Here is a 57,671-nt window from a genome sequence, read left to right as displayed (position 1 = left end):
GTTCTGTAAAATAGGTTGATAAAAAGTAAGTGGATAGGAAGTGTTAGAGATTATGACAAAAGCTCCAAGTATTGATTGGCTATCAGATGTAAATGTATTTGCTGTGAATCGTCTTCCAGCCCATTCTGACCATGTTTATTATGAAACAGTAGCGGAGGCAAAAGAGACTGAAGGTCCAATGAAGCTGCGTCATGATTTAAATGGAGTCTGGAAATTTAATTACAGTGTTAATCCTGATAACCGGCCAGAACATTTTTATAAAGCAAATTTCAATTGTGATGGATGGGAAGACATCTCCGTGCCAGGACACATTCAACTTCAGGGCTACGGTCAGCCGCAATATGTGAATACGATGTACCCATGGGATGGGCATAACGAAATTCGCCCCCCAGAAATTCCGATGGACCATAACCCCGTTGGCAGCTATGTTAAATTCTTTACCGTACCAGAAAATATGGCGGATAAGCCGGTTTATGTTTCCTTCCAAGGGGTAGAGTCAGCTTTTTATGTTTGGTTAAACGGGGAGTTTGTCGGCTATAGTGAGGACTCATTTACGCCGGCAGAGTTTGAACTGACGAAGTTTATCATTGATGGTGAGAATAAGCTTGCTGTTGAGGTGTACCAGCGGAGCACCGGAAGCTGGCTTGAGGATCAGGATTTTTGGAGATTTTCGGGCATCTTTCGTGATGTTTATTTGTATACCGTTCCGGAAATTCATGTTGCGGATTTACATGTGCGCCCGGAGTTGGATGCAACTTTTACAAAAGGAATGCTTAAAGCTGATTTAAAGCTTCAAGGACCAGTTCCTTCAAAAATAACGGCTGAATTAGTTGATGCCAAGGGCGGTCTCATTGCATCTGTAGACGGGAAAGAGACCGAAGGCAATTGGTCGATTACTATGTTTGTTGACAATCCTGGGCTTTGGAATGCAGAAAGTCCTTATTTGTACAAACTATTGATTCAGGTTTATAACGAGTCAGGCATGCTGGTTGAGGCAGTTCCGCAGAAAGTTGGCTTTAGAAGATTTGAACTTGTAGATAAAATCATGCTTCTCAATGGAAAACGGATTGTATTTAAAGGGGTAAATCGGCATGAATTTAATCCCCGCCGAGGACGTGCCATTACGAAGGAAGATATGCTGTGGGATATTAAAACATTGAAACGTCATAACATAAATGCAGTTCGTACATCCCACTATCCGAATCAAAGCTATTGGTATGAATTATGCGACGAATACGGCGTGTATGTCATTGATGAAATGAACCTTGAAACTCATGGCTCTTGGCAAAAGATGGGGGCTGTTGAACCATCCTGGAATATTCCTGGCAATAAACCGGAATGGCAGGAAATTGTCATGGACAGGGCAATCTCGATGGTGGAACGGGATAAGAATCACCCATCGATCTTAATTTGGTCCTGCGGTAATGAATCGTACGCGGGTGAGGTAATCCTTAATGTCTCCAAATATTTCAAGCAGGTTGATCCAAGCCGCCTTGTTCATTATGAAGGGGTCTTCCATAATCGCGACTTTAATGACACGAGCGATATGGAAAGCCGGATGTATGCAAAGCCTGTTGATATTGAAAAATATTTGAACGAAAATCCTGAGAAGCCTTACATTAGCTGTGAGTATATGCACGCAATGGGGAATTCACTTGGCGGCATGTATAAGTATACTGATTTAGAGCAGAAGTATCCGATGTATCAAGGCGGCTTTATTTGGGATTATATTGATCAATCGCTGTATAAGAAAGACCGTTTCGGAAACGAATTCCTTGCATATGGCGGTGATTTTGACGATCGACCGACAGATTACGTTTTTTGTACGAATGGAATTGTCTATGCAAATCGTGAGCTTTCTCCGAAGATGCAGGAAGTTAAATTTTTATATCAAGACTTTAAGCTGCTGCCAGATCAAAACGGTCTCACAATCAAGAATGAAAGTCTTTTCTCTAATACAGCAGACTTTGTGTTGGAATATTCCTTATCCCTTAATGGTGAGGAGTTGTATCGAGATACACTTCAAGCAGCTGTTGAACCACAAAGCGTTGGTCGTTTCGAGTTTACCTGGCCTACTGACATTGCTTCTGCAAACGGTGAGTATTCTATTCAAACTTCACTAAAGCTAAAGGAAAGCACGGTTTGGGCAAAATCGGGCTATGAGATTGCCTTTGGTCAGTTTATTTTTCAAGTGGGTTCAAAAGAAATCGTCGCCCCAAGCGGAGATTTGCGAGTTGCAAATGGTGATGTCAATATTGGCATTCATGGCAGAGATTTCACTGTTATGTTCTCGAAACAGGCGGGAAGTTTAGTGTCATTAAAATATGCTGGTCGTGAAATGATTGCCCTGCCTCTGGCACCGTTATTCTGGAGAGCAACAACAGACAATGACCGCGGCTATTCGCAAAGCTTCCATTCTGGGCTATGGTTTGCGGCGAGCTTAGCAAGGAAATGTGTGGATATACAAGTGGAAGAACATTCGGGGCACGTCGGAGTCGTCTTTACTTATATGTTCTCAATAAACAATGACATTGAGGTAAAGACTTATTACACTGTTTATCCTGATGGTAGTGTCCGTGTGAAATCAGCGTATAAAGGGGCTGAGAATTTGCCGCAAATGCCAACTTTTGCGGTTTCCTTTAAGGTTCCAGCTGAATATGACCATCTTGAGTGGCTCGCAATGGGTCCTGAGGAAAATTACTCCGACCGCTCGATGGGTGCAAGACTTGGTATCTTTAAAAATCAAGTAGCTGAAAATCTATCAGACTATTGTTTTCCTCAGGAATCAGGCAATCGTACTGGGGTCCGCCGTGTCATTGTGACGAATAGTGACGGTCAAGGAATTAGAATTTCATCTGTTCACGAACCGTTGGAATGCAACTTTTCACCTTATACAGCATTTGAACTCGAAAATGCTATGCATGTTTACGAGCTTCCGAATATCCATTATACCGTTGTAACGGTCGCCGGCAGGCAGATGGGCGTTGGCGGGGACGACAGCTGGGGAGCACCCGTTCACGATGAACATCTAATTGATTCTAATGAAGACATGGAATTTGAGTTTATGATTCATAGGATATGAAGATTAGGGAAGAAGCCCGGTAACATGGGCTCTTTCCAAACATAGGTACAAGAATTATTTTGGTCTATTATTATCGGAATTTTCGGAACGAAACCACCTGTATCCTTCAAACCAAGAAAGGATTAGTAATGAACTCTTCATTTAAGGGGGTGATTACATTGATTTGAATTACTGCAAGGCTGTTTCGTAACAAGTGTTGCAGCTAAGGATTATGAACGATTAGATCATCCATCTTAGAGTACCGGCATCAATGCGATTTTTACCGATTAATTAAGAGGAGGAATGGATTGATGTTACAAAAGTGGTATGGAAGAAAATTCTTTTTCTACAGTTTGGTTTTGTTGATTTTAGTGGGCGGTATTTCACCCTTAGCACCAAAGAAGGCATCTGCAGTGGAGGGAACAGCAGAAGTAAATTCCAACTTGGAATCGATTAAGCTGGACCCGAGCTATCAACATGAGCCATTTGATGGTTGGGGAACGGCACTTGTCTGGTTTGGGAATATTACCGGGGGCTGGCCGGATGAGCTTAGAAATCAGCTTGCTGATGACCTCTTCGGGAAAGATGGGTTGAATTTTAATATTGCCCGCTACAATATTGGCGGAGGTGATGCACCCGAGACAACTCCATATATGCGAAAAGGCGGCGCTGTCCCTGGCTACTGGAACCGGCCAGCAGAATTTAGTCCTCCGGAAGGAAATACTGATGGTTGGAAGGAACCTGAAAACTGGTGGAATCCAGCGAATCCTAATCATTGGAATTGGGACGCGGACGCGAATCAACGTTGGTGGCTTGATGCGGCTAAAGCGAGAGGGGCCGACACGTTTGAAGCATTCTCCAATTCAGCTCCTTATTTTATGACTCGAAGCGGTTATGTATCTGGGAACTGGAATTCTTGGGATGACAATTTAAAGGCAGATCAATTCGAAAATTTTGCTGCTTACTTAACTACTGTTGTCGATCATTTACAAAAGGATTTGGATATTGAATTTAAAACACTGTCTCCAACAAATGAACCTAATACAGGTTATTGGCGCGCAAAAGGAAGACAGGAAGGTTCAAATTGGTCCCCTGCATCACAGGCGAAAATCATCAATGAAGTTAAAAAGCAGTTAGATGAAAAACAACTTAGTACAGTTGTATCTGCAATGGATGAAACACACCCACAACGGTTTAGGGAAAATTGGGAGCAATATAATGCTGAAACACGCGCGAATATCGGGCAATTAAATGTACATACGTACTGGCCCGAACAGCAAATTAGTGTACGGGATATTGCCAAATCATCTGAGAAAAGGCTATGGATGTCAGAAGTAGATCTTAGTCCCGGCAGCATGGGACAAAATCATACCGATATTCGAACAGGTCTGGGCTTGTCAGAAAGAATTACAAGTGATATTCAAAAACTTGAACCAGAGGCATGGGTACTTTGGCAAGCAATTGAAGATGAAGTGAATATGGACCCAAAACACGAAAATGCAAACTGGGGACTGATTCAGGTTGATTTCGATCCTAAGGATTTCAGCAATGTAAAAATATATAAAAATAAAAAGTATTATGCAATGGGGAATTACAGTAAGTTTATCCGGCCAGGTTCCCAAGTGATTAATTCCAATAACAGCAGTACATTAGCGGCAATTAATAAAGAGGATGAATCGGTCGTTATTGTTTATACGAATAACACGACAGAGGAAAAAGCACTGAACTTTGACTTATCGGGATTTGGAACTGTACAAAATGAGGCGAAAGCTGTTCCGTATGTAACGTCATCAACGGATAATTTAGCGAAAAAAGACGCTATTAAAATTTCAAATAAGAAGTTATCTGCCACCGTAAAACCTCAATCAATTACCACTTTTGTGGTATCAAACGTATCAGGTGTGGCCCCAAATCAAGGTGTTGTCGATTTCAAAGAAGACTACAAAATAATCAATAAAAACAGCGAAAAAGTGCTGGATATTGCAAAGGATAACCAGGCGGTTGTTCAAAAAACAAAGGTTCATGAAAAGGAAAATCAGAGCTGGAAGCTTCGAAAAGTAACAAACGGTTACAGCAACAAAGAAATCTATCAAATCGTTCATCCGGCAAGCGGAAAGGTGCTTGGCGCGGTAAATGGGTCTGCTATTTTACAAGTGGATGAGAATAAAGCAAGTCAAAAGTGGATTCTATCAACCTATGGAAATGGAGAATTTACGTTTGTAAATCTCGCAGATGGTCAATTGCTTGAAATTGGCGGGCAATCGAAGGCTGAGGATGCCCGAGCAACGGTTTATAAACCGAATGCAGGTAATAATCAGGTATGGAAGCTTGTTAAGGCAGGAATCACTAAGATTGAACCGGTCGAAGTTGCCGTGCCAAAGAAAAAGACAGCACCTGCTCTTCCGCCGGAGGTAACAGCCGTCTTTGGAGATGGTGACCGGGTTTCAAAACAAGTAGTATGGGATGAAATAGACCCAGCCCTCTATGATCGTGAGAATACCTTTACTGTCGAGGGTACGGTAGCAGGTACAATAATTAAAGCGATTGCAATGGTCACCGTTTCTAAGATTGATAGTATCGAGTCTGTAAAAATTAAAACGATACCAGGTCAGGCTCCAATTTTACCAAAAGAAGTGACAGCGAAGTTAGCAGCAGGGACATTTGGTAAGGTGATGGTTAATTGGGATGAAGTAGATCCGGCTTTATACGCAGAGTACGGGAAATTTACCGTAAGAGGGAAAGTACCCGGCAGCCCAGTTAAAGCATTTGTACTAGTTCAGGTTGTAAAGCCAGCTTTGCAAAACCTAGCCTTACGAAAATCAGGTAATGAGTTCCCGAAGGCGAGCGCTTCCTTTACAGGAATGTACGACAGTGCTGCGAACATCAATGATGGAATTATCTCCAGTGCCCGTTGGACCAACTGGGATCCTAATAGTTGGAGAAAAGAAGACTGGGTTGCTATTGATTTTGGTAAAGAGGAAACCATTTCTAAGGTTGATTTCCATTTCTTCGACGATGCCGGTGGCACAAGGCCTGCTGAATCATTAATACTACAATATTGGGATGGCAGTGCCTGGATAGATCTTAAAGGAACGCAAACCGATGTAAAAGCGAACAAAGAGATCAATCTTTCGTTTAATCCAATCACTACTTCAAAATTACGAGCCGTGATGCAAGCGATGCCAAAAACTTGTATTGCCATTTCTGAATTAATGGTATGGGGAGTTGGAGAGGCAACTGTTCCAATTGTCGGGGAAGATGTATCTTTAGAAAGTATCTTAATAAATGGACAGCCGCTTAAGGGTTTTAAAAAGGGTACCTTATCCTATCAAGTTGAAATGAATGGCCGTGTGCATAAGGAACTAAATGTTGAGGCGATTCCAAGTGATATTTTTGCTAATGTTCATATTAATATGCCAGATTCCTTACCTGGCAAAGCTACAATTATTGTAACATCTGAAGATCGTAAACATAAGGAAACGTATGCTGTTGAATTTGTTAATGAAAAAGGTAAATGATTAGTAAAACAGTTAATTAATATTTTGTACTCCTAAAATTACAATAGGGGGAGCTTTTGACAGGCTCCCCTTATTTAGATAGGGATCATTGAAACTTAACTAACAAATTTAGGAAAAGGTGATGTTTTATGATGATACATACGAATCTAAAAAACAAGCAATTTCATTTAACGAATGGTCAGGTGAGTTATATTTTTAATGTGATGAAAAATGGGCACTTGGGGCATCTCTATTATGGCAATGCTTTAAGGCATCGAAATGATTTTTCCCATTTGCAAACGGTCGACGTACCAACAGCAGCAAGCTGCCATGTATATGAGGATGATCCTGCGTTTAGTTTGGAAACATTGCGCCAAGAATACCCAGCTTACGGAAACTCAGATTTCCGAGAACCAGCTATACATGTAGGGATTGAAAATGCTCCCAATGTTCCCAACTTTACATACGATTCTTATAAAATATTGAAAGGGAAGCCGTCGCTTAAGGGATTGCCCTCAACCTATATCAATGAGGCTTATGAAGCGAGCACACTCCAAATCATTTTAAAAGATGAATTTTTACATGTGGAATTAGCACTTAACTATACTATTTTTCAAGACAAACCCGTCATTACGAGAAGTGCTTCCATAAAAAACAACGGTACAGAAAAGTTGATTATTGAGAGATTGATGGGAGCATCGCTCGACCTGCCAGATAAGGATTTTATTTTTACCCATTTAGCAGGGACCTGGTCGCGGGAACGGCATGTGAAGGAGAGGAAACTCGAAATGGGTATTCAGGCGATTTCCAGTCTGCGCGGTGCTAGTTCCCATCATCATAATCCGTTTTTAGCCTTAAAGCGACCTTTTACAACAGAGCATACGGGTGAGGTTTACGGTTTTAATTTTGTTTATAGCAGCAATTTCATTATGCAAGTAGAAGTGGATCATTATGACACAGCAAGACTGACGGCTGGAATTCATCCATTTGGCTTCAAGTGGAATTTAAAGCCGCATGAGGTTTTTCAATCACCAGAAGTGGTTATGGTTTATTCGGACCAAGGCTTAAACGGGATGAGCCAGGCGTTTCATAATCTATACCGGGAGCATTTAATCCCAAATCATTGGAGGAAGGAAGAGCGCCCGATTTTGATTAATAATTGGGAGGCAACCTATTTTGACTTTAATGAGGAAAAGCTAGTTAACATTGCGAAATCAGCATCTGAATTAGGCATTGAGTTATTTGTCCTTGATGATGGCTGGTTTGGAAAAAGGAACGATGATACATCTTCGCTTGGTGATTGGCATGTTGATTTAAATAAGCTTCCAAATGGGTTAGAAAGCTTAACCAAGGAAATTTCTGAATTAGGAATGAAATTTGGTCTTTGGTTCGAGCCAGAGATGATTAGTCCTAACAGTGATTTATATCGGGAGCACCCTGATTGGGCAGTTGGCACACCTCATCAGCATACGTTGGGGAGAAACCAGCTCGTGCTTGATTTTTCAAGACCAGAAATTGTTGATTATCTTTATGAAAAAATGGCTGAGATAATTAAACGAACCAATCTTTCTTACATTAAATGGGATATGAATCGGAATATTACCGAGGCTTTTTCACAAAAATTAGCACTGAATCAGCAGGGGGAATTTTTCCATCGTTATATCTTAGGTGTTTATAATCTTTACGAACGTCTAACGAATGAATTTCCGAACGTTTTGTTTGAATCCTGTGCAGGCGGGGGCGGACGCTTTGACCCAGGAATGATGTACTACGCTCCGCAAGCCTGGACAAGTGATGACACCGATGCGATTGAACGGCTGAAGATACAATATGGAACATCTTTCGCTTATCCAGTTTATAGCATGGGCTCCCACGTATCGGCTGTGCCAAATCATCAAACCTTACGGACGACACCATTATCGACAAGGGCGAATACTGCTTATTTTGGAACCTTTGGCTATGAATTGGACCCGCTTAAGCTATCAGAAGATGAGCGGCTGGAAATTAAAGAGCAGATTTCTTTTTATAAAAAGCACCGTGGCTTAATACGGGATGGTCTGTTTTACCAGTTGTTAAGTCCTTTTTCTGAAAATGAAACGGCTTGGATGGTTGTTAGTCAGGACCAATCAGAAGCATTAGTTGGATACTATAAGGTTTTAGCAACGCCTAATTCTTTGAAACAGCAAACATTACAGTTAAGTGGGTTGAATGAAGCTAAGGCCTATCAAGTGGCCGGGAGAATTTATTATGGTGACGAACTCATGCAGGCTGGTCTTCAGCTCCCCACTGAGTTTAATGGTGTGAACAGCAGCAGTGCGAAGCGTGGAGGCGATTTCCAATCAAACGTATTTTATATTAAAAGTATAGAAGACCTTCATTTTAATGATTTATAAAAGTAATTTCAGCGAAGTAGCAAAACGTGTTAAACAGTTATGCTACTTCGCTATTTATTTTGATTCCTTTTTCCCTACTTTTTAACGATATAAGCTTCTCCAAGAATTTCATCTAGTTCATATTCGTCTGATGAAAGCTCTGCCTCGATAAATGAACGAACCTGATTTTGTTCAAGGTCATACAGGACTTCGATTTCTTTTGAGAATAATAGACCTTCTTTTTCTAGGAGATTTTTGAGTGAAGAAGGTGTCTGTGCCTGTAAAGCGTCAGATGTTCCTAGTATTTGTTCAAGACCCTTCACGTAGTATTCTAGTGGACGTGAACCTACGATTTTGACGCCTTTGTTTTCTTCGTTCACCATAATGATGGTTGGGAAGCCGCGTACCCCAAGGCTTCTGGCTAGAGCAAAGTCTTGATTTAATCGTTCGTGTCCCGCGGGTAGTTCTGCTTCTTTCACAATTGTTTCTCCATCTAGACCCAACTGATTTACGATGTTAATCAATACATGTTCATCGGCAATATTTTCATTGAAGGCAAAAACAGCTTCTCTTGCGCGCCGTAAAAAAGTTCTCGCCAGCTGCTCATCCTGCTGCTGAACCATTTTATACACACGGGATGGGATGAACGAAGAACGAACGGGATTGTCATGCCATAAGGAACCGTCAATTGGCATACGGGAGTACTCACCGACTTCTCTCCAGTGACCTGCAACATCTGCCGGACTGCCAATGCCATTGGCTACGTCAGCAAAGCCGTCCCAGCTTTCTAATAATCCCCCCATCACTGTATGCAAATCAAAATATTGTCCATACTGCTCTTCAAACTTGCGCAATACTGGTTCAAGCGCCCAGCAGTGAGAGCAGATGGGGTCCGTAACATAATAAAGTGTGATCTTCTTTTGTGGTTGGTTTAAATCGATTGTCTCAAATGTCTCATCGCCTGCTTCCCCGCAAACGCCTGTTTCTAAGTCGCAAACCATTTTGTTGTTCGTCATGTAAGTCTCCTCTTTCTTTTTCTAATTTTTGTATTGCAATGCCCATTTCTGAATAGATTCCAGTGCCGCTGTTAAGGAGTGACCCTTTTCCGTTAATTCATACGAAATAATAACTGGGGATCCAGTGACCACCTTTTTTTCAATTAATCCGTACTCGCCAAGCTCTGTTAGCTTTAATGAAAGGGCTCTGGGCGTAATATCCGGAAGGTCACGTTTCATTTCGGAAAAATGGGCTTTTCCATCGGGACAAAGTGACAGGTAATGGATGATTAATCCGTTCCACTTTTTACCTAATATTTCAAATGAGTATTGTAAATAGGGGCAAATTTCCAATATAACAACCTCCCTTATATACTTAAATATATATGATATAAAAAATATATCAAGTATAAAAATTATACTTTAATTTCATGGATTTTTTTCAATTATTTATTGGCACGAATCTTGCATTTAAAATAAGTGTGAGAACGATTAACTACACTTATTTTTTCAGGAGGTGCTTTTAAGTGGATAAAATGATTTCAATGGAGGAAGTTTCATCGCTTTTTACAGATGGGATGACGATTATGGCAGGGGGCTTTATGGGGGTTGGTACGCCTCAGGAACTGGTATCTGCGATGCTGGAAGCCAATGTGAAGGATATTACTCTGATCGCTAATGACACCGCTTTCATAGAAACTGGTGTCGGGCCGTTAATTGTAAACAGACGAGTTAAAAAAGTAATTGCCTCCCACATCGGGACAAACCCGGAAACAGGCAGACAAATGATTGCTGATGAATTAGAAGTGGAATTGGTTCCCCAAGGTACCTTGGCTGAACGTGTCCGGGCTGGTGGGTCGGGCCTTGGTGGAGTATTGACGCCAACGGGTGTTGGTACCGTTGTCGAAGAAGGCAAAGAAAAGATTACTGTCGACGGTCGCGAATTCCTGCTTGAAAAACCGCTTCGTGCTGAAGTTGCCCTTCTAAAAGCATATAAAGCAGACAAAGCCGGAAATTTAATCTATCACCGCTCCGCTCGGAACTTTAACCCATTAATGGCATTGGCCGCAGACACTGTCATTGTTCAAGTAGAGCAAATCGTCGAAATCGGGGATATTGACCCGGATGAGGTCATGACTCCGGGCATCCTCGTCGATAAAATTTTTGTGCAGGGAGGTTATCAATCATGATCAGTACATTAATCAATCCAAAACAAATCATCGCCGCTCGTGTTGCGAAGGAATTAAGGGACGGGGATGTAGTGAATTTAGGAATCGGTCTGCCAACAATGGTGCCGAACTTCCTTCCAGAAGACGTCAATGTCATCCTTCAATCGGAAAACGGCTACATCGGCCTTGGACCTTTAGAAGGGGAGATTGATCCCGATTTGGTCAATGCTGGTGGACAGCCTTCAAGTATTCTCCCAGGCGGTGCCTTTTTTGACAGTCTATTTTCGTTCGAATTGATCCGCGGTGGGCATGTGGACGTCACTGTTCTTGGCGGATTAGAAGTAGATGCAAACGGCAACCTTGCCAACTGGATGGTTCCTGGAAAAATGGTGCCGGGTATGGGCGGTGCAATGGATTTGGTTACTGGAGCCAAGAAAGTTATTGTCGCGATGGAACATATGGCGAAAAACGGGTCGTCCAAAATACTTCAACAATGCCGTCTGCCCCTTACCGGAAAAGGCGTTGTCGATATGATCGTAACAGAATTAGCCGTTTTTCGTGTGACCGAAGCAGGATTGGTACTGGAAGAACTACAAGAAGGTGTCGACCTAGAGACTGTTAAAGAAAAAACAGAGGCATCGTTTACTGTTAATCCGGCGATAGCATAGCTTCACGATAAATGTTCATGATCTGAGCGGTATTTTTACCCGAAATAAATGGATTCGCTGATAAAACTGCAGATTCGCTAATAAAAGATTGAGATTCGCTAATAAGAGGTTGAATATCGCTAATAAAACTGCAGATTCGCCGATAAATGTTAAAACTTCGTAAATAAAGGGAATTTATCAAGAAAAAAAGTACCATTTTCATAGTTTAGGCTACGAATAAAAGCACAGGAGGTTAAATTTCATGCGTGATGTTGTCATAGTTAGCGCTGTTCGGACAGCGATTGGTAGTTTCATGGGGACTTTAAGTAATACCCCTGCCGTAGAGTTAGGTGCCATTGTAATCAAGGAAGCTTTAAACCGTGCGGGAGTAAATGGTGAACAAGTGGATGAAGTGATTATGGGGAACGTGCTTCAGGCTGGTCTTGGCCAAGGACCTGCCCGCCAGGCTGCAATTAGAGCGGGCTTACCCATTGAAGCATCTTCCATGGCAATTAATAAACTTTGCGGCTCGGGACTAAAGGCCGTCCATCTTGCCGCTCAGGCGATCCAAACTGGTGAAGCTGAAATTGTTGTAGCCGGCGGAATGGAAAATATGAGTCTAGCACCATACCTTTTGATGAATGGCCGGACAGGGTACCGCATGGGCGATGGAAATATCATCGACAGTATGATTTATGATGGTCTGCAATGTGCGTTGAACTCGTACCATATGGGTGTTACCGCGGAAAACATTGCGGAGCAATATGATCTATGCCGAGAAGAGCAGGACGAGTTTTCTGCATGGAGCCAGCAAAAGGCTGAACTGGCAATTGGAGAAGGGAAATTTAAGGATGAAGTCGTTCCTGTGGTGATTCCACAGCGGAAGGGTGAACCAATCGTTTTTGATACCGATGAATTTCCACGTGCAGGCGTTACCGCGGAAAAGCTTGCAAAACTAAAGCCTGCGTTTAAAAAAGAAGGGACCGTTACCGCCGGAAATGCTTCTGGCATCAATGATGGTGCCGCTGCCTTAGTCCTCATGAGCAGGGAAAGAGCAATTGAGTTAGGCATCAAACCAATGGCTGTCATCCGTGGCAATGGAACAGCGGGAGTGGATCCGAAAATTATGGGCATTGGTCCTGTTCCGGCTACAAAAAAAGCATTGGAGAAAGCAGGGCTTTCCATCGAAGAGATCGACTTAGTTGAGGCAAACGAAGCCTTTGCTGCACAGTCATTGGCAGTCGGCCGTGAACTGCAGATTCCAAACGAAAAACTTAATGTAAATGGCGGTGCAATCGCATTAGGCCACCCGATTGGGGCCAGCGGTGCACGTGTACTTGTCACCTTGCTGCATGAAATGAAACGGAGAGATTCCCGATATGGACTTGCTGCCCTTTGTATTGGCGGCGGGCAAGGGATTGCAACGATTGTTGAAATGGAAAAGTAATTGTATGCCGATGCTTGCTTAAATTGTCGAACTGGAAAAATAATTGCAGCCAATGCCTGCTTAGATTGTCGAAATTGGAAAAGTTATTGATTTTATTCCTAATGTAGCTGGTCAAAACGATTCCGCAAAAACGGAAAAATTCCGTTTTTGCGGAATCGGATAGAGAGTAATTTCCGGATTTTCGGAATTATCAACTCCACTAGTACGAAATTATTTACCTTTAAAAACTTAGAATGCTTGTATAATAAAGGGAATATTAATATTTTTCAAAAAAATAGCCATTCTGGCATGATACTTGCAATTATATAAATGTAAGTTACCGATGAAAACGCTTACTAACCGAGGGAACTTACAAAAAATTTATAAGGGGGATTTACATGCAATTAGTTGTTATTCTATTGGCACTTGGGCTGTTAATGTTTGTCGCCTACCGTGGTTTTTCTGTTATCTTATTTGCTCCAATCTGTGCACTTTTAGCTGTCTTACTTATTGAACCAACCCATGTCCTGCCGTTCTTTTCCGGCGTATTCATGGAAAAAATGGTTGGCTTTATTAAATCCTATTTCCCAGTCTTCTTATTAGGAGCGATTTTTGGGAATGTGGTTGAAATGTCAGGCATCGCCGAATCTATTGCCAAGACGATTGTTCGTCTGCTTGGCGCGAAACGGGCGATGTTGACCATCGTCTTATTGGGCGCCATTTTAACGTATAGCGGCGTAAGTTTATTCGTAGCTGTTTTCGCTATTTATCCATTTGCCGCGCAAATGTTTAGGGAAGCGAATATCCCGAAACGGCTTATTCCCGGTACCATCGCACTTGGGGCCTTCACATTTACGATGGATGCACTTCCTGGTACGCCGCAAATTCAAAACGTTATACCGATTGCTTTCTTTAAAACAGATATTTATGCAGCACCAGTACTTGGAATCATCGGCGCGATATTTGTCCTAGGTCTTGGTTTATTCTACCTAGAGGCGAGAAGGAAAAAGGCCGAAAAAGCAGGGGAAGGGTATTTTGGATTTGGTTCAGAAAATGCCGCTGCATTGGAAAAGACCGTATCGTATGAAAAGAGTGAGCCTGTTCCGGATATAACTTCAAGTCAAACTGTATTAAAACAGATATTGGCTTTTGTGCCTTTGATTCTCGTAGGGGTTACAAATAAGCTATTCATTACCTACATACCAAAATGGTATCCGAACGGCTTTGATTTTTCCGCCATTGGTTTAAAAGCATATACAGTGGATGTGCCAGCTGTTGCAGCCATCTGGGCAATTGAAATGGCGCTTGCGGTCGGAATTATCACGTCCCTGGCCTATGATTGGAAACGGGTAACCCATAACTTTAAAGAAGGATTAAATTTAAGTATTGCTGGAGCGCTGCTTGCCACCATGAATACAGGGGCAGAATATGGTTTTGGCGGTGTTATTTCGTCTCTTCCGGGATTTGCAAAAATCAGTGATGGCATCTCTAGCACCTTTACAAATCCACTTGTCAACGGTGCCGTTACTACTAGTTCTCTTGCCGGTATTACCGGGTCTGCATCTGGAGGGATGGGGATTGCCTTAGGTGCGATGGCTGATAAATACAATCAGGCGATTGCGGCGGCTAATATTCCACCTGAAGTAATGCACCGCGTCGTCGCGATGGCATCAGGCGGGATGGACACACTTCCTCACAACGGAGCCGTTATTACCTTGCTTGCTGTTACAGGATTAACACACAAACAATCGTACCGCGATATTTTTGCTGTAACAATCATTAAAACAATAGCCGTTTTCTTCATTATTGCACTGTACACTATGTTTGGGATTATTTAATAAACGCAAAATTGCATGTTAGTCGTTAAAGGAGGAACTCGTATGAACAAGTCATTAGAAGGAAAAACAGCATTTATTACAGGTTCTGCAAGCGGGATTGGCTTAGAAATTGCAAAAAGTTTTGCACAGGAAGGCGCGAAAGTGGTTATTTCAGATTTAAATGCTGAAAAAAGCGAACAAGTGGCAGCGGAATTAACCGAGCAAGGGTTTGAAGCACTGTCGGCACCCTGTGATGTGACGAATGAGGAAGCCTACAAGGATAGTCTTGAGTTAGCCTATAAAACATTCGGGAGACTAGATATTTTAGTCAACAATGCAGGACTGCAGTATGTTTCGCCAATTGAGGAATTTCCTACCGAAAAATTTGAATTACTAGTTAAAATCATGTTAACAGCACCGTTTATCGGGATTAAAAATGTTTTTCCAATTATGAAGGAACAGGGCTTCGGAAGAGTAATTAATATGGCTTCGATTAATGGAGTGATCGGGTTTGCTGGAAAGGCTGCCTACAATAGTGCCAAACACGGAGTCATTGGTTTGACAAAGGTTGCGGCATTAGAAGGTGCTGCCCACGGAATCACGGTTAATGCCTTATGTCCTGGTTACGTAGATACGCCACTTGTACAAAACCAGCTGAAAGACCTGGCAAGAGCAAGAAATGTCAGCTTAGATCGTGTGGTTGAAGAGGTGCTATTCCCGCTTGTACCGCAAAGAAGGCTTTTATCGGTAACAGAAATTGCAGACTATGCCGTCTTTTTAGCAAGTGAAAAAGCAAGAGGAGTCACAGGCCAAGCCGTTATTTTAGATGGCGGCTACACAGTTCAATAATTGCATTCAGAGCAGAGCTGCACCTTTTTCGAAATTAAGAGAATCCTATTCGATTGCTGGAATAGGATTCTTTTATTCTGTAGGCTGTGTTAAAGAACATTGTTGATTTTGGGCACAATGTTGATTGGAGTGGAAGGCGCGAGACTCCTGCGGGAGCAGCGGGACAGGTGAGACCCCGCAGGCGCTTTAGCGACGAGGAGGCTCACCGCCCGCCCCGCGAACCGCTCGCGCCTGGAACGGAAATCAACATTCACTTTTAACACAGCCATTCTGTAAAATGCAGGCAGCAGCCAATCCTTTTTTTGGTATAATTAACTTACTAGACGTGAAAAGGGTGAGAAAAGATGAACCTAGGAATGGAAGCAATCCCTTATAATTGGCACGAGCAAATCATTAATCTTTTAGCTGAACGAATCGTTGTAGTCGATCGTGACGGTATTATTCTCTATATAAATGAAGCTTATTGTGAGTTTTTGGGGACGACTGTTGAAAAGGCCATCAACCGCCCCGTCCAGGATGTGATTGAAAATACACGTATGCATATCGTCGCCAAAACTGGCCAAAAAGAGCTGGCAGCCGTTCACCCGATAAACGGGAGTGAAATGGTTGCAAACCGCTTTCCACTTATCGAAGATGGTGAAATAGTGGGAGCCTTGGGAACGGTCATGTTTCGCAATCCTGAGGAATGGCGAATGTATAAAACTAAGATTCAGAATCTAGCAGAAGAACTAAATTATTATAAAACAAAAGTGGAAAAAGATTTGAAAAGTAAGTACCATTTTAATAGTTTAATCGGAAACAGCACTACATTTCTTGCCACCAAAAAGCTGGCTGAACGAATTTCTGCCAATAATTCCTCTGTTTTATTGATAGGAGAATCAGGCACTGGCAAGGAATTGTTTGCCCATGCCATCCACAACAACAGCATGCGCGCATCCTTGCCATTTGTTGCGATCAACTGTGCATCGATTCCTGAGGATTTACTAGAATCAGAACTGTTTGGATATGAGGATGGGGCTTTTACAGGCGCCAAAAAAGGCGGAAAGAAAGGGCAGTTCCAAGTTGCCAATAACGGAACTATTTTTCTTGATGAAATCGGCGACATGCCGCTTGCCATGCAAAGTAAGCTATTAAGGGTGCTGCAGGAAAAAGAAATACAGCGTATTGGCGGACAAAAATCGATTGATGTTGACGTAAGAATCATTGCCGCAACCCATCGCGATTTAGAGAAGATGGTGGAGGAAGGGAAGTTTCGCCAAGATTTATACTACCGATTAAATGTTATCAAAATCGAAATTCCGCCCCTGAGGAAACGAATAGAGGATATTCCGTTAATTTCCCTGAGTTTGTTGAAAAAACTAGAAGGTAAGTTTTACCGTAAAGGAATAGAGCTTTCTTCGGAGGTTATAAAAAGACTCATGCAGCATACATGGCCAGGGAATATTCGCGAACTTGAGAATGTGTTAGAGCGGGCAATCAATGTATTAGATGGAAGAATTATTGACTTGGCCCATCTGCCGTTATATTTACGAGATCAAGAATTGGAGAATAACTGCGTAAATGAAACGAATACATATATTAAACCTTCAACACCTTCAACGATTAAACCTCACTTGCCGGTTTCTCCATTGAAGGAAACGTTGGCCAAAGTTGAAAAAGAAGCCTTTTTAAATGCACTGGATGTCACGAATGGAAATAAACAGGAAGCGGCTAAGCTGCTAGAAATAGGTAAAACTAGTTTCTATGAGAAATGCAAACTGTACGGGATTAACTAGTATAGACTGCAGCTTGATGCAGCTGTCAATCAATATAACACAGGTATAAGCGCCGGAGTGCTTTTTGTTATCCTACCTTTGACCTAAATTAATTACTGAAAAGTTTATGACATATGGAAATAATACTATCTATCGTTTATGATAAAAGGGAATATTATGAAATTAATGATGCCATGGGGTGGGATTCCGTTGAATCTTCTAGACTACATTATGAATCTCTCAATTTTTTCGCTAATGGTTAGTATACCACTAGTTATCCGCTCATTTAATAAACTGAGACCACTCAAGCGGGTTCAGCTTTGGGGCGGAATATATGGAGGGATTGTCTCCTGTATCCTCGTAATGTTATCTTTCCAACAGCAAGGCTATACCTATGACATCCGGTACGCGATTGTTATTTTGATATTTGCCTATCTGGGCCCAATGGCAGGTCTCATTACCGGGGGTTTTGCATTAGCTGCACGATTGTTTGCCAGCGGTCATTGGACGCCAGCTATTATTGGCTGGACCGTCATCATGATTGGTTTTTCAATCATTCATTTGTACGCAAAACGGCTCACCTCAATAAGAAAATGTGTCTATTTATATGGAGCTTATGTTGTTATCTATGTAATTACTGTACCAATTATTTTTAATGTTTTTCGAGATAAGCCGCTCTTTCATCTCCAATACGTGCTGTTTGTTATGATAGGGGTAATTATTGGCGGCTTACTAATTGAATCCTACTTACAGCTGTATCGAATCATTACCGAAAAAGACCTTATGGAGGTATCCCTAGCAGAAAGTGAGGCAAAATACCGGCTGATTGCTGAGAACACCTCCGATTTGATAAAGGTGATGGATAAAGATCAGTTGATTAGTTACTTTTCACCATCCCATGAGCAGGTTTTGGGCTACCAAAACAATGAACTGGAAAGGGTGGAATTATATAAATTAATTCATCCGGATGATATCTTTATTTTTCAAAATACGATTAAGGCTCTTTTTGAAAAAAAAGAATCTCAATCGATGGAATTCCGTTTTAAACATAAGGATGGACGTTGGATTGAATTTGAATCCCGCTGCATGCCGGTCCGTGGAGAAGCAAATTCCATCGAGTATATCGTGATGATAAGTCGGGATATTTCTGAACGGAAAAAGGCAGAGGGATTTCTATTACAATCTGAAAAGCTGTCGATAGTCGGGGAGTTAGCGGCAGGGGTGGCACATGAAATTCGAAATCCGCTGACGACGATAAAAGGATTCGTCCAGCTTTATAAAGCGGAAAACAGTTCAATCGTCTATAACGATCTGCTTCTAAATGAGCTGGAACGGATTGAAACGATTACAAGCGAGCTGCTTTCATTGGGAAAGCCTCAGGCGGTCCAGCTTAACCGGGCGAATTTACGGGAATTAATCGAGAAAACGCTCGAATTACTTTCCCCAGAGGCTCTAATGAAGGATATTCAATTTAACCAGAAGTTCGAGGAAGCCGCTTTTTTTATTACCTGTGAGAAGAATCAGTTAAAACAAGTATTCCTTAATGTATTAAAAAATGCGATGGAAGCGATGCCTGGTGGTGGAGATATTTCGATTCAGCTGCGAAAAGGGTCGGATGATGAATGTATTATCTCTATTCAAGACCAAGGCTGCGGTATCCCGGAAGAACTGCTGCCACGCTTGGGAGAGCCTTTTTACACCTTGAAGGAAAAGGGAACAGGCCTCGGTTTAATGATCTGCAAAAAAATAATAAAACAGCACCATGGCAGCATCACCTACCAAAGCAAAGAAAAAGAAGGAACCCTAGTCCAAATTAAACTGCCGATGGTGAAATAGGTAGAATGCAACAAAAAAGGCGATCATCCACGGGTCGTTTTTTTTTTATGAATTTTAGTAAAATTTTTAGTAAAATAATTGAAAGATTTTACTGAAGGGAGTAAAATAAAGTGTAAGATTGGTATTTATTAGAAGGATTGTTCACTAAAAGACAGTTGGAGGAAAGATTATGAATTTCACAACTCTTAATCAAACATTTTTGGACTTGTATCATGTATTGCCGAGACAGGCCTTTTTTGCCCCCGGGAGGATTAATTTAATTGGTGAACATACTGATTATAACGGCGGTCATGTTTTTCCCTGTGCGATAACCTACGGGACCTATGCAGTTGCGAGGAAGCGTGAGGACGAACTTATCCGCCTATACTCAGCTAATTTTCCTGACCAAGGAATTATTGAATTTAACATTAGTCAGCTGGAATATGATAAAGAAGATAATTGGGCTAATTATCCGAAGGGGATGATCCGCTATATCCTTGAGGCGGGATACGAGATTCCGTCTGGATTTGAGTGTGCGATCCACGGGAATATTCCTAATGGTGCCGGGCTTTCCTCATCCGCATCAATAGAATTAGTAACGGGAGTCCTCGTTACTGGCTTGTTTGGGATAGAGATTCCACGAGTTGAGTTGATCAAGCTTGGAAAGAAGGTCGAGAATGAATTTATCGGCGTCAACAGCGGCATTATGGATCAATTTGCAGTTGGGATGGGAATGAAGGATGCCGGGATTTTACTGGATTGTCAGACACTTAAATATGAGTATGCACCAATCCAGCTTGAAAATCACAAAATCATCATTATGAATACGAACAAACGCCGCGAGCTGGCTGATTCTAAATACAATGAGCGCCGAAGTGAATGTGAGGCGGCCCTTGCTCAGCTTCAGCGAAAGCTTCCAATTGAAGCGTTAGGCCAGCTTTCGGAAGTAGAATTTGCTGAAAATGAATCGTTGATTACCAATGAAACTGTTCGCAAACGGGCGAAGCATGCGGTTTATGAAAATGCGAGGACGCTCCAGGCATTAGAGAAGCTGAAAGCGGGAAATTTAGCGGCGTTTGGACAGCTGATGAACCAATCGCATATTTCTTTACGTGACGATTATGAAGTGACCGGATTAGAACTTGATAGTTTGGTAGAAGCTGCTTGGAACCAGCCAGGCGTCATTGGAGCGCGGATGACGGGTGCCGGATTTGGCGGCTGTGCCATCGCGATTGTTGAAAATGATTCGGTCGATAGCTTCATTGCTAATGTGGGTGCGGCCTATCTTAATAAAATTGGCTACGAGGCAGCTTTTTACGTCGCCAGCATTGGCGACGGTGCAAAGGAAATTGAAATGGAGGAGACGGTTTAAATGAGTGAACTCGTTGTAAACGGTGCAGGTGAAGCGAAAAATGATTAATCAATTAGTTCAGCAATTAGTTCATCAAGCGCTTGCTGCAGGATTAATCGAACGGGAAGATGAAATCTATGCTCGCAATCAGCTCTTAGCACTGCTGCATTTAGCTGATTTTAACGAAATGGAAATGAGTGAGGAAATTGAAATTCCTGATTTACTCGAGCAAATTGTTGACTATGCCTGTTCGCAAGGAATAATTGAAAATCTTTTTGATGAAAAGGAAATTTTTTCGAGTAAACTAATCAACTGCTTTATCGCGCGCCCGTCCAGTGTTAATCAGCTTTTTTTTGAAAAATATCAACAGGATCCGCTAGTGGCAACAGAGTATTTTTATCAATTAAGTAAGAATAGCAATTACATTCAGATGAAGCAGATTAAAAAGAATATCGAGTATAAGGCTGAGACAGAGTACGGTGCAATCGACATAACGATTAATTTATCGAAGCCGGAAAAGGATCCGGTGAGTATCGCGCGCGAACGGGCGGCGGAAAAAACGAGCTATCCGAAATGTCTGCTGTGTATTGAGAATGAAGGGTATGCCGGGAGAATCGGGCACCCGGCCCGATCCAATCACCGGATGATTCGGTTAAATCTCTTGGAAGAGACATGGTATCTGCAATTTTCACCTTATGTGTATTACAACGAGCATTGTATTGTGTTGTCTGAAAAGCATACCGATATGAAACTCAGTCCGGTGACTTTTGCGCGGCTTTTAACGTTTGTCGAGCAATTTCCTCATTATTTCCTTGGTTCTAATGCCGATATTCCGATTGTCGGCGGTTCGATTCTTTCGCATGAACATTATCAAGGCGGCAACTATGAATTTGCGATGGCGAAGGCAGATTCTGACTGGGCGTTTGCGATGGGAGGGTTCCCGAATATCGAGTGTTCCGTTGTCAAATGGCCGATGTCGGTTATTCGACTGCGCTCAGAACGAAAAGACTCATTAGTGGAAGCAGGGGCTCATATTTTAGCAAAATGGAAAAATTACAGTGATGAAGCGGTCGGAGTTTTGGCGAGGACTGGCGAGATTCCGCATAATACGATAACCCCGATTGCCCGCAAAAAAGGAGATTATTTCGAATTAGACTTAGTATTGCGCAACAACCGGACGAGTGAGGAGCATCCACTGGGAATTTTCCATCCACATCCCGATGTGCAGCATATTAAAAAGGAAAACATTGGCCTCATTGAGGTAATGGGCTTGGCTGTCTTACCCCCACGTCTAAAGGATGAGCTTGAAGACGTGGGAAATTACATCCTTGGGAAAACTACTGAAGTGGCTGGTTATCATGTAAACTGGGCGGAAGAGTTAAAAGCCCGCTACCAAGCGGTTGCCAGTGAATCAAATGTAGAAGGTCTGGTGCGGGAGGAAGTCGGGAAGAAGTTTTTGAAGGTATTAGAGGATGCGGGTGTATTTAAACGGGATGCAGCGGGAGCGGCCGGATTCCGGCGGTTTATCGAATCATTATAGTGGAGGATTTTTGGTAGGGGCTTGATGTTCGTAGAATCTCGTCTGGAATTTGTTGAATCGCGCCTCGTATATAAAGGAAATTTATGACCCAATGAAATAATGGAGTGAACTATTGATGAAAATACAAGAAAGATTATTCGGCATGTATGAGGGTGAGTCCGTTATTGAGTATACTCTTGCCAACGATTCAGGCATGACAGTTTCATGTCTGAATTACGGCTGTGTGATTACCAAAATCGTCGTCCCTGACCGTGACGGGAACTTTGAAAATGTTGTGCTGGGTTTCGAGGAATTTGATGATTACCTCCAATGGTCCCCGTACTTTGGAGCTGTTGTCGGCCGTGTGGCGGGAAGAATAAACGGTGCTAAATTTGCGTTAGATGGAAAAGAATACAGGCTGGCAGCTAATGAGGCTCCTAATCACTTACATGGCGGGAACAAGGGCTTTAGCTCAGTGATTTGGAGAACGGAAAAATTAGTGACAAACGATGCTGTGGGTGTGAAGTTTTTTTACGTTAGCCCTGATGGTGAAGAAGGCTATCCGGGTAATTTGACAACAAGTGTCACCTATCTGTTAACTAATGAAAATGAACTATGCGTCACCTTTGAAGGCAGAACCGATCAAAAAACATTGCTGAACATGACGAATCACTCGTATTTTAATTTAAGCGGCGATTTGAAACGAGATTGTTTGGAACACAAGCTTCAACTGGAAAGCGATCGCTTTTTGGAGCTGGGGGACGATCTCATTCCAACTGGTAAAATGATGGACGCATCAGGCACCCCATTTGATTTTTATCAGGAGCGAAGCTTAAGGGACGGGAAGAATTCAACGCATCCACAAAATGTGCTGGCCGGAAATGGCTATGATCACCCGCTTGTTTTTGCAAAAAAAGGTGAAAACACGATTGTTTTACGTGATAAGGAAAGCGGTCGGGGGCTCGCGGTTACCACGAATCAGCCATGTGTGGTCCTATATACCTCGAATCAATTAATGGGACCCTTCTCTATTTCAGGTGTTCCGGCAAGAAATTATTTAGGTGTTTGCTTGGAAACACAAGGTCTGCCTGACGCGATTCATCATCCGGAATTTCCAACTGTCATTTTAAACCCAGAGGAATTATACTATTCAACAACAACGTACCAGTTTTTCACTGAAAAATTAGGAGAATAGAAATGGCGACAATTAAAGATATTGCAAAAATGGCAGGCGTTTCGATTGCGACGGTATCCCGCGTGCTGAATTATGACACCACCCTTTCAGTCAGCGATGATACCAAAAAGAGGATTTTTGAAGCTGCCGAGGAACTATCGTATAAAAAGAAACCGGCACGAAAGCAGGAGGCGGGAAAAATTGCCGTTTTGCAATGGTATTCCGAAAAGGAAGAGCTCGAAGATTTATATTACATGTCTATCCGGCTAGGGGTTGAAAACCGCTGCCTTCTGCAGGGGCTTGACACGGCCAAGTTTTTTCAAAACAACTATGAGGCTTTAAAGGAGGATGAGATTCAGGGGCTGATTGCCATCGGGAAATTTAGCAGTCAGCAGGTGGATGAGCTGGTTAAAATTAGCGGAAATATTGTCTTTGTCGACACTTCTCCGGATGAAGACCGGTTTGATTCAATTGTGATTGATTTTGAAAAGGCGACGAGTAAAGTACTCGATTATTTTATTGAAAAAGGGCATAAGCACATCGGTTATCTCGGTGGCAGAGAGGGGTTTAAAGACAATACCTCTATCATCGAAGATCCAAGAGAACGGACATTCAAACGCTATTTTGCTGACAAAGGGATGCTGAACGAAACTTTTATGTACCAAGGTACCTTTTCTGTTGATGACGGGTATTCTCTGATGAAACGGGCAATCGAGGAGCATGGCGATAACCTGCCGACTGCCTTTTTCGCTGGGAATGATTCTATTGCTGTAGGAGCGCTCAGGGCATTGCTAGAGGAAGGGATTTCTGTTCCTGATCGCGTGAATATTATCGGTGTCAATGATATTAGTGTCTCCAAATATGTCTTTCCTGCGTTAAGCACGATAAAGGTGTATACCGAGCTCATGGGCGAAACCGCCGTAGACACACTGATAGAGCGAATCGAAGGCAGAAAGACAGCCAAGAAAATATTTATCGCCACCGAACTCGTCATAAGAAATAGCAGCTTCTAACCCGGAGTGATTATAATTGTAATATGGGTGAACCGGTGGCGGTATACACCGCCACTTACGTATTGTGTGCTTTAGGCCCATTAGACAATCGTTTGCTTATGGTTTCAGTAAACCGAAGAGTAATAGTGGAAAGAATAACATAAAACCAAATATCCCACCATACTAAACTATGGAGTATTCCGGCTTCTTGAAGCATGAAGTTTGCGGCATACATGCAGCTGGCAGTGACAACATATTTCAGCCAGATTGGCATGATATGAACCTTCGAAATCGCAACATAGAAGAGGCAGGAGCATAGATAAAAAGCCGCTGCAAAGGCAGTTGAATCAGAGGAACGATTTTCAAACCAGCCAAGTTGATAATATCGATTTGAGAATAACATCATGGGAAGAAATTGAATGGTCCCCGAAAAGGGTCCGATGATTAAAAATAGCAGCAAAGTATGACGGAATCCTATTAATGGACGAGCCATTTTTTTGTACCATACCTTTGCCAAGGTAAAATAAACAGGAAGTCCAAGTGAGGTGTATCCTATCTTCCACCAATTGTGGAAATAAATGTTGAGTTTTAAAAACAGCCACTCAATCGCCGCAAATATCCCTATTATTAATCCAATCCAGAGCCAGTTTTTTCGATAAGAAGCAATGAAGACCGCTGCTGCTGGTAATGCCAAGGCGTTTGATGCAATTGCCCCTAAATTGCTATCATAAATAGGATTGTTCTTGATTAAATCAGGATAATACTGATAGCTCCTTAAGAAATTATAAATAACAGCTTCAATTCCGTAACCAAGTCCAACCATGGCTATAAAAAGAAGCAAACTTCGGCGGAATCCTTTTTTGAAGCAAATATAAATGAGCAGAAGAAGACTAAGAATAGCCAATCCTAAATAAAAAAGAGAATTAATGCTCACAAAACTTCACTCCTTCCAAGGAGATAACCTCTTAGAATAGTATCATTCCAAATGGGGAACTTATTCTTATTTCATTACTGCTTTATTGCGGAATAGAAATTCAGAAGATTTCGACAATGATTTGGATGTCTTTTCGAAAACCCATTGATTTCCAAAAAATATGATGTTATCATTATCGTAATTATAGAGAAATGGAGGTTTTCCCTGTGTATTATTGCAGATTGCGATTCCAAATTTTGAACCGTTAATTGAATAACGTTCAAATCTCTGCCTGCTGTGCAGAGTAAATGGGATTGGTCTGCCTATTTTTAGGGAAACCTTTATCTTACGGTAAGTGAAAAAGCGGGGACCCCGCATCAAGTCTACCCTCTTTTTTGCTGTCTTTAAAATAAATGATAGGAAGAATGCATCCTTTACTTGTTCTTTGCCATCGTAATAAAGAACTTGTTTAGGTTATTTTTCAAACAAAACCCACTAACAAGCCAGAAAAGGTCAATACCTTATCGGCGTTTTCAAGATGGTTTTTTCCATTTACTTTAGCACAGGCAGAGGTCTGTGTTTTTTTGGGCTATTTTTTCAAAAAGAATGGAGGAATTCAACCATGAAAGGAAATCGAAAAGCGCTTTTAGTAGGTGTCAATATCAAGCAGCAAGCGGACTTTTCCTATTCGATGAAGGAATTGGCGAACCTTGCCGCCGCTTGTCACATCGATTCAGTCGCTGAGGTTACGCAAAATTTAAACAGGATAAATAAAACTCATTATATCGGTACTGGAAAAATTGAAGAAACGCACCGACTCCTTGAAGAGATGGATGCAGAATTAGTCATTTTTAATGACGAGTTATCCGCCACGCAGATTCGCAATCTTGAGCAAGAGCTGGGCAAAACAGTAATCGATCGGACGATGCTGATTTTGGATATATTTGCGTCAAGGGCCAAAACGAGAGAGGCACAGCTTCAGGTGGAAGTGGCGCACTTAAAGTACATGCTCCCAAGGATTGTTGGCCAGCGCGAATCGTTAGGGCGGCAAGGCGGCGGTGTCGGACTTAAAAATAGAGGGGCCGGTGAAACCAAATTAGAGCTGGACCGCAGGAAAATCGAAGCAAAAATCGTGGTCTTGAATAAGGAATTAGAGGCGCTCGTCGCACAGCGGGAAACACAACGCAATCAACGCAAGAAGAGCGGTGTACCGCTAGTTTCCTTAGTCGGCTATACGAATGCAGGCAAATCAACGATTATGAATGCACTGCTAAGAAAATCCCATCAATCCTTCAATAAACAAGTGTTTGAGAAAGACATGTTGTTCGCGACCCTTGATACATCGGTTAGAAAAATAAAACTGGCCAATCATCAGCCCTTTTTGCTTTCTGATACGGTCGGATTTGTTGATAAGCTGCCGCATCATCTCGTCAAAGCCTTCCGGTCGACTCTGGAGGAAGCAGCAACAGCGGATTTATTGATTGTTGTCGTTGATTTTTCAAGTCCTAATTATCAAAATCTAATCAATGTAACCAATCAAACGCTAAAAGAGATTGGGATTGAAAATGTTCCTAAGATTTACGCTTATAATAAAGCGGATTTAGTTGATATTGAAATTCCGCAGTTGAAGGGCGAAAGTCTGTACCTTTCGGCGAAACAAGAAGTCGGAATCGAGGAATTAGCCGAGCTGATCAGCGAACGTGTTTTTAAAAATAAAATCCATTGCGACATGCTGATCCCTTTTGACGGCGGCCGATTAGTTTCCTACCTTAACGAGAATACGAATGTGCTTGCAACCAGCTATGACGATAACGGCACAAAGCTAACCGTGGAATGTAATCAAAATGATTTTGAAAAATATCAGCAGTATGTGATCTAGGGACGAGGGGACACCTCGTCCCTTTTCAATAGAAAGAGGGACTATGCCTGTCCCCATGTCCCGAAATATGGCAGCAAAAAAATGAAACTATTTTTAAAATCAAACAGTATATATGTAGAGATGTTTTTTTATATTCCTTTCAGAATTAGGGGGAATCAGGATGAGTATTATTTCAAGATTTAATGATATTATGGAAAGCAATATCGACGCAATATTGGATAAGGCTGATGACCCAGATAAAATGATTAAGCAGTATTTAAAAAAACTTAACAGCGATTTAGGGAAGATAAATGCGGAAACGGCATCAGTGGTGGCTGAAGAGCAGCGGGCAAAAAGGGCATTAAATGAGTGCCACGATGATATGGAAAAAATGGAGCGCTATCGTCTCAAGGCATTAGAAGCCGGTAATGAAGGGGATGCGAGGCGATTTCTCGAAAAGAAAGCAGCTTTGGCGGCAGAATTATCGCAATTGCAAGCAGCTTATCAACTGGCTTCATCGAATGCTCAGCAAATGAAACAAATGCACAACAAACTGATCGCGGATATCGGTCATCTACCCGGGGAAGAGAGGATAAGAACCTTGTCCCAATTCGATAAATAGAAAGAAAGAGAGACAAGGTTTACCTGACCCCATGTCCCAAAAAGAGGTGATGAAAAATGATTCTTCATTATAAGTGTCCCAGCTGCGGGAGTGATATGAGCTTTGATCCCGAGTCAGGGGAATTATCTTGCCTGAGCTGCGGCAGACACGAAAATATTGAAAATTATCCGGAGGAATTGAAGTCGGTAAGATTTTCGGAGGATGAGGCGAACGAATACCATTGCGAGAATTGTGGGGCAGTTCTTATTACAGAGGCAGAAACAGCTGCGACAAGCTGCAGTTTCTGCGGAGCGGGTGTTGTCATTGCCGACAGATTATCGGGTACTCTTGCACCGGCAAAGGTCATTCCTTTTACAATCAGCAAGGAAGAGGCAACGAAGGCGTTTCAAAAATGGTGCAGAAAAGGGCTCCTAACTCCAAAAGGCTTCATGAATGCAGATCGTATTAAGAGCCTGACAGGCATGTATGTTCCATTTTGGTTATTTGATTTAAATAGTAAGGTGCAAGTAAATGCCACATGTACAAAGGTCAGAACCTATACACAGGGAGATTATATTTATACAGAAACAAAGTATTATGATGCTTTCCGTGATATCAACCTTGATTATGTCAAAATCCCTGTTGATGCATCCGAAAAGATGAATGATAAATTAATGGATAAATTGGAGCCATACCCATATGATCAATTAAAGGATTTTAAAACCCCATATTTGGCAGGATATATAGCGGAAAAATACAATTATACAGACGAAGAGCTGCTCCCGCGGGCGAAGGATAAAATCAGCGGCTATATTGATTCCTATATTCGTTCAACGTTAACAGGCTATCATTCAGTAAATTATACGAATAAATATATTGATACGGTAAACAAGAACAGCGATTATGTATTACTGCCGGTTTGGATGGTTAGCTATGATTATAACAATTCTGATTATACGTTTGCGATGAATGGCGAGACAGGAAAAATAGTCGGCAAACCGCCAATCAGCACAACTAAAGTGGCGATGTGGTTTAGCGGCATCTCGGCTGGAACCTTCCTTGCCTTAAAATGTGTCTCTTATATGATGGGAGGCGGATTTTGGTGAGCAGGATTTATCTGCAAAAAAGAGGAATCTTTTTCTTAATGATAGCATTTCTGCTGCTGCTGCCATGGGCAATGCCGGCCAAAGCGGAAAACTTTGATCGGAGCCAGTATATATATGATTTTGCCCATTTACTAACGGATAAAGAGGCGGCAGAACTTCAAAATATGGCAAGTGAACTGGGCAAAGAGAGGGAGACCGCTTTTATCATTCTCACGGTAAATGGAACGGAAGGAAAGGATATCGTTCAATATGTGGAGGATTTCTATGATGATAATGCTCCCGGGTATGACCAGCCGCATGGAAATACAGCGATACTAGCCATCGACATGCAAGAACGGGATATTTATTTGGCAGGTTTTAAAAAAGCGGAGCAGTATTTGGGTGATGGCAGGCTTGATCAGATTCGTGAAAACATTACCCCTGATCTATCAGATGGTCACTACTTTCAAGCCTTTTCGGCATTTATAACTGCTTCCCATGAATATATGGGCTATGAGCCGAGTGACGGCAGCAGCTCGGATGGATATTCGGGCTATGGGCCGGGTGGAAGTTCGGATGGGTACAATAGCAATGATTCGGGGGCCAACCAGGAGAATATATTTTTTCAATGGTGGTTTCAATTAATTGCCTCCTTCATCGTTGCCGGGGTAGTTGTAGCGATTATGGCGTATCGCTCTGGCGGCAGGGTCACGGTAAATGCCGGGACTTATATGAATAGTGATCAGTCAAGAGTACTAGACAAATATGATAACTTTGTCAGACAAACAGTGACGAGGCAAAGGAAACCTTCTAATAATACGCACAGCGGCGGTGGAGGCGGAATTACTGGCGGCGGTCACTCACATAGCGGAAGCAGAGGCAAATTCTAAAAGCGGAAGGGAGCAACTGATCGATGTCTTTTTTTAAAAATCAATTTGCAAATGTTGTAGAATGGCAAGAATTTAGAGAGGATATGATTTTTTATAAATGGAGCAATCGTGAAATTAAAAAGGGGAGCAGACTGATTATTCGACCTGGGCAAGATGCAATCTTTTTTAACAATGGAAAAATCGAAGGGGTGTTTCGGGATGACGGTGAGTACGATATCGAATCGCAAATCATCCCCTTCTTATCGACCTTAAAGGGATTCAAGTTTGGCTTCAATAGCGGGATGCGGGTAGAAGTGCTGTTTGTGAACACGAAAGAGTTTGTGGTGAAATGGGGCACGCAAAATGCAATCAATATCCCAACACTCGGACTTCCTGGCGGCATGCCGATTCGCGCGAACGGAACATTTAATTTTAAAGTACATGATTATATTGCCTTAATCGATCAAATTGCCGGTGTAAAGGATCACTATGTAGTGGAGGATGTCAAAATTCGCATCACCTCTATCCTTGATCAGCTCCTGATGAAATGGATTACACGGGAAGGGAAGGATATGTTCAATCTGCAGGCAAATTCCTTCGACATTTCAAAAGGAATTCAAGAGGATTTAGATATGCAGATGATCAAGAGCGGCATCACCATCACCGGGTTTAATGTCATGAGCTTCAACTATCCAAAAGAGATTCAAGACATGATCACCAAAAATGCTTCACAGGGAATGGTGAGTGATGTTGGCAGGTACCAGCAAATCTCCTTAACAGATGGCATGGCCACTGGAAAAATGAGCGGCGGCGGGACGGCATCGGATATGGCCGGAATGATGATGGGGATGAATATTGCGGGTCAAATGATGAATCAAATGAATCAGAATCAGAATCAGAATCAGAATCAGCATACGCAAAATCAGCCTGCACCGCCGCAAAATGCACAACCTCCTGCACAAGCAAATGGAGGCGGACAAAAAAAACCAAACTTTTGCCCAAATTGCGGGACGAAAACAGGCGAGGCAAACTTTTGCCCTAATTGTGGGGAAAAACTTATTTAGCAAAAAAAGCGCGGGGACGGTTCAATTGCTTCTTAGGAAGCAAAGAACCGTCTCCGCGCTACTTTTTTGTTCATTATTACTTAGGATGCGGTGAACCGTATCACAAGTGATGGTAAACAAGAATGTGGGATTGCCAATAAAAATAAAAACCTTAGAACAAATAAAAAATGATACTATGGGGGACATAGGATAGAACTTTACAGATAAATGAAATGTTCATTTGTTACAGTTATGAATTATCCTGTTTAAAATTACAATGAAAGAGTTATGCTGTATATTATTATTAGTTAATCTTTTATTTTATAATGAGGTTAAGATAAAAAGAATTGTATAAAGGTATACAAAGTTTAAGAAGGTGGTACAAACATGAGTTCATTATTAAATATCATTGAAAAATTTCAGTATAGGGAAGATTTCCTTTTGAATACTGAGGATTTACCTGAAAAATTAATAAATAAATTATTAAAATGGTATGATGGGAATCCTTATAATAAATCAGATAAAAGAATAAAAGATGCATTTCATATTCTTTCATGGTGCTATGATAAATCTGATTTAGATTATTTACCTCGAGATATGAGAGAGAAGCGATTTGAAGCAGCAGCTCAGGCCTTAAACATATCTCATGAAAAATTAGTAGAGCTTTTTAATTCTCATACAAAAGTGTTATTCCCTAGTCAAAAAGAAACAAAGATAATTGCAGTTGAAGGCATTGATGGTAGTGGAAAAACGGTTCAAATGTCTTTATTAGAGGAGCAGCTTAAGGTGAAGGATAAACAAGTAATAATAAAATCCTTCCCTGTTTACGAAAGCTTTTTTGGGAAGTATATTGGACAATTTTTATCGGGAAACGAAGAGGTTAATGCAAACAATGTAGATCCTAAATCAATGTCTTTATGGTATGCTTTAGATAGATGGAAGGAATTTGAAAACTTTGATTGCATTAATTATGATTATTTATTATTGAATCGATTTACACTTTCAAGTGCTGTATATCAAAGTTCTAGGGTGAAACCAGAATTAAGAGAAGAATTTATACAATGGATATTTGAGTTAGAGCATTCCCAATTAGGATTACCCTCTCCAGATTTATACATAGTTTTCGATCTTAATGCAGAAACTTCTAAAAAAAATGTGTCAAATAAAGGGTTTCGGGATTATGTGGGAGAAAAAGCGGATGTATATGAAGAATCTGCTGATATAATGAGTAACGCAAGGGGAATTTATCAAGATTTAGCGGAAAAATATAATAACATTGTTATTATTAATTGTTTGGACGAAAACAACAAGATGAAAACACCGGAAGAAATCAATCAAATTGTGATGAAGGTGATAGAAGATGGGGAATATTAAGTACGATTCAGATTTAAACGAATTTTATAGTTCAAGTAGTGATGAGGTATCAATTTTACCACAAATTATATGGCATATTACGGACAGGTGTTTTTTATCCTGTCCTTATTGTTTTGCAACAAAAACTGCTAGAGAGACGGAACTGGATAAGATTGATGATTTTATGGAAGTATTTAAAGAACTTGGAGTTCAAAAAATAGATATTGCAGGCGGTGACCCGCTAACTTATTCGCATTTAGATGTAATTTGTAATGCACTTTCTAAATTAGGTATCCAAATGACACTGACAACAAGTGGAGTGGGGAAAAAAGATGTTAAAGAGTGGTTAATTAATAATGCAGAGATGTTTAGTTGGATATTAATATCTATAGATGCCCCAAATGCCGAACAACATGATGCTTTAAGAGGAAAGATAGGAACATTCGAGCAATTAAATAATTTAATAGGGGATTTAAAGAAAAAGCAATATAAAAATATAAGAATAAACACTGTGATAACTAAATTATTTCTTGATGAAGAGATTGTAGAGCAGTTTATAGAGTTAATACAGTTAATCCAACCAAAAGAGTGGTGTCTAATCCAGCCACATCCAGCAAATAAAAAAGAAAAATATGATGAATATGCAACAAGTGATGAGGAATATGAAGAAATAGTACATAGTATTCAACAAAAAATATCAATAAAATATTCCAATAGTGTAAAAATTACGCTAAGATATAATCGTAATTATTCGAAATATTGGGTCTTATATCCGAATGGGAAGTTAAGACAGCATACTGAGCATAGTGAAGATAGATTTGATTTTGAATTTATTCCTGAAAATATCAATGATATAAAAAACTATGTAAAGGAATATGGTGTATGGCTGCCAATGAAGAAAGAGGGGAAATAAAATGACAAACAAAGAAATGATATTAGTTGAAAATGTTCAGGAAAATGGATTTGTATCAGACTTATTAAAAGGGTTAGAGCAAGCCCTACGCAGTGAAACAAAATCACTAGAAGTGAAAAGAAAGATTCAACCAAATGCAAAAGGCGAGATAATAATTGGTATTGCTATAGGATTGGCAACTAATTTTATTTATGATGCTTTAAAATCGGTAATTAGAGTGTATAAAGGACATGAAAATTATGACTCTGATACTATAATTAAAATTGATGGTAAAGAGTATTCGCTTAAAGAAATTGAAAAAAAGTAGAATAGCAGGTTATGAGAGATGAATTATTTAATTTCAGTAGGAATCAAAAATTGTAAAGATGAATTGCTAGGAGAAATTGCATGTGCTCATAATGATGCCAATTTTATTTATGAAACTTTAAATAATGTTTTAAATGTTGATTTTTCCGATAAGCATAGTATTTGTTTAACAGACCCAACTGATGAAGAGTTTTTAGCTGTAGTGAAGACGTTTAAAAGAAATCTGGGTGAGTCAGATAACTTAATTATTTATTTTAGTGGCCATGGCGTTTTAGAAGGTAATGATAGTTTAGAATTAGTATTTAGTGGTGCGTATAGTAACGGAGAAGGTCGATGTAAGTTATCACGATTAAAAGATGAAATGGATCGAACAGATTTCCAAACCATATTAATACTTGATTGTTGTTCTTCTAGTGCAGGTTTAAACATAGCTAATGCTAAAAATATATTTAGTCATGAAAAAATTTCTGTATTAGCTTCAAGTGGCGCTTTTGGAATAGCAGGATTTAATGAAAATGGAAGTATTTTTACTAAACATTTATGCGAAGCACTTAATGCACTAAGTGAAGAAGGAAAACCAATTTCATTACGTGTTCTAGCGGAAGAAATAATAACTACTGGCCATCCTTGTTACATAAATTCTTCAAATCGTGCTCCAGATACTGTGTTAAGTAATCCAGTTATAATGATTGAGGATAATAAAGATTTTCAAAAAAGATTTTTAATGAGAATTAATGAATCCGATACTGCTACTAGAGAAATGCATTGGTATTATTTGATGGATTTCCCTGAATCGATCAAAATCGAGGTGTTACGGGGCTATTTTGAAAAAAATGTAAGTGAACCACATTGGTTAGTAAGAAGAGCAATAGGGTCTTTAATTAGTGAATTAAAGAATTTTAGAATGAAAGAAAGTATTATTCTGGAATTGTTACGTTCAAGTGATTGGACAGCTCAATGCATTGGTCTTATAGGCGCACGTAGGGAACTAAATCACGAATTAATTAGGAATGAAGTGAAAAATATTCTTTCAAGTGATACCCAAATTGATGCGATATGGCTTGCTAATTTATATTTATCAGACAATGAAAATCGGGATATTGATTATGCCTTATCTTCCTCACTTTCAAAGACACCTTGGGGTGTGCTGGACATATGGGTAAGATACTCAGAAAAAATGGATAAGTCTATTCTTTTAGAAATGATTAAAAGTAGGGTAGACCATTCATTACTTAAACCACTTTTTCTGCATATGTACTTTGAAAGCGGTTATAAAGAACAAGAGGGATTATTAGACCAAGCGAGATTATTAGAACAAGAGGGGCTATTAGCACAAGTGAGGAATAGTAAACTAATCCCTATCCTTTATGAACTTAAGAAAAGAGGAGAAACAAAATCTGCAAAACAAAAATGGTTATTTTCCTCTTTATATGGTAGCTGGAGGGATCAATTAGATTTAAAGCTACATGAATTCTTCTATCATAAACGAGATGAAGAGATACGTGCTGATTTAGAAATAACCTCACATTTACCCTTAGTAGAGATGAGGATGGCGATATTTCAATATATGACAATATATTCAGAAATGGTTGAAGAATATTCTCATTTATTAAAATGGGGGTTAATTGACCCACATCCTTGGGTTAAAAGAACAGCTATACGTGCTTTCCAAGGACAGCCAGACTTATTGAAAGAAGCTTTCCAAGAGGAAATTAATGGTCAATTATATCCAGGTAAATTAGATTTTATTTTAGAAGCTGTATCTCTTGGTGTTGACTGTGAAGAGTATATAGTTAGGCATAAATTAAGTAAAAGTGAGACAGATAGCATAAATTGGGCTACCCATAATATTTTTAGGGAAAGAAGAATAATGGTTTAATTAGCAGTAATCCTGACTTCTGGCTCAAGGAGTAACGAACAATATAAGAATTCATAGCCCATGATAGTATAACTTTCATGGGCTTTCTTAGATAAAAGTTTAGTTTGTTTTAACCTTTTTGCTAATTTTTTACTTTGATTGATTTGTACATTTTTTTGAGTGGTAAAGAAAAAAGTTATTTATCTAGTCTTGATAAAAGCAGTTCAAATAGAGAATAAAGCTTGGATTTAGTATAGGGATAATTAAAATAAACTTAAATAGTATAATACTTAACAAGTAATAAATTGCAACTAATGGACGTATATGGAAGATGGAAAGAGTACTTCTATAAGCATAGTACAGAAATAGATAAGGGTGATTTACAGATTCGGACTTCATGATGCCTTTAATTGGTAAAATGTAGATAGTAAGATTAAAAGGAGTTCTGAAATGGATACACTTTCTGATAGTGATAAAGAATATTTTAAAGAGAATGTTCTTACCCTCTTTTTCGCATGGGGGTTGTCTTATCGGAGAATTAAGAGAACATAAATTTTCTCACGGGCTTCATTGTCATCATTGTGGAAGTGTTTCTATAATTCGTTTTGGCAAACAGAATGGTAAACAACGATATAAGTGTAAAGACTGTTTTAAAATCAGTAACGATTTAACGAGTTCTCCTTTATACCGCACCAAGAAAGCCGATAAGTGGATTAATTTCATTGAGTGTATGCTTAAAGGATATTCCCTTCGTAAGACCGCAGATATTGTCAAAATCCACTACACCACCGCTTTTTATTGGCAACACAAGGTTCTCTCTGCTATCAATAAGTATATGATTCAGAACATCACATTTTTAAATAGAGGAGGATTTTATGAAGAAGAAATTTTATTATTCTGCTAATACCATTTGGTGCTATTTTTAACGAGAAAGTCTTTTTTGTTACAAAAGTCCTGAAAAAAATAGGGGGTGTCCCAAAAGTATAACTTTTGGGGGCACCCCCTTTGCCAAGACATTGTTGGTTCCCTCTTATGCTGTTTTCTTTTGTTTTTGATCTAAAAGATGACTAAAGAAAGTTAGCAGACTTGCACAAACTGCAACTACCCCACCAACCCATGTGACATTCATTAAATTTCCTTGATGGTACACCATTCCGCCTAATGCTGAACCGAAAGCGATCCCTACATTGCTTGCCACTGGCATAAGTGAAGCAGCAAGTCCTGTTGCTTTTGGCTGATAAATTCCGGCAAGATCAATTAAATAAAGCTGGGTAGATGTTGTTAAGAGGATGGCCATTAACGACATCAAGCCAATGTTTGCAAGTCCTATAATAAAATGATTGGTCGTCCAAAATAAACTTATCAGGACAATTGCTTGCATGAGAAAAACAAACCGAAGGCGGCCGATTGCATTATGGCTGGCAATTTTACCGGCGAGGATGTTGCTGAAAATTGAGATACATCCGTAACCAAATAAGATTATACTGATTGATTGATTTGGTGCTCCCATTCCCTTCAAGATAGGAACAAGGTACGTAAAGACGGCATAAGTTGCGCCAAATCCAAGAGCAGGAATGAAAAAGGCCATCAAAATTCGTGGATTGGTCAATAAAGAAAACTGATCCCGTATCGAACTGCGTAATTGGCTGAGCTTATTAGGCAAGACGAAGTAGGATGCCAAAAACGCCAATCCTCCTAGGAAAGTAGTTAACATGAAAGTGGCATTCCAGCCGTACCATTCAGCAATGACAGTACCAATTGGCACTCCAACGACATTTGCAAGTGTGAAACCACCGAAAACGAATGATATAGCAAGTCCGCGTTTTTCGATCGGCATGGTTTCACTTGCAACTATCATGGCTAGAGAGATTAATACTCCTGTTACAATCGCCGTTATAATCCGAAGTGCAAGGAACATGATGTAGCTCGTCGAAATTACGCACAAACCATTCAGGATGATAAAAGACCCTAACAAAAACAACATCCATTTACGCTTTGGAAAATGACTTGTTGCTGACATCACGAGTGGTGTGGCGACGGCAAACGTAATCGCAAACGTAGAAACAAGAGTGCCTGCTTTTGCATTTGTCATATGAAGGCTTGAGGAAATATCGGTTAAGATTCCGACAATAACAAATTCGCTTGTTCCGAGAACAAATGTTAATAAAGTGAGTGTTAAGATGAGCAACCAGTGTCGCTTGGATAATTTTGTGGGATGCATAAATATCTCTTTTCTTAGATGAATGTAAATGTGTCACATAGTAGATACACAACCTAAACATCATACCATAAAGTATTTTTGCGAGGTAAACCCTTTCTTACCAATTTTGGGTTAAGGCATTTTCTTGTGCATTTACAATCATCCATGGATTGGATACTTTTTATTTTTGATTTCACCATAAAGAGGTATCAAGAAATGGAAAATGCTCATAAAATATTTTAAGGAAACATTAGATGTTTTAATGGGGGTGTTGTGCATAGGTAAACGAAAACGAATGTTAGTAAATAAAATGTTTTTGATGTTGACGACTTTATTGATGTTTTTTTCCATTAGCGGGTGCGGTAAAAGCGACGTAAAAGAGGAAACAGAGGGAACAGCTCCCGTGAGTAAAGAAGAAGGAAAAGCTCCACAAAAAAAGGACAATGAAACACCTGCTTCACCGAAAGATGAACTTGGAGAGTCAGCTATTCCGCCTATTGCCACTGGAATGACACATTATATGGAAGTGAAACAAAAAGCATATGAGATGTTTGACCCTATGTTGGAAACCGTCTCAAAAGAAAATCCATTGGTCTCTATTACTTTGATGGGCTTGTTTAGCACAGATATTCCTTTAATGCCAATAGCGATGTTGTCTGGCGTCCCTAAAACAGGACAAAATGTTTGGGAAGGGCCGGTGATGAATCAAGATAGTAAAGGTCACGTTGAATTGAAAGGCGATATTTGCACGTTCGACCTGGAAATGAAATCAGAAGATGAGACCATTCAAAGTATGAATATTTCAGGTGAATACGATACGAAAACTGAATCCCTAAAAGCTAGTTTTTCAGTTAATGGCAAAGAAACAAAGGTATTTGAGTATGTCCCTTCCGGAGATGGATATGTGAGTCAGTTATTTACAAAGGAAAACGGAGAAACTACCCTAATCAAGCAGGTTTTTAATGAAAATACACTTTATATGGGAGTTTTTAAGGATAGCAGCAAGCAGGAAAGTATTTACAAACAAAATGTTGAGTTCAGTGAGAACTTTGTTAAAAATGATTTCATGATGATTGTAATTGAAAACGGAAAAGGCTATACAATCATTGAGAATAAAAAGTACGAATATTAACTGTCAACAGCCCGATGCGAATAAGCAAAGGGCTGTTCAATCTTATAAAGAAGTTTTTGATTTGTACGAACTCCCCACCTTTTACCAGCTTTTACATAGTTGAATCAAAACTTTGTTTACTTTTTGACAGAGACTGATGGCACGGAATCAGATACCAAAAAACCGCAGTCAAGACTACTGCAAATTGTTATTGATTAAACCGAGATTTAATAATACAAATTGGCAAACAGGTTTTTCCGTCCGCTTCCTCAATCAATCATTTGATTTAATGGGTTAACAACGGAACTTATTTTAAAAGTGATATATACTATAGGTGAGAAAGGAGTGTGGATATTTTGAAAAAAGGTTTTATGGCAATCGGAATTGTTATTGCTGTCATTGTTGTTTTTGGCCTTATGTTCATGTCCAGCTATAACAACTTTGTCAGTTCCGAAGAAAACGTGAATCAGTCTTATGCACAAATTGAAAATCAGCTGCAAAGAAGGCTGGACTTGATCCCCAACTTGGTAAATACGGTAAAAGGTTATGCCGCACATGAAAAAGATGTGATAACCTCCATTTCCGATGCTCGTGCACGACTTGCCGGGGCGAAAACACCGGGAGAGGAAGCGACAGCGAACGCTGAATTATCAGGGGCGTTAAGCCGTTTGCTCGTCGTTGTTGAAAATTATCCAGACCTGAAGGCCAATCAGCAGTTTGCCCAATTAATGGATGAACTGGCCGGAACGGAAAATCGAATCTCTGTTGCCCGGAAGGATTATAATGACCAGGTAGCTGTGTTTAACAAAAAAGTAAAGCAATTCCCGGGAGCGATAATCGCAAGAATTGCCGGGTTTAATGAAAAGGAATATTTTAAAGCAGATCCTAAAGCACAGGAAGTACCTCAGGTTGACTTTGGGGGCAATGGGTGATGAATGCGAAACGGATCTTCAGCCTTCTACTGGTGTTTTTCACCTTTCAACTATGTGCAGCAAATGCACTTGCTGAGGATGTTCAAATTCCCGCCTCTACGGGAGATATTTATGTTCAGGATTTTGCCCATGTTTTAAACGAAACGGAAAAGGCTGAGTTAATCAATTTAGGAAGAAGCCTTGAAAATCGAACGACAGCACAGGTAGCTGTTTTGACAGTCCCGACAATCGGGGATCGAACAATAGAAGAATTTGCCGTTGAGGCATTTCGAAAATACGGCATTGGAAACAAAAAGGAAAACAACGGTGTCTTACTCGTTTTAGCGATGGAGGAACATAAAGCAAGGATTGAAGTAGGATACGGGCTCGAGGGCAGAATTCCCGACGGTAAGGCCGGACGGATTCTCGATGAATACTCAATTCCTAATCTGAAAAATCAACAGCCAAATAAAGCGGTTATTGAAACTTATAAAGTACTGGTGAAAGAGGTACTCGCTGAATATGGCGTCAAGGGTGGAGAGCAGCCGGCAACAAAGAATGAAGGGATCGGGATTCCGCCATGGCTCCTCATTATTATTGTAGTTGTCGTCGTGTTCCTTGACTTTAAATTCTTTGGCGGCACCCTCACCTACCTTCTGCTTTCCATCTTGTCTAGAGGTGGCGGAAGAGGCGGCGGTGGATCCCGTGGAGGAGGAGGCGGTTCCTCGGGAGGAGGGGGCGCCAGCCGGGGCTGGTAGATAGATAGGGACAAAGGGACAGGTACTCTGTCCCTCCAGTAATTCCCAAAAGGTGTCAGGCACCATGTGAAAAATTCACATGGTGCCTGACACCTTATTATTTGTTCTGACTTAATAAGTGTAAGCAAAAGTCCAGGTCAGACTGGAGGTGTTGCTGCATGAGGATTTCGGCTTTTTGGCCATCTCTTGCTTTAATGGCTTCATAAATATGTTCGTGTTCTTCGATCAAGAATGGGCGGTTGTAGTAAACGACTGTCCGGCGAAAAAGATAAATGATTGATTTCATTCTATCGATAATATCAATCATAACTGGATTATTACTGGCATCAACAATGATTTCATGAAATTGTTCGTTTGCTTTCATAATTTCTTCGATGGTCCCCGTTTTGCCAATTTCTACGCATTCCCAAAGAGAATCAAGCTCATCCTCAGGAAGATAGGCTGCTGCCGATTTTGCTGAGAATCCTTCCAAGAGAATCCGAATCTGAAACATGTTTCGCAAATCCTTTTCTGTTGGACTAACTACCATCTTTTTGACAATCAATCCTTCGTATTCTAACCTCCGAATGGACTCCCTGATTGGAGTCCGGCTGACACCAAAATCGGCAGCGAGCTTTTCCTCCACAATTTTCGTTCCACCTGGAAGTTCCCCATTTAAAATTTGATCACGAAGGATTTCATAGGATTGATGATAAGCGTGACGAGTTTTTTCATTTTTCCGCAGCATGTAATTCCCTCACAATTATTAATCTAATTTAAGTTAATAGTAACAAATTTTATTTTTAAAAAAAATAGACTAGACATATCTGAAAAAAGAAACTATTATAATTTGTATACAAAAGTAATATAAATGTATACAAAATTAAATAACGTGTATACATTCCTGTTTTACCTTTCTATGTTTGCTCGTTTTCAATCAGATTGAAGGCACAATGATGATTCAATAATTTTTTTAAAATTTTTTGTAAGCGTATGCATCTAAAGTGAAATTTGTTTTTAATTTTCAGGGAGGAACAATTATGACGAAGAGTATTGGTTTTATCGGCTTAGGCATTATGGGGAAACCGATGGCACTAAATCTACTGAATGCAGGCCATAGTTTGACCGTTTTCGACATTAATCAGAAAGCTGTGGAGTCATTAGTTCAATCAGGTGCGGCGGCAGCCGCCTCTCCAATCGAAGTTGGCGAACGAAGTGACATTATTATTACGATGCTTCCAGCTAATCAACATGTAAGACAGGTTGTATTAGGAGAGAATGGGATCATTCATAGTGCTAAAGAAGGCTCTGTTGTAATCGATATGAGTTCTATTACACCAGTTGTCTCAAGGGAAATCGCAAACGAACTTGCGAAAAAGGGCATTGAAATGCTAGATGCACCAGTAAGCGGCGGCGAACCAAAAGCGATTGATGGTACGTTAGCTATTATGGCAGGCGGCAAGGAAGAAGTGTTTGAAACTGTCAAAGATGTCCTTTATGGAATGGGGAAAGATGTGACATTAGTAGGCGGTAACGGTTGTGGTACAACGGCAAAGCTTGCCAATCAGGTCATTGTTAACCTAAATATCGCAGCTATGTCTGAAGCCCTTGTTTTAGCAGCGAAAGCTGGAATCGATATTAATAAAATGTATCAGGCCATTAGGGGAGGACTTGCAGGAAGTGCCGTTTTAGATGCAAAGGTTCCATTAATTCTTGAACGAAACTTCGTTGCCGGCGGAAGAATTGATATCAACCTTAAAGATATCACCAACGTGATGGAAACTGCGCACGAAATTGGCGTTCCACTGCCATTATCAAGCCAGCTTTTAGAAATCTTCCATGCCTTGAAGGTGGATGGAAAGGCAAGCCATGATCACGGCGGTATCGTCCAATATTATGAAAAGCTTGCCAATGTGGAAGTAAGGAGTTTATAAGCATGTGTACAGGTAAGAGATTAGCAGCCGAAGCTTTTGAAAAAATTCCAGCAGTCGATGTATCCGTTGTCGATGAACTGTTGAAAAAAGAATTAACTATTCTTAATAAAAAAATTATCGTGCTTGATGATGACCCTACAGGTGTCCAAACTGTTCATGGTATTTCTGTTTATACGGATTGGTCATTAGACAGTATCGAAATGGGGTTTTTAGAGGAAAATTCGATGTTCTTCCTTTTAACTAATTCGCGGGGCTTTACTGCGGCAGAAACTGAAACGGCACATCAAGAGATTGCCGCAAATGTTTTAATGGTTTCAAGGAAACTAAACAGAGATTTTATCATCATTAGCCGAGGAGATTCGACTTTAAGAGGGCACTATCCGCTTGAAACAAAAGTATTGAAGGAAACCATTCAATCAAGCTCGGTTAGGAGCTTTGATGGAGAAATATTACTGCCATTTTTCAAAGAGGGTGGCCGCTTTACAATCGATAATACTCACTATGTCCAATATGACCAATTCTTGGTGCCAGCGGGGGAAACGGAATTTGCAAAAGACAGAACATTTGGTTATACCCATTCCCATTTGGGTGAGTGGGTGGAAGAAAAAACAAATGGCGAATTCCCCGCAGAAAAAACAACCTATATTTCACTTGAAAGTATCCGGGCGCTCGATTTAGAGACAAGCACCAATCAATTACTTAAGGTGAATGACTTTAATAAAGTTGTAGTCAATGCGGTTGATTATGTGGATGTAAAAATCTTTACGATTGCGCTCATAAGGGCATTACATGCAGGTAAGAATTTTATGTTCAGAAGTGCGGCTGCTCTTACCAAGGTTCTAGGGGGGGTTAGTGATAAAGAGTTACTAACGAGAGAAGAACTAATGAAGGAAGAATCGAATAATGGCGGGCTAATCATTGTTGGCTCTCATGTGCAAAAAACAACGGAGCAGCTTGAAGAATTGAAAAAGAGCGACGCTATTGAATTTATTGAATTTAACGTCCATCTTGTGCTTCAGCCGGAGAAGTTTCATGCTGAAGTTGACCGAATCGTTGAAACATGTGAACAAATGATTCGTTCGGGGAAAAATGTAGCCGTTTACACAAGACGAGAAAGACTGGATCTTGGTGAAGGAAAGAAAGAGGAAGAGTTAAAGCTATCCGTGCAAATTTCAGATGCAGTTACAAGCATTGTTCAACGATTAGAAGTGCGGCCAAGTTATATTATTGCAAAGGGTGGCATCACCTCAAGTGATATCGGAACAAAAGGACTCAATGTAAAAAGAGCAACGGTAGCTGGTCAAATTAAACCAGGTATCCCAGTTTGGACCACCGGAAATGAAAGTAAGTTTCCTGGAATCGCTTATGTTGTTTTTCCAGGTAATGTTGGAACTAAAACGACATTAAGAGAAGTTGCTGAGATTTTAAGCTAGATTTTAAAACAGAGGGGAAAATGGAATTATTACGATTTCATAGATTCAAAGAGGAGAAATCATTTTTTATCTAATTAAGGGGGAAATGCAATGGATTCAATTTTCGGCTTAAGCCATAACGCTAGTTTATTGCTATATGCCATCATTGCCATCGTAGGTTTAATCGTTTTAATCGCTAAGTTCAACACCAATCCTTTTATCGCTCTAATTATTGCTGCTATGTTTATGGGATTGATTTCGGGAATGAAATTGCCGGAAATTATTTCATCCTTCCAAGAAGGTGTCGCCGGTGTTTTAGGATTTATTGCAATCGTCCTTGGTCTAGGGACAATGCTCGGGAAAATGATGGCCGAGTCCGGCGGTGCAGAGCGCGTTGCTAAGACACTCGTTAATTTATTTGGTGAAAAGAACGTCCATTGGGCGATGATGATTGTTGCTATTATTTGTGGTATTCCTGTCTTTTTCCAAGTTGGTGTTGTCCTATTAATTCCTTTGGTATTCGTAATTGCCAAACATACAGGAACCTCGCTTATTAAAATTGGTCTTTCATTAGTAGCGGGTCTCGCTGTTGTCCATAGTCTAATCCCGCCGCACCCTGCAGCGATGCTTGCCGTTGGTATGTTTCATGCAAATCTAGGAAAAACCATTTTCTTAGCCCTAGTCGTGGCAATACCTGCTGCAGCTATAGCAGGTCCGCTTTACGGTTCTTGGATTGCAAAAAGAGTTAAAGTTGAGCCAAGTGGTGATTTAGTCGCTCAATTTACCGAATCTGGCAGTAAAGATTTACCGAAATTCGGTATTACTATTTTTACAATACTGCTTCCGGTTATTCTCATGCTGGTTGCAACAGTGGTTGATCTTATCTACCCTGCTGAAAATACATTCAGACAAGTAATTGATTATATTGGAAGCCCGGTAATTGCGCTATTAATCTCTCTTCTTTTTGCTTTCTATTCTTTTGGTATTGCACGCGGCTTTAATGGAAAAGACATTGTGAAGTTTACCAATGACTGTCTTGGACCGGTTGCATCCATCATCTTAATTATTGGAGCTGGAGGGGGATTCAATAAAATTTTAACAGCAAGCGGTGTGGGCGATGCGATTGCAAGCTATGCTTCAGCAGCGCATCTATCCCCGATTGTATTGGCGTTCGTGATTGCCGGACTGATTCGTGCAGCCGTTGGGTCAGCAACTGTAGCTATGACAACAGCTGCCGGGATTGTTTATCCGATTGCGGCAGTTACGCCAGGGGTTAGCCCGGAACTTCTAGTTCTGGCAACTGGAGCAGGGTCCATCATGCTTTCTCACGTGAATGATTCGGGCTTCTGGTTGATTAAAGAATTCTTTAACATGTCAGTGCCCGAGACATTAAAGACATGGACAGTTATGGAAACGATTCTTTCGTTCGCTGCTTTTGGAATGGTTCTATTACTATCTTTATTTATCTAAATGTTTAATGACAATAATGCCCTGCTTCTTGTTATAGCAGGGCGTTCACTCATAGGGAATAGCAAATAACATATATGGAGGGTATGAATATGGCTGTAATGAAAGCAGGTTTGTATATTTCAGAAAAGAATGTTGTGTTAGGGGAGCTTGAAAAACCAACCTTAAATGAAGGAGAAGCTCTTATTAAGGTTTCCTATGCAGGTATTTGCGGAACAGATATGATGATTTATGCCGGAAAACACCCGCGAGCTAAAGCACCTTTAGCAATGGGGCACGAGTTTAGCGGTATTATCGAAGAGATTAACGGGGAATCTGCTTTTTCAATCGGCGACCGTGTAGTAATCGAACCAACTCTTAGCTGCGGTACTTGTGAAGCATGTAAGTCTGGGCAATTCCACGTCTGTAAATCATTAAAGCTTATTGGGATTGATAAGCATGGTGGATTTGCTGAATATGCGGCTGTTCCGTTGAACCGACTTCACCGCATTCCTGAAGGACTGTCTGATGCTCATGCAGCATTAGCAGAGCCAGTTGCAGTTGCAGTTCATACCGTACGCCGTTCTAATCTGAAAGTTGGAGATAACGTCGTGATTTTGGGTGGAGGACCAATCGGTTTGCTGATTGGTTTAATGGCAAAACAAGCAGGGGCCAATCAAATCATTGTTTCCGATATTAGTCCGTATCGTCTAGGTAAAGCGAAAGAGTTTGGATTTACTGCATTAGATGCAAAAGAGGTTAATGTAACAGCAGAAGTGCTTTCCCTTACCAACGGAATCGGAGCAGATATTGTTTTTGAAGTAGCTGGTACACAAATAACAGCGACTCAGATGGTGGAGGTAAGCAAGATTCAGGGACAAATTGTTGTTGTCAGTGTGTATAAACAACAGCCAGCGATCAATTTAGCAACCATGCACTTTAAAGAGATTTCTTTGACCACGACAAGGTGCTATAGTGGAAGCGACTTTGAAAAAGCGATTAGACTAATGGAGACTGGAAGGATTGATGTTGCTCCATTTATTTCGCATCAGCTGCCACTGGAGCAAATTGCCGAAGGGTTTAAATTAATGGAAAATCCCGATGTGTCTTTAAAAATATTATTTCAACAGAATTAATTGGGAGGGTTAAACATGTCTCTTGAATTATTTAAACTAAATGGGAAAGTTGCTGCGATAACGGGAGCAACAAGAGGAATTGGACGTTCTATGGCATTGGCTTTAGCAGAAGCCGGCGCAGACATTGCCCTTTTGCAACGCTCACCCGAACAGACTGCAGTCAAGGAAGAAATCGAGAAGCTGGGCAGAAAATGTTTGATTGTACCATGTGATTTAGAGGATGCTGACCAAGTGAAGGCTGCTATTCCAAACGTAGTTTCTCATTTTGGAAAAATTGATATTTTAGTCAATAATGCAGGAATTCAACGTCGTTCCCCTTCGGTTGATTTTGCGGAACTTGATTGGGACGATGTAATCAATGTGAATTTGAAGACGGTTTGGTTATTATCGCAACAAGCCGGACGTTATATGGTTCCAAATGGGAAAGGGAAAATCATCAACACGGCATCCCTGCTTTCCTACCAAGGAGGATTAACGGTTCCAGCCTATGCTGCTGCAAAGGGCGGCGTGGCGCAGTTAACGAAAGCATTATCGAATGAATGGGCGCAGCACAATGTGAATGTTAACGCGATTGTCCCTGGATATATTGCAACAGATATGAATACAGCACTCATAAACGATGAAACAAGAAATAGACAAATCCTTGAACGTATTCCTGCCGGCCGCTGGGGAAATCCCGAAGATTTTAAGGGGTCAGTTGTGTTCCTGGCCTCGGATGCCTCTAATTATGTACATGGTCATTTATTAGCCGTCGATGGCGGATGGCTGGGCAGATAAACCTTGAATAATAGCATGATGTACTACAGTGTGGGCACTTTCCTAATTAGGAGGGTGCTCTTCTTTTTAGAAAATAGGTGCCTGACCCCCGATGCGTTAACGCATTAACCCACTGGGGGGTCAGGCACTTTTTCTTAATTTTGACAAGCAGTGGACAGTTGTCCAATTCACTGAGGCTATTATTGCATACCCTTATTAAAAGTAAACAATAAAAGTTGAAATGGGTGATTCACGGAATGTTTAGTTTAAGCGGGGCGGAAATTAGTCATTTTCTGATGGCTATGGGATGTTTATTAGCAATGGCACACTTATTAGGGTATTTAGCGGAGCGAATATTCATTCCACGTGTTATAGGGGAGGTTGCTGCAGGCTTAGTTCTCGGTCCAACTCTATTAGGGCATTTCTTCCCGGATGCATTTAAATGGTTGTTTTTGGGTTTTGCCGGAGAGGATAAATTGTTTGGCCTGCTTTATCAGTTTGGTTTACTGCTTTTGATGTTCTGCTCAGGGCTTAAATTCCAGACGAAATTTAATAAAGAAGACGCAAAAATCACCTCGGCATTAGTAATCGGTGCTACTATTCCTGCGTTTATCGTCGGCTGGCTGGCGGCGGGATGGTTTAACATTACTCCGTATCTTGGAACAGCCAACAACACCTTAGCATTCAAAATTGTCATTGCGATCTCCATTGCTGTGACATCGATTCCGGTCATATCCAAAATATTTAATGACCTGGGAATTATGCACACTCGGTTCGCAAAAATTGTTATCGCATGTGCAGGAATTCATGACGTGCTGCTTTGGGTTGCATTAGGGTTCGCCACTGCGATTGCTAGCGAAGGGGGCGTCTTTACTGTAGGAACTGCAGTGAAAAGTATCTCTATATCGACCGCGTTTATTCTTGGCACCGTGTTTCTTGGTTACCTGTTATTTAAACGAATGACCATCATTAAACAGAACCTTTTGTTCAGGTCATCCAATTTAGGATACTTCTTATTTATCATGTTTATGCTTGCATCGCTTGCTGGTAACCTTCATGTTGAGGCAATCTTTGGTGCCCTGCTGGCAGGGATTGTTGCAAAAGTAGCCTTGCCAAAAGTCGTGTCTGAGCGGCTGGAACAAGGGGTGTCGAATATCTCGTTTTCATGGTTTATCCCGATCTACTTTGCGACGGTCGGATTACAATTAGATCTTGTAAGACATTTTAACCCATTATTCTTCCTTGGCTATCTATTATTTGCAACATTAACACAAACGTTAGCTGTTTACATTACCTCCCGTACTATCAAACAAGACCCATTTACAAGTTTAAATTTAGGATTGGCAATTAATGACCGAGGCGGCCCTGGCATCGTCCTTTCCTCAGTAGCTTATTCGACAGGTATCATTAACCAAGAGTTTTTCGCTATCCTTGTTATGTTAGCGCTGGTGACTTCCTGGATTCCGGGAACATGGCTGCGAATTGTTGTAAGCAAAGGCTGGAGACTAATGCCAGGCGATGAGAAAATAGTTCCTCGCCGAAGAAGTGACGACGATACCTTTAAAACAATAAATTATCCAGGTAAGTAGAAGCCGGGGAATACCCGGTTTTTTTCGTATTTAGAAAAAAGGTAAGGGTGTCAGGCACCATGTGAATTTTTCACATGGTGCCTGACACCCTAAATTTGTTATAATTTTCATAAAAGGGCTGTGATTGCAATGTGTTTAATTTTGTTTGCCTATCAAGTACATCCAGTATATCAACTCGTGGTGGCGGCGAATCGCGATGAATTTTATCAGAGACCGACTGCACCGGTACATTACTGGGAGGAGAGTCCAGAAATCCTTGCGGGACGGGATCTAGAAAAAATGGGAACTTGGATGGGAGTGACCGATAAAGGGCGTTTTACGGCCCTGACAAACTTTCGCAATCCTAAGGAGTTAACCGAAGGGAAACGGTCGCGCGGTGAACTGGTAGCAGAAGCCTTGAAACATAAAGGAAATATCAAAGATTATCTGCATGGCCTCACTGAAAACAATGATGACTACCCTGGCTATAACTTACTTGCAGGCGACGCAAATGAGCTGTTTTATTATTCGAATATTGGACAGGTGCTGCAAAAGATTGAGCCAGGTATTCATGGTGTCAGCAATCATTTATTAAATACCGAATGGCCAAAGGTAAAAATAGGCAGGGAAGGTCTGTCACAAATCATAACCGGGAAACAGGAGGGTTTGGCAGACAAGCTGTTCGAGCTGCTCCAACATTCTGACCCTGCACCGGACAGTATCCTTCCTAGTACAGGCGTTTCATTAGAGTGGGAAAGAATGCTCTCACCGCTGTTTATCAAAAGTGAGCATTACGGGACAAGAAGCTCAACGGTTTTATTAATGTCGGAAAAAGAAATTCAATACGCGGAACGTGTTTTTTCAACCAGTGGTGTAAATAATCAGCAATATACGATAACACTATAAGATTTTTGTTTAGCTATGGAAGTTAGTTTGCGTTAATGGTGCGGGAAAATAATCTATAATCCCATGATAGGAAAGTTATATTTCCCTATCGTCTAAAAAAGAAAAACTCCTCGAATTCAAGGAGCTCCGTCATCAGGATGTTATTTATCGACCATTCCCAGCAGCCTTTTTTTTCGCCAATAGGTATAAAAAATAAGGCAGCCAAGCAGGAATGCAAAAATCAAATAAATACTATATTTTGAAAGATAGGTTCCAACAATGACCCAGTTCTCACCGAGCACCCTTCCGAGAGTTATGAAAGAAAAACACCAGGTTACCGCACCTGAAAAGGCAAATAAAGCAAACTTTCGATAGGAGTAGCCATTAATACCGGCAAGGTAGGCAGTGATATGCCGGACTCCAGGGATAAAAAAGCCGGCAAATAAGAGAAAAGGTCCTAATTTCAAAAATTGTTTTCTTGTTTTACTCACTTTTTCTTCCGTAATATGTAATTTAGGACCAAACTTTATCAGAAATGGCAGTCCTAGTTTTACACCTAAGATATAACTAAGCGAAATACCCCCACATGCCCCAGCAAAGGCAGATAGAAGTGAAGGTAAGTAAGCCATTTTGCCTCCAAAAACGTTATATCCTACATAAGTTAGCAGAACCTCATCAGGGATTGGGAGCCCAATAATACCTCCGACCAACGCAATAATAATGCCAAAATACCCATAGTGTTCGATTAGATGATTCAAATGCTGCATAGAACGTACACACCCTAGTTTCAATATTTATCAATTACTGTATCTATTTTCTACTGAAAATCGGAAAAAATGTAAGCGGAGCATGGATTATGAACCCATTTTTAAACTGGTCGCATTGTTTAGTTTTGAAGTGAATATAGTAGGGTTGATGAGGGGGGAAGCAACATGCCGATTGAGTGGAATGAAAAGGAGGAAGTGTTTCATTTATATAATGGCAAAGTTAGTTACTTCATTCAAATTGTCCACGGGAAGTATCCGGCCCATTTGTATTGGGGCAGGCAGGTTAAGACGCGCCAGCCTTCCTCTATCCTAGCCTTTAAGGGCAGGGCGTTTTCGCCGACGACAGAACCGGAAGACCCCAAGTTTTCGCTTGATACATTGCCTCAGGAGTATCCGGCTTATGGAAATGGCGATTTTCGTTCGCCGGCCTATCAACTGCTATCTGAGGATGGGTCAACGATAACGGAATTTGTCTATAATTCTCATGAGATTTTTCAAGGGAAACGTCCGCTAAAAGGATTGCCTGCTGCCTATGTCGAGGATGATTCTGAGGCGGATACCTTAATCATCACCCTTGTTGATTCACTGCTTGGAGTTGGGCTGAACCTTCATTATACAATCTACAGTGACCTTGATGTTATTACAAGGTCTGCTTCCTTCGAGAACCTTGGGAACAGGGAAGTGGAATTACATAAATGTCTGAGTATGTCCGTCGATTTCCATCAAGCGGACTGGGACTGGCTCCATCTGCACGGGACATGGAGCCGGGAACGCCACATCGAACGCCAGCCCTTACACCACGGGTTGCAAACCATATCTTCCACCAGGGGTGCCAGCAGCCATCAGCATAATCCATTTGTTGCCCTGCTCTCGAAAAATGCGAACGAAGAGTCCGGCGATGTTTATGGGGTTAGTTTAGTGTACAGCGGGAATTTCCAAGCTGCCATTGAAGTCGATCCTTTTCAAACAACAAGGCTCAGCATTGGGATTAATCCATTTGATTTTACCTGGCTGTTAAAGCCGGGGGAAACGTTTCAAACTCCCGAGGCGATCATGGTCTATTCTTCAGACGGTCTCGGCGGAATGTCCAGAACCTATCATAAATTGCTGAGAACGAGGGTTTGCCGCGGTGTTTATCGCGACAAAACGCGCCCGATTCTGATTAATAATTGGGAGGCTACTTATTTTGATTTTAATGAAAAAAAGTTAAAGGAGATTGCCGAGGCCGGAAACGAGCTGGGGATTGAGTTGTTTGTCTTGGATGATGGCTGGTTTGGGCATCGTGACAACGATAAAAGTTCGTTAGGGGATTGGGTGGTTTATCAGAAGAAACTGCCGAATGGATTGGCAGGATTGGCTGATTATATAGGGAAGCTGGGGATGAAATTTGGATTGTGGGTCGAGCCTGAAATGGTATCGCCCGACAGCGAATTGTATCGCAGGCATCCCGATTGGTGCCTGCATGTACCGGGACGCAGGCGGACGGCGTCAAGAAATCAATTGGTCCTTGATCTAAGCAGGAAAGAGGTATGTAATTACTTAATCGATACGCTCTCGAAGGTGTTCAAGAGTGCCGCGATTTCCTATGTCAAATGGGACATGAACCGAAATATGACCGAAATTGGTTCGGCAGCGCTTCCGCCTGAAAGGCAAAGGGAAACAGCACACCGTTATATGCTGGGCCTGTATCGGATTTTGGAAAAACTGACCGAACGCTTTCCCGCGATTTTGTTTGAAAGCTGCTCGGGAGGCGGCGGCCGTTTTGATCCCGGCATGCTGTATTACATGCCGCAAACTTGGACGAGTGATGATACCGATGCGGTCGAACGGTTAAAAATTCAATATGGAACCAGTCTTATATACCCAGCGATCACGATGGGGGCCCATGTCTCAGATGTGCCGAATCACCAAGTTGGGAGAACGACCCCGCTGTTAATGAGATGCCATGTGGCGATGGCGGCAAATTTGGGATTCGAATTAAACATCGATAAACTGAGCGAGGGGGACAAAACGTTAGTCGCCGCGCAAATCCAACAATATCATCAAATCAAAGACCTAGTCTGTTTTGGTGACCAATTTAGGCTGTTGAGTCCGTTTGCTGGTATGGATACGGCATGGATGTATGTTTCGCCCAAACAGGAACGTGCGGTTGTTTTTTATTATAAAACGCTAGCGGTGCCGAATCCCCCCTTTTTTCGGCTGAAATTGCGCGGACTTAAGCGAGAGGCAATGTACAAAGTAAATAATGGTGATAAGGTTTTTTACGGGGATGAGCTTATGCAAATTGGCTTAACGCTTCCACTGATTAAAAAAGATTACAGCTCATTTCTTTATCGAATTGAAAAGGTAAATTAGAATGAAAACCTCTTACGGGGAGGTTTTCATTTCTTTTAAAAAATAATTACAATTCCGACTTGACTCATAGGAATATATGTATTAGAATTTTCACTAAATTAACTGGGGAGGAATTTGATGAATACCGTTCTGATCATTGTGAACGTAGCTGTTTTACTATTACTTATTTTTGGTTTATTCATTATGCAAAAAAAGCATGTTTCTTTTTCAAAACGTGTTTTCACCGCATTGGGTTTAGGTATTATCTTTGGTTTTATTATTCATTTAATCTATGGTACTACACACGAAGTCACAACAGGTTCAATCGATTGGTTTAGCATTGTCGGCAGCGGATATGTAAAACTATTACAAATGGTGGTAATGCCGCTTGTATTCATTTCCATTGTCGGTGCCTTTACGAAATTAAAATTAACAAAAAATATTGGAAAAATTAGTTTCCTAGTGATCGGTATTCTGCTTGCAACGACGGCCATTTCGGCAGCTATTGGCATTGGTTCGGCCTTAGGATTTGGTCTTGATGGCATTCATCTAAACGAAGGTGATGCAGAAAAGGCGAGAAATGCACTTTTACAAGAAAAGGTTGTCAGTGTTGAAAATATGACGATCCCGCAGCAAATTCTTGAACTTGTTCCAAGTAATCCGTTTCAAGATTTAACAGGAGCACGTCCAACCTCAACTATTGCAGTCGTTATTTTTGCAGCCTTTATCGGGATTGCCTATCTTGGGGTCAAACGTAAGAATCCGGAGCAGGGTGAATTTTTCGCGAATATCATCGATACGTTGTACGCCGTTATCATGAGGGTTGTTACACTTATCCTCCGTCTAACACCTTATGGAATCCTAGCGATTATCACCAAGGTGACAGCAACAAGTGATTTTGAAGCGATTGCGAAACTAGGTAAGTTTGTCATTGCTTCCTATGTTGCGCTCATCCTGATGTTTATTGTGCATTTACTATTAATATCATTTGCTAAACTAAGTCCTGTGAATTATGTGAAAAAGGCATTGCCAACGTTAACCTTTGCCTTTACGTCAAGATCAAGTGCGGGGACATTACCATTGACAATTAAAACACAAACAAAAGATCTTGGTGTATCAGAAGGGATTGCCAACTTTGCCGGTTCTTTCGGACTTTCTATCGGCCAAAATGGCTGTGCCGGAATTTACCCGGCGATGTTAGCCGTAATGGTTGCACCATCGGCAGGGATTAATCCGACAAGCCCGTCCTTTATTCTCACACTTATTATTGTTGTGATGATTAGTTCCTTTGGTGTTGCTGGTGTTGGCGGCGGGGCAACCTTCGCAGCACTAATCGTTTTATCTGTCATGAACCTGCCAATTGCGATAGCAGGACTGCTTATCTCAGTCGAGCCGCTTATTGACATGGGACGCACCGCCCTAAACGTCAGCGGCTCCATGACAGCAGGCGTATTAACAAGCAAAGCAACAGGAGAACTAGAAACCGAAGTATACCAACAACCAAACGTTGTTGAAGCTTAAATAAATAAAGGGTGTCAGGCACCACAGAAGTGTCCGCGTGGGGTGGACAAATGTGTTTCTGTGGTGCCTGACACCCAAACTTATTCCGCTGCTGGATAGCTTAAAATGGCTATCCAGTTTTTTTGTGTCTGGAACTGGTTGAATGACTGGATTAATAAGGTTGGAAAACTGTTCAAACGTTTGTTTAAATACAAGTAAAGGACTTTTTTCAAGTTCGTTCATCCAACCCCCGAGAAAGTTAAAAATATTTTATAAATTCCTCCAACACTTTGCGGTCTTCAACCGTTAACTATATGAGAACGCAGAGAAAACAAAGTTTCTTCACTTAATAAAGCGGAGGAGCAGCCACCAAAGTTAAAATTCTTCAATAATTACCCTAATCATGATGTGATAAAAAAACCAAAAGTGAGTGATTGTAGTGGGAGTGAGTGATTTATATGAAAGGTTAAAAGACGACCTTCACCGCTTTGCCAGGTCGATAGCTCGGCATGAACAAGAAGCCAATGATCTTGTCCAGGATGCGGTGCTTAAGGCACTTGGAGAAGAACAGCTTCACACTTTACCAGACTATAAGCAGCGGGCATGGTTCTTCCGTGTCATGAAGAACAAAATGATTGATGAACGAAGAAAAGAAAAACGGTTAACTGAGTGGGAGGACGATTTAGACTTTTCCATTCAGGGGGCGGCCCATAGCCACCTAGAAATAACCGAACTCTTATCCCACTTGCCGCAGGAAACAAGTGATTTGATTTTTAAACGCTATTGGCTTGGGCTTTCCAGCCAGGAAATCGGCAGTCAATTGGGGCTTCCAGCCGCAACGGTGCGTTACAAACTTCATTTAGCCATCAAAAAATTAAGAACGATACTAGAGGAGGAAAAATGATGAATCAACGAATTGGAAATGTTGGATTATTAAATTTGCTGGATGCGACAGAAGAAAGCATTAAGGGAATCGAAAGAATTGAAAATGTCGGAATGGTACTTTATCGAAAAGGGGATACCCAGCTTTTATCGGCGTTGAATATTGGAAATATTGGTTCGACCTGTGAGGTACCAGAGGGCTATAGCCTTTCTAATGGAACATTGAAACTCGATGAGGCTTTCCTAAAATCTATTTCGGAACCGGTACACTTACTGGTGAACGGCGAAGTCATTGTTGACAAAAATGTTCATCCTGATGATTTGAAAAAAGGGCTGCTTCATTTAATGGTAAATGGGAAGGTTTATAGTCCTGCTCACCTCTCCGGCATGCTAAGCCCTATTATCTCCAAAGGGGCATTTGAGCTTGAAAGCTATCAAGAGACACCACCACGGATGGAAAGCGGCAAATTCACCTTAACAAATTCCTTCCTCCAAGCCATTGATGATCAAGCGTATTTAGTTGTAAGTGGAGTGCTTTCCTTTTCGAAAGATTTAAACATGGAAAAATTCGACGAAAAAATAAGCAGGTTGGAGGTTAACGGAAAAATCTCTCTTTACGAAGAGCAGGAAGCCTTCTTATATAAAAAAACAGCTTCTTTAGCGGGCTGTAAGATAGAGGTGATTCCAGCAGGATATGAGGTGTTAAATAGGACGCTGCGGTTAAACAACCGTTCGATTCGCCGCTTTAAACAAAAGAATTTATATACAAAAAAGCCGATTTTGTTTGATGCAGATGTAACAAGAGAAATAATCACCGAGGCCATCGCCAAGGTTCATTCTACATCTATTATCGTTTGCCATGAGCAGATAGAAGATCTTATGTATGAACTCACATCCCTGTTGGATACAGAAATATTATCCTATGAACATAGCTTTATCATGATTGAGGGGGAAGAAGTCTGGTCGAACGAACAATTCCTCGCTTTAGATGAACCGACCAATTTTATCGTTAATGGAAAACTTATTCTTGATAAAGATGTAAGCGAAGAGGTACTGCGAAACAAGGTTTTAGAAATAGATATCCTTGGGGAAATATCGGTCCGCGATAAGAAATTAAAAGGCGTTCTTCAGAACATCGTCCGAGTAAACACAGGCAGTGTTGAAGAAGAAAAGTTAAAGGAACAAGGAGCGGCTCTTCATAATGTTGGTGAACTATCTCTTTAAGAAAGGGAGGAAGAGAAATGTTTCATGTAAATGAATATACTCTCAAGCAACGAATGAAAGATGTCCAAGAGGGATACAAACAATACCAGTCGGAGCGGTTTAGTTGGTTTGCGAAAAAGAGAAAAGGAAGATCATTTTGGAAAAAGCTCTTGAGTCGTTTGGTAAGCCGTGGTGAAAATGTTGTGGTGAGCAAGGGAAGTAAACCGGCATCCTTAATGAGAGAGTAGCTGCGGGTGGAAAAACACTTTAAAAAAGGGATAAAAACAACGATGCTCTCGAAATAAAGAGCATCGTATTTTGTTCTATTGAAGTTGTCGGTCTTATTGTGCTTTATCTGGTTTTTTCGTGCCTTTGCTGACATATGGTTTTGCGCTTTTTGCTTTGTTAGCACCGGCCTTCCAGCGATTCCAGCCCTTCTTGCCAGTTCCTTGACCTGTTCCGCTTTTCCCCTTAGCTTTACTCATATTACCACTCCATTATTTTTGTTCGTTCCGCTAAACGTCGTTTGGTTAGTTTAACACAAACCACTGTAATTAGCCCGAAAAAATGTTAGAACAATAATTCCAGAAAAGTACCCAATGGAAATCTAATAGCTTCCTAATTTTCCATAAAAGGGTTTTCCATAGCAAATGCCGAATAATAGGTAAGTATTATTTTTCCGCATGGGGGTAGTTGTAATGGAAATGCAAACATTATTTTTGATTGATCAAAAAGATGGCTTGGGTCTAGAATTCAGCAAATTGGTTTCGATGATGAATTACACGAGAGTAACGACAATAGAAGAAGTAAAAGATTTAACGGTTGAGGAGCTGGACTTTCTTTATGATGACGAGGCGAACTCAATCGGAATGCTGTTAGCCCATATGGCTACAGTGGAAAAAGCGTACCAAATTGAAACCTTTGAAAAACGGGATCTAACGGATGAAGAAGTTAGTCAATTAAATCCTGGATTAGACTTAGGAAGCAGCGCAAGGGAGCAAATAAAGGGGAACACAATTGATTATTACCTGAAGCAATTAACCGATGTCAGAAACACGACAATTGAAACGTTTAAAACCCTGCCTGACGAATGGTTATTTGAGCAAACTCCGTTTTGGTGGGACAAGCCTGCAAACAATTTCTTTAAGTGGTTTCATGTGTTTGAAGACGAGCTGAGCCATCGCGGACAGATTCGCATTATCAAAAAAATGATACGCAAACTTAAAGAGTCTTAAAGGGAGTCAAAGAGGTTGGGGCACTTAAAATATGCCCGTTACCTAAGTGAAACCGTCCTGAACAAAGCATCTTTCTTTTTTTGTGAAAAACATTTAAAAAAAGTATTGACCAGGGTAATAATATGCTGTAATATATGAAAAGTCGTCACTGAGACGGCGAACAACAAATGAAAAAAGTTATTGACTTTTAGTTGATAACTTGGTAAGATGGTAAAGTCGCTTTTGAGCGATAGAGAAAATTGTTCTTTGAAAACTAAACAAACAAAAACGTCAACAAACAATATTTTTTAGTTTCATTTATGAAACTAAGCCAACGTAACAAATGAGCTAATCAACTTTCTTGGAGAGTTTGATCCTGGCTCAGGACGAACGCTGGCGGCGTGCCTAATACATGCAAGTCGAGCGAATCTTTGGGAG

Annotated in this window: 46 protein-coding genes, 1 rRNA gene and 2 pseudogenes (1 of these 49 running past the window's edge); 42 read left to right on the top strand and 7 right to left on the bottom strand. The window is 40.9% G+C overall.

Translation table 11 applies throughout. The features are described 5' to 3' along the window. The 4 genes from ACFVSW_RS07645 to ACFVSW_RS07630 all read left to right on the top strand — a co-directional run. On the top strand, positions 1 to 14 hold the final stretch of the coding sequence (locus ACFVSW_RS07645; protein WP_387314219.1) for a carbohydrate ABC transporter permease. The gene continues 811 nt to the left of window position 1, outside the view; the window shows 14 of its 825 coding nt (coding positions 812–825); the start codon falls outside the window, past its left edge; the stop codon is at positions 12 to 14. 38 nt (positions 15 to 52) lie between these two features. Beyond that, on the top strand, positions 53 to 3,082 hold the full coding sequence (gene lacZ, locus ACFVSW_RS07640) for a beta-galactosidase, LacZ type (RefSeq protein WP_387314637.1): 3,030 nt from the start codon (positions 53 to 55) through the stop codon (positions 3,080 to 3,082). Positions 3,083 to 3,372: 290 nt separating this feature from the next. After that, positions 3,373 to 6,579: a glycoside hydrolase gene (locus ACFVSW_RS07635; protein WP_387314217.1), complete on the top strand. Its 3,207-nt coding sequence runs from the start codon at positions 3,373 to 3,375 to the stop codon at positions 6,577 to 6,579. A 128-nt stretch (positions 6,580 to 6,707) separates the two neighbouring features. Further along, on the top strand, positions 6,708 to 8,951 hold the full coding sequence (locus tag ACFVSW_RS07630) for an alpha-galactosidase (protein WP_387314215.1): 2,244 nt from the start codon (positions 6,708 to 6,710) through the stop codon (positions 8,949 to 8,951). 74 nt (positions 8,952 to 9,025) lie between these two features. Here the strand turns inward: ACFVSW_RS07630 and ACFVSW_RS07625 are convergent, their stop codons facing one another. Next, positions 9,026 to 9,946, bottom strand: coding sequence for a DsbA family protein (locus tag ACFVSW_RS07625; protein ID WP_387314213.1), 921 nt, complete (start codon positions 9,944 to 9,946; stop codon positions 9,026 to 9,028). 21 nt (positions 9,947 to 9,967) lie between these two features. Then, positions 9,968 to 10,279: a winged helix-turn-helix transcriptional regulator gene (locus ACFVSW_RS07620; RefSeq protein ID WP_387314211.1), complete on the bottom strand. Its 312-nt coding sequence runs from the start codon at positions 10,277 to 10,279 to the stop codon at positions 9,968 to 9,970. 182 nt (positions 10,280 to 10,461) lie between these two features. Here ACFVSW_RS07620 and atoD point away from each other — a divergent pair, with 182 nt between their 5' ends. The 11 genes from atoD (at position 10,462) to ACFVSW_RS07565 (ending at position 24,459) form a co-directional block, all read left to right on the top strand. Continuing rightward, positions 10,462 to 11,115 (top strand): acetate CoA-transferase subunit alpha, encoded by a 654-nt coding sequence (gene atoD / locus ACFVSW_RS07615; RefSeq protein ID WP_387314635.1) that lies wholly within the window; start codon positions 10,462 to 10,464, stop codon positions 11,113 to 11,115. Next, positions 11,112 to 11,762 (top strand): 3-oxoacid CoA-transferase subunit B, encoded by a 651-nt coding sequence (locus ACFVSW_RS07610; RefSeq protein WP_387314209.1) that lies wholly within the window; start codon positions 11,112 to 11,114, stop codon positions 11,760 to 11,762. Before atoD ends, ACFVSW_RS07610 begins: the two co-directional genes overlap by 4 nt. A gap of 241 nt (positions 11,763 to 12,003) precedes the next feature. Further along, positions 12,004 to 13,188 carry an acetyl-CoA C-acetyltransferase gene (locus ACFVSW_RS07605; RefSeq protein ID WP_387314207.1) on the top strand — a complete coding sequence of 395 codons (1,185 nt, stop codon included), beginning with the start codon at positions 12,004 to 12,006 and terminating at the stop codon, positions 13,186 to 13,188. Positions 13,189 to 13,565: 377 nt separating this feature from the next. Continuing rightward, the gene (locus ACFVSW_RS07600) at positions 13,566 to 15,005 is read left to right on the top strand and encodes a GntP family permease (protein WP_387314205.1); all 1,440 of its coding nucleotides are present in this window, start codon (positions 13,566 to 13,568) and stop codon (positions 15,003 to 15,005) included. 42 nt (positions 15,006 to 15,047) lie between these two features. Further along, entirely contained in the window at positions 15,048 to 15,833 is a 786-nt protein-coding gene (locus ACFVSW_RS07595) for a 3-hydroxybutyrate dehydrogenase (protein ID WP_387314203.1), read from the top strand. 344 nt (positions 15,834 to 16,177) lie between these two features. Continuing rightward, entirely contained in the window at positions 16,178 to 17,608 is a 1,431-nt protein-coding gene (locus ACFVSW_RS07590; RefSeq protein ID WP_387314201.1) for a sigma-54 interaction domain-containing protein, read from the top strand. 156 nt (positions 17,609 to 17,764) lie between these two features. Further along, positions 17,765 to 19,423, top strand: coding sequence for an ATP-binding protein (locus ACFVSW_RS07585; RefSeq protein ID WP_387314200.1), 1,659 nt, complete (start codon positions 17,765 to 17,767; stop codon positions 19,421 to 19,423). 169 nt (positions 19,424 to 19,592) lie between these two features. Beyond that, positions 19,593 to 20,774: a galactokinase gene (locus ACFVSW_RS07580; protein WP_387314198.1), complete on the top strand. Its 1,182-nt coding sequence runs from the start codon at positions 19,593 to 19,595 to the stop codon at positions 20,772 to 20,774. Between the two features lie 40 nt (positions 20,775 to 20,814). Further along, positions 20,815 to 22,293 carry a UDP-glucose--hexose-1-phosphate uridylyltransferase gene (gene galT, locus ACFVSW_RS07575; RefSeq protein WP_387314196.1) on the top strand — a complete coding sequence of 493 codons (1,479 nt, stop codon included), beginning with the start codon at positions 20,815 to 20,817 and terminating at the stop codon, positions 22,291 to 22,293. A 115-nt stretch (positions 22,294 to 22,408) separates the two neighbouring features. Beyond that, positions 22,409 to 23,467, top strand: a complete 1,059-nt coding sequence (locus tag ACFVSW_RS07570) for an aldose epimerase family protein (RefSeq protein WP_387314194.1) — start codon at positions 22,409 to 22,411, stop codon at positions 23,465 to 23,467. A 2-nt stretch (positions 23,468 to 23,469) separates the two neighbouring features. Further along, complete coding sequence (locus tag ACFVSW_RS07565) at positions 23,470 to 24,459, top strand: LacI family DNA-binding transcriptional regulator (RefSeq protein ID WP_387314192.1); 990 nt, start codon at positions 23,470 to 23,472, stop codon at positions 24,457 to 24,459. A gap of 55 nt (positions 24,460 to 24,514) precedes the next feature. On the opposite strand, the gene ACFVSW_RS07560 is transcribed toward ACFVSW_RS07565, so the two are convergent. Beyond that, complete coding sequence (locus ACFVSW_RS07560) at positions 24,515 to 25,372, bottom strand: hypothetical protein (protein ID WP_387314190.1); 858 nt, start codon at positions 25,370 to 25,372, stop codon at positions 24,515 to 24,517. A 601-nt stretch (positions 25,373 to 25,973) separates the two neighbouring features. Here ACFVSW_RS07560 and hflX point away from each other — a divergent pair. The 10 genes and pseudogenes from hflX to ACFVSW_RS07510 all read left to right on the top strand — a co-directional run. Beyond that, positions 25,974 to 27,230 (top strand): GTPase HflX, encoded by a 1,257-nt coding sequence (hflX, locus tag ACFVSW_RS07555; protein WP_387314188.1) that lies wholly within the window; start codon positions 25,974 to 25,976, stop codon positions 27,228 to 27,230. A gap of 160 nt (positions 27,231 to 27,390) precedes the next feature. Next, positions 27,391 to 27,786 (top strand): annotated as a pseudogene (locus ACFVSW_RS07550) (PspA/IM30 family protein); the annotation flags it as partial. Positions 27,787 to 27,887: 101 nt separating this feature from the next. After that, positions 27,888 to 28,916, top strand: coding sequence for a TFIIB-type zinc ribbon-containing protein (locus tag ACFVSW_RS07545; protein ID WP_387314186.1), 1,029 nt, complete (start codon positions 27,888 to 27,890; stop codon positions 28,914 to 28,916). Then, a complete protein-coding gene (locus tag ACFVSW_RS07540) occupies positions 28,913 to 29,785 on the top strand; it encodes a TPM domain-containing protein (RefSeq protein WP_483871758.1) in 873 nt (290 codons plus the stop codon). Before ACFVSW_RS07545 ends, ACFVSW_RS07540 begins: the two co-directional genes overlap by 4 nt. Before the next feature lie 23 nt (positions 29,786 to 29,808). After that, positions 29,809 to 30,828, top strand: coding sequence for an SPFH domain-containing protein (locus ACFVSW_RS07535; RefSeq protein ID WP_387314184.1), 1,020 nt, complete (start codon positions 29,809 to 29,811; stop codon positions 30,826 to 30,828). Between the two features lie 366 nt (positions 30,829 to 31,194). Then, positions 31,195 to 32,181: a dTMP kinase gene (locus ACFVSW_RS07530; RefSeq protein WP_387314183.1), complete on the top strand. Its 987-nt coding sequence runs from the start codon at positions 31,195 to 31,197 to the stop codon at positions 32,179 to 32,181. Then, positions 32,168 to 33,073, top strand: a complete 906-nt coding sequence (locus ACFVSW_RS07525; protein WP_387314181.1) for a radical SAM protein — start codon at positions 32,168 to 32,170, stop codon at positions 33,071 to 33,073. The genes ACFVSW_RS07530 and ACFVSW_RS07525 overlap by 14 nt, the downstream gene beginning before the upstream one ends. A 1-nt stretch (position 33,074) precedes the next feature. Further along, positions 33,075 to 33,380, top strand: a complete 306-nt coding sequence (locus tag ACFVSW_RS07520; RefSeq protein ID WP_387314178.1) for a hypothetical protein — start codon at positions 33,075 to 33,077, stop codon at positions 33,378 to 33,380. A gap of 18 nt (positions 33,381 to 33,398) precedes the next feature. Next, complete coding sequence (locus ACFVSW_RS07515; RefSeq protein WP_387314176.1) at positions 33,399 to 35,258, top strand: caspase family protein; 1,860 nt, start codon at positions 33,399 to 33,401, stop codon at positions 35,256 to 35,258. A gap of 429 nt (positions 35,259 to 35,687) precedes the next feature. Then, positions 35,688 to 36,078 (top strand): annotated as a pseudogene (locus ACFVSW_RS07510) (transposase); the annotation flags it as partial. A gap of 189 nt (positions 36,079 to 36,267) precedes the next feature. Here ACFVSW_RS07510 and ACFVSW_RS07505 read toward each other — a convergent pair. Next, a complete protein-coding gene (locus ACFVSW_RS07505; protein ID WP_387314174.1) occupies positions 36,268 to 37,458 on the bottom strand; it encodes an MFS transporter in 1,191 nt (396 codons plus the stop codon). A gap of 382 nt (positions 37,459 to 37,840) precedes the next feature. On the opposite strand from ACFVSW_RS07505, the gene ACFVSW_RS07500 reads away from it, so the two are divergent. From ACFVSW_RS07500 to ACFVSW_RS07490, 3 genes are all read left to right on the top strand, one after another. Beyond that, positions 37,841 to 38,569, top strand: a complete 729-nt coding sequence (locus ACFVSW_RS07500) for a hypothetical protein (RefSeq protein WP_387314171.1) — start codon at positions 37,841 to 37,843, stop codon at positions 38,567 to 38,569. 350 nt (positions 38,570 to 38,919) lie between these two features. After that, positions 38,920 to 39,480, top strand: a complete 561-nt coding sequence (locus tag ACFVSW_RS07495; protein ID WP_387314631.1) for a LemA family protein — start codon at positions 38,920 to 38,922, stop codon at positions 39,478 to 39,480. After that, positions 39,480 to 40,217, top strand: coding sequence for a TPM domain-containing protein (locus ACFVSW_RS07490; RefSeq protein WP_387314169.1), 738 nt, complete (start codon positions 39,480 to 39,482; stop codon positions 40,215 to 40,217). The genes ACFVSW_RS07495 and ACFVSW_RS07490 overlap by 1 nt, the downstream gene beginning before the upstream one ends. Positions 40,218 to 40,314: 97 nt before the next feature. On the opposite strand, the gene ACFVSW_RS07485 is transcribed toward ACFVSW_RS07490, so the two are convergent. Beyond that, positions 40,315 to 40,944 carry a GntR family transcriptional regulator gene (locus ACFVSW_RS07485; protein ID WP_387314166.1) on the bottom strand — a complete coding sequence of 210 codons (630 nt, stop codon included), beginning with the start codon at positions 40,942 to 40,944 and terminating at the stop codon, positions 40,315 to 40,317. Between the two features lie 256 nt (positions 40,945 to 41,200). Here ACFVSW_RS07485 and garR point away from each other — a divergent pair, with 256 nt between their 5' ends. From garR to ACFVSW_RS07450, 7 genes are all read left to right on the top strand, one after another. Further along, on the top strand, positions 41,201 to 42,130 hold the full coding sequence (gene garR, locus ACFVSW_RS07480; protein ID WP_387314163.1) for a 2-hydroxy-3-oxopropionate reductase: 930 nt from the start codon (positions 41,201 to 41,203) through the stop codon (positions 42,128 to 42,130). Between the two features lie 2 nt (positions 42,131 to 42,132). Further along, complete coding sequence (locus ACFVSW_RS07475; protein WP_387314162.1) at positions 42,133 to 43,563, top strand: four-carbon acid sugar kinase family protein; 1,431 nt, start codon at positions 42,133 to 42,135, stop codon at positions 43,561 to 43,563. Between the two features lie 90 nt (positions 43,564 to 43,653). Then, entirely contained in the window at positions 43,654 to 45,012 is a 1,359-nt protein-coding gene (locus ACFVSW_RS07470; protein ID WP_387314159.1) for a GntT/GntP/DsdX family permease, read from the top strand. 89 nt (positions 45,013 to 45,101) lie between these two features. Next, positions 45,102 to 46,124, top strand: a complete 1,023-nt coding sequence (locus tag ACFVSW_RS07465; RefSeq protein ID WP_387314157.1) for a zinc-dependent alcohol dehydrogenase — start codon at positions 45,102 to 45,104, stop codon at positions 46,122 to 46,124. A gap of 15 nt (positions 46,125 to 46,139) precedes the next feature. Then, positions 46,140 to 46,901, top strand: coding sequence for an SDR family oxidoreductase (locus tag ACFVSW_RS07460; protein WP_387314155.1), 762 nt, complete (start codon positions 46,140 to 46,142; stop codon positions 46,899 to 46,901). 236 nt (positions 46,902 to 47,137) lie between these two features. After that, positions 47,138 to 48,469, top strand: a complete 1,332-nt coding sequence (locus ACFVSW_RS07455) for a cation:proton antiporter (RefSeq protein ID WP_387314153.1) — start codon at positions 47,138 to 47,140, stop codon at positions 48,467 to 48,469. Positions 48,470 to 48,598: 129 nt separating this feature from the next. Continuing rightward, on the top strand, positions 48,599 to 49,354 hold the full coding sequence (locus tag ACFVSW_RS07450) for an NRDE family protein (RefSeq protein WP_387314151.1): 756 nt from the start codon (positions 48,599 to 48,601) through the stop codon (positions 49,352 to 49,354). Positions 49,355 to 49,494: 140 nt separating this feature from the next. On the opposite strand, the gene ACFVSW_RS07445 is transcribed toward ACFVSW_RS07450, so the two are convergent. Beyond that, positions 49,495 to 50,100, bottom strand: coding sequence for a DedA family protein (locus ACFVSW_RS07445; RefSeq protein ID WP_387314149.1), 606 nt, complete (start codon positions 50,098 to 50,100; stop codon positions 49,495 to 49,497). A 165-nt stretch (positions 50,101 to 50,265) separates the two neighbouring features. On the opposite strand from ACFVSW_RS07445, the gene ACFVSW_RS07440 reads away from it, so the two are divergent. From ACFVSW_RS07440 to ACFVSW_RS07420, 5 genes are all read left to right on the top strand, one after another. Continuing rightward, positions 50,266 to 52,455, top strand: a complete 2,190-nt coding sequence (locus ACFVSW_RS07440) for an alpha-galactosidase (RefSeq protein WP_387314147.1) — start codon at positions 50,266 to 50,268, stop codon at positions 52,453 to 52,455. Positions 52,456 to 52,572: 117 nt separating this feature from the next. Further along, positions 52,573 to 53,955, top strand: coding sequence for an L-cystine transporter (locus tag ACFVSW_RS07435; RefSeq protein ID WP_387314144.1), 1,383 nt, complete (start codon positions 52,573 to 52,575; stop codon positions 53,953 to 53,955). A 418-nt stretch (positions 53,956 to 54,373) separates the two neighbouring features. Continuing rightward, positions 54,374 to 54,838, top strand: a complete 465-nt coding sequence (locus tag ACFVSW_RS07430; protein WP_387314142.1) for an RNA polymerase sigma factor — start codon at positions 54,374 to 54,376, stop codon at positions 54,836 to 54,838. Continuing rightward, positions 54,838 to 56,040, top strand: coding sequence for a hypothetical protein (locus ACFVSW_RS07425; protein ID WP_387314139.1), 1,203 nt, complete (start codon positions 54,838 to 54,840; stop codon positions 56,038 to 56,040). Before ACFVSW_RS07430 ends, ACFVSW_RS07425 begins: the two co-directional genes overlap by 1 nt. A 17-nt stretch (positions 56,041 to 56,057) precedes the next feature. Next, positions 56,058 to 56,267 carry a hypothetical protein gene (locus ACFVSW_RS07420; protein ID WP_387314137.1) on the top strand — a complete coding sequence of 70 codons (210 nt, stop codon included), beginning with the start codon at positions 56,058 to 56,060 and terminating at the stop codon, positions 56,265 to 56,267. A gap of 93 nt (positions 56,268 to 56,360) precedes the next feature. On the opposite strand, the gene ACFVSW_RS07415 is transcribed toward ACFVSW_RS07420, so the two are convergent. Further along, complete coding sequence (locus ACFVSW_RS07415; protein ID WP_387314134.1) at positions 56,361 to 56,504, bottom strand: DUF3934 domain-containing protein; 144 nt, start codon at positions 56,502 to 56,504, stop codon at positions 56,361 to 56,363. Positions 56,505 to 56,723: 219 nt separating this feature from the next. Here ACFVSW_RS07415 and ACFVSW_RS07410 point away from each other — a divergent pair, with 219 nt between their 5' ends. Both ACFVSW_RS07410 and ACFVSW_RS07405 read left to right on the top strand, forming a co-directional pair. Continuing rightward, a complete protein-coding gene (locus ACFVSW_RS07410; protein ID WP_387314629.1) occupies positions 56,724 to 57,254 on the top strand; it encodes a DinB family protein in 531 nt (176 codons plus the stop codon). 337 nt (positions 57,255 to 57,591) lie between these two features. Next, positions 57,592 to 57,671, top strand: a 16S ribosomal RNA gene (locus ACFVSW_RS07405); the annotation flags it as partial.

It is taken from the genome of Neobacillus sp. NPDC058068, from assembly GCF_042885335.1.
Taxonomy (GTDB): Bacteria; Bacillota; Bacilli; order Bacillales; family Cytobacillaceae; genus Neobacillus.
This window is presented reverse-complemented; position numbering and strand designations above follow the sequence as displayed.

Excerpts from the sequence above, each read along its gene's own strand:
- ACFVSW_RS07425 (WP_387314139.1), top strand. The coding sequence starts at position 54,838 with ATGAATCAACGAATTGGAAATGTTGGATTATTAAATTTGCTGGATGCG.
- ACFVSW_RS07440 (WP_387314147.1), top strand. The coding sequence starts at position 50,266 with ATGCCGATTGAGTGGAATGAAAAGGAGGAAGTGTTTCATTTATATAAT.
- ACFVSW_RS07525 (WP_387314181.1), top strand. The coding sequence starts at position 32,168 with ATGGGGAATATTAAGTACGATTCAGATTTAAACGAATTTTATAGTTCA.
- hflX (WP_387314188.1), top strand. The coding sequence starts at position 25,974 with ATGAAAGGAAATCGAAAAGCGCTTTTAGTAGGTGTCAATATCAAGCAG.
- ACFVSW_RS07465 (WP_387314157.1), top strand. The coding sequence starts at position 45,102 with ATGGCTGTAATGAAAGCAGGTTTGTATATTTCAGAAAAGAATGTTGTG.
- ACFVSW_RS07455 (WP_387314153.1), top strand. The coding sequence starts at position 47,138 with ATGTTTAGTTTAAGCGGGGCGGAAATTAGTCATTTTCTGATGGCTATG.
- ACFVSW_RS07565 (WP_387314192.1), top strand. The coding sequence starts at position 23,470 with ATGGCGACAATTAAAGATATTGCAAAAATGGCAGGCGTTTCGATTGCG.
- ACFVSW_RS07530 (WP_387314183.1), top strand. The coding sequence starts at position 31,195 with ATGAGTTCATTATTAAATATCATTGAAAAATTTCAGTATAGGGAAGAT.
- ACFVSW_RS07630 (WP_387314215.1), top strand. The coding sequence starts at position 6,708 with ATGATGATACATACGAATCTAAAAAACAAGCAATTTCATTTAACGAAT.
- ACFVSW_RS07595 (WP_387314203.1), top strand. The coding sequence starts at position 15,048 with ATGAACAAGTCATTAGAAGGAAAAACAGCATTTATTACAGGTTCTGCA.
- ACFVSW_RS07475 (WP_387314162.1), top strand. The coding sequence starts at position 42,133 with ATGTGTACAGGTAAGAGATTAGCAGCCGAAGCTTTTGAAAAAATTCCA.
- ACFVSW_RS07605 (WP_387314207.1), top strand. The coding sequence starts at position 12,004 with ATGCGTGATGTTGTCATAGTTAGCGCTGTTCGGACAGCGATTGGTAGT.
- ACFVSW_RS07460 (WP_387314155.1), top strand. The coding sequence starts at position 46,140 with ATGTCTCTTGAATTATTTAAACTAAATGGGAAAGTTGCTGCGATAACG.
- ACFVSW_RS07485 (WP_387314166.1), bottom strand. The coding sequence starts at position 40,944 with ATGCTGCGGAAAAATGAAAAAACTCGTCACGCTTATCATCAATCCTAT.
- ACFVSW_RS07505 (WP_387314174.1), bottom strand. The coding sequence starts at position 37,458 with ATGCATCCCACAAAATTATCCAAGCGACACTGGTTGCTCATCTTAACA.
- ACFVSW_RS07590 (WP_387314201.1), top strand. The coding sequence starts at position 16,178 with ATGAACCTAGGAATGGAAGCAATCCCTTATAATTGGCACGAGCAAATC.
- ACFVSW_RS07585 (WP_387314200.1), top strand. The coding sequence starts at position 17,765 with ATGAAATTAATGATGCCATGGGGTGGGATTCCGTTGAATCTTCTAGAC.
- ACFVSW_RS07445 (WP_387314149.1), bottom strand. The coding sequence starts at position 50,100 with ATGCAGCATTTGAATCATCTAATCGAACACTATGGGTATTTTGGCATT.
- ACFVSW_RS07635 (WP_387314217.1), top strand. The coding sequence starts at position 3,373 with ATGTTACAAAAGTGGTATGGAAGAAAATTCTTTTTCTACAGTTTGGTT.
- ACFVSW_RS07450 (WP_387314151.1), top strand. The coding sequence starts at position 48,599 with ATGTGTTTAATTTTGTTTGCCTATCAAGTACATCCAGTATATCAACTC.
- atoD (WP_387314635.1), top strand. The coding sequence starts at position 10,462 with ATGATTTCAATGGAGGAAGTTTCATCGCTTTTTACAGATGGGATGACG.
- ACFVSW_RS07420 (WP_387314137.1), top strand. The coding sequence starts at position 56,058 with ATGTTTCATGTAAATGAATATACTCTCAAGCAACGAATGAAAGATGTC.
- ACFVSW_RS07490 (WP_387314169.1), top strand. The coding sequence starts at position 39,480 with ATGAATGCGAAACGGATCTTCAGCCTTCTACTGGTGTTTTTCACCTTT.
- ACFVSW_RS07470 (WP_387314159.1), top strand. The coding sequence starts at position 43,654 with ATGGATTCAATTTTCGGCTTAAGCCATAACGCTAGTTTATTGCTATAT.
- ACFVSW_RS07415 (WP_387314134.1), bottom strand. The coding sequence starts at position 56,504 with ATGAGTAAAGCTAAGGGGAAAAGCGGAACAGGTCAAGGAACTGGCAAG.
- ACFVSW_RS07435 (WP_387314144.1), top strand. The coding sequence starts at position 52,573 with ATGAATACCGTTCTGATCATTGTGAACGTAGCTGTTTTACTATTACTT.
- ACFVSW_RS07570 (WP_387314194.1), top strand. The coding sequence starts at position 22,409 with ATGAAAATACAAGAAAGATTATTCGGCATGTATGAGGGTGAGTCCGTT.
- ACFVSW_RS07535 (WP_387314184.1), top strand. The coding sequence starts at position 29,809 with ATGTCTTTTTTTAAAAATCAATTTGCAAATGTTGTAGAATGGCAAGAA.
- ACFVSW_RS07515 (WP_387314176.1), top strand. The coding sequence starts at position 33,399 with ATGAATTATTTAATTTCAGTAGGAATCAAAAATTGTAAAGATGAATTG.
- lacZ (WP_387314637.1), top strand. The coding sequence starts at position 53 with ATGACAAAAGCTCCAAGTATTGATTGGCTATCAGATGTAAATGTATTT.
- ACFVSW_RS07495 (WP_387314631.1), top strand. The coding sequence starts at position 38,920 with ATGGCAATCGGAATTGTTATTGCTGTCATTGTTGTTTTTGGCCTTATG.
- ACFVSW_RS07600 (WP_387314205.1), top strand. The coding sequence starts at position 13,566 with ATGCAATTAGTTGTTATTCTATTGGCACTTGGGCTGTTAATGTTTGTC.
- ACFVSW_RS07580 (WP_387314198.1), top strand. The coding sequence starts at position 19,593 with ATGAATTTCACAACTCTTAATCAAACATTTTTGGACTTGTATCATGTA.
- galT (WP_387314196.1), top strand. The coding sequence starts at position 20,815 with ATGATTAATCAATTAGTTCAGCAATTAGTTCATCAAGCGCTTGCTGCA.
- ACFVSW_RS07625 (WP_387314213.1), bottom strand. The coding sequence starts at position 9,946 with ATGACGAACAACAAAATGGTTTGCGACTTAGAAACAGGCGTTTGCGGG.
- ACFVSW_RS07410 (WP_387314629.1), top strand. The coding sequence starts at position 56,724 with ATGCAAACATTATTTTTGATTGATCAAAAAGATGGCTTGGGTCTAGAA.
- ACFVSW_RS07520 (WP_387314178.1), top strand. The coding sequence starts at position 33,075 with ATGACAAACAAAGAAATGATATTAGTTGAAAATGTTCAGGAAAATGGA.
- ACFVSW_RS07610 (WP_387314209.1), top strand. The coding sequence starts at position 11,112 with ATGATCAGTACATTAATCAATCCAAAACAAATCATCGCCGCTCGTGTT.
- ACFVSW_RS07545 (WP_387314186.1), top strand. The coding sequence starts at position 27,888 with ATGATTCTTCATTATAAGTGTCCCAGCTGCGGGAGTGATATGAGCTTT.